Genomic DNA, 57,671 nt, shown 5'->3' with positions numbered 1-57,671 from the left:
AAAAAAAGAGCTGTTGTGGCAAAGTTGATCACGATGGCCGTTAATAAAAGGGCTTGGGGCAATGAATCAGCATAGGTTAAATTCTTAATGCCAAGAAGAGGAGGACCTCCCTTTTTCAATCCCCCCATCGTGATAATCAATAAATTGACACCATGACCAAGGATGGATGTTCCCAAAATGATTCTTAATAGGGTTTTCGTCAAAATTAAATAAATTCCAATGGCAAATAATATACCAACAAGGATAGACATTAACGTTTCCATTATCGATCATCACCTATACTCATAATTATCGTGATTGAGGTTCCAATTACCGCCAACGCTACCCCGACATCAAAAATCACCGCAGTTGCCAGTTCCGTTTTTCCAAAAACAGGAAGATTAAAATATCCGAACGTCTGTGATAAAAACGGGGAATCGAACAGCATGGAACCGACTCCCGTCAGAAGAGCAATTAACACACCTACAGCAGCCATCACTTTAAAATCAACTGGAATGTTTCTCCTAACTGTTTCAATATCAAATGTTAGAAACAGGAGGATTAAGGCTGATGCAAAGGTTAGACCGCCAATAAATCCGCCGCCAGGATAATGATGCCCTGAGATAAAAAGATTAATAGCAAACGTAAATATAATCAAAACGGCAACCTTTGTTACACTTCGTATGATTACATCATTTGGCTTCTTCATTTTCATCCCTCCCTTGCGGTTTAAGCTTGATTAATGTATATACGCCAAGACCTGCAATACATAAGACAAGAATCTCGAGCATCGTATCAATCCCGCGGAAATCAACGAGAATGGAGTTTACAATATTTTTTGCTCCTGCTAATTCATAAGAATTCTCGTAGTACCCTGAGATAGATTCGAATAAACGATTCCCATTTGCAGATAATGCTACAATGGTTACGACCGCGCCAGCCCCAATCGAGATGACAGCATTAACCGCCTTGAACGGAATACGGCTTATTTCCTTTTTCAATTCAGGTAAATGATAGAAGCATAGCAGGAATAATGCCGTTGTTACCGTCTCAACAACTAATTGAGTCAGTGCCAAGTCTGGTGCTCTAAACAAAACAAAGAAAAAGGAAACAAGAAAACCTAAAGCACCCACTGCAACGATAGCAGTCACCCTCTTTTTAGAAAACAGAACGGCTAAAGCAGTAATTACCATCAAAGTCATTAATATCACTTCAAAAATATTAACGGGTGCATCCTTGGATAGATCAAAGGAATAACCTTTAAACAACCACATGGCGCCTCCAACGACAAGGATGATAAACCCAAATATATAGACTAGATAGTCACGGATAAAACCTGTCATATATTTTACTGTTATAATCTTCGATAAACTTTCCATTTTCTCTAAACCGAGATTATACAGATTATTTAATGTGAAGCCTTCTGGAAGTAAATGATAAATTGGAAACCACTTTTTTAAATAAATGTACAATAATGTTCCCAATCCGATGACACCCAGTGTCATAAACAACTCAGTATTCCAGCCATGCCAAGCACTGATTTTTATATCAAGTATACCTGCTTCCCCAGCAATGGTCGGCAGCACCGCATGCATCGCAGGCTGTAGTAAATAATGTGAAAGGGTATTTGGAAAAAAGAAAAAGATAATAACAAGAGATCCAAGAACAAGAGGCGAAATTAACATCCCAATTGGAGCCTCATGCACGTCCCTTCCGAGTTTTTCTGGTTTATTCTTCCCTCTAAAGCCAAATGTTTTAAAAACAAGAATCATGCTGTAAACAAAGGTAAACACACTGGCAATCCATGCAATGATAGGGATAGCCAAGCCAATGATATCTACATTAAACACAGACATATCGGATGCATTTAATACAGCTGTAAAAAACATTTCCTTACTTAAAAATCCATTAAATGGCGGAAGTCCTGCCATGGCAAAGCTTCCAATTACGGCTAAGGTAAACGAAATAGGCATAAGGTGCATTAAGCCGCCCAGCCTGCGAATATCTCGGGTTCCCGTCTCATGGTCAATAATACCAATAACCATAAATAGGGAGCCTTTAAATGTGGAGTGATTAACCAAGTGGAAAATTGCTGCAAATATCGCTACAGCATATACAGAGGAATCATCTCCAACTCCGACATATAAAGACGCAGAGCCTAAACCAAGCAAGCTCATAATTAAGCCTAATTGACTTATGGTAGAATAAGCTAATAATGCCTTAAGATCTGTTTGCCGCACTGCATTTACAGACCCATATAATAAAGTGATGAGCCCTACTCCTGATACAATCCAGAACCACTCTGCAGAACCTCCGAAAATAGGAGTCAGACGAGCGACTAAATAAATCCCTGCCTTTACCATTGTAGCTGAATGCAAATAAGCACTTATTGGTGTAGGTGCCTCCATCGCATCTGGCAGCCAGATACTAAATGGAAATTGTGCTGACTTTGTAAATGTCCCGACTAAGATTAGTATCATTGCTGGAATAAACAGAGCATGCGAAGGAATATCACTTGCCTTGCTTATCATTTCACGAATACTATACGTATCCGTCATGATAGAAAGCATAATGAAACCAGCCAGCATCGCCAGTCCTCCAAAAATCGTAATTAACATTGATTTTTGTGCCCCATAACGTGATGTTTCACGTTCATACCAGTAGGCAATTAATAAGAAAGACGATACACTGGTTATTTCCCAAAAAACATATAAAACAATTATGTTATCAGAAAATACCAGGCCAAGCATAGCTCCCATAAATAGCAACAAATACACATAGAAATTATTTAATGCTTCACGATGCTTGGACAGATAAAATATAGAATAGAGAATAACGAGTGCACCAATTCCCGAAATTAATAGCCCAAAAATCAAGCTTAACCCATCCATATATGTCGTGAAGTTAATATCGAAGGATGGCATCCATGGAACCGTTGCTGTGAAAGTATTTCCATCTGAAATTTTGGGAATAAATGATAATAAATAGATAAATATCACCAATGGAATAAAAAGGACAAACCATCCCGTATGAATACGCGGTGACAATTGCTTATAGATGAATGGTACCGCTATGGCAAACAAAAAAGGCATCAAAATCATGACATGTAACCAAAATGACATCATATCCCTCCCTAAGAATTTATAATTAAGAATAGTATAGTAATATTAAATAGATTGACTGAAATGGTGGCATGGGTTATAGTCATACATAGTTTATTTAATAAAGGAATAAAATCGGGTTGAGTCAACCGATTCCGAGGTGAACTAAAAATGATAAAAAAGAAAGAACGCATGGACGAAAGCATCCTCGTTTGTGTATATTATGGTCCAAATGGTGAACGTCTCATTCAAAGGGGCTGTAAAATTGCCAATATGCTTGACTGTCCGCTGTACATTCTCACTGTAGATCCTAAACCATTCGATGAGTTGGATGCAGAAAAATCAAACTATATTACAAGATGGAAACAATTGGCTTCTCAGCATAGTGCTGATGCATTTATTATTAAGGACAATGAACAAAGACCTATCTCAAAAGTAATCGCAGAGGTTGCAAGAGAGAAAAATATTACACAAATTATTCTCGGTCAAACGGCTCAAAGCAGATGGGAACAAATAGCAAAAGGTTCTATTATCAACTCTTTATTACGTGAAATTCCGTTTGTTGACCTTCACATCATTTCCGTTGCCCGTTATTTAAAAAATCCTGATAGAAATTACGAAAAAGGTATCCGTGCCTATCTTGTTAAAGAGAACAAGCAGTACCGCCTGATTTTTAACCATACAAAGGATGTAGAATATGAGGGCATATTCTTTAAAGAATTCGGAACTGACTTTGATAACGGTATTTTCAAGTTTATGAAGGATAAGGAAACATTACAAGTCCAGGTACATGAAAGTATTGTTAATGACTTAACAAATGTTCAAATGGATACGAACTTAGATTCTGATGAAGATTACTTATAAGACGACCTCCACTCTTAGTGGGGGTTTTTGTATTCTTTCTGCCATATTTTTAGTTATAAATTAACATCTACCTTAATAAGCGGTTTCTCATTTTTATCTATTCCGATATATCGTAAGGTTTCAGAAGGAGTGTGATGATGATAAATCCCCATGAGAATTGAGATAGCAATACCTTTTCGATAGGCATGGTACCCAAATGTTTTTCTTAATGTATGTGTACCAATTTTACCTGGAATTCCAACCTCTTTTGCGGCTGTATTGATAATACGATAGGCTTGCTGACGTGTAATCGGCAGATTGTTCTTTTTTGACTTAAAAAGATAATCACTCCCTAGAAATTCATAGCTATTTAAGTAATCCTCAAGTGCATGTTGAACGTTATTATTTAAATAGTAAGCCTTTGTTTCACCACTACTCATTTCCTTTAGATATAAAAACTCCTTAATCCCCTTTTCATCCCGTATATCCTCCACCTTTAGTGATAGTAAATCACTTATTCGAATTCCCGTATTAATACCTAGGACGAAAAGCAATAGATCTCTTTTAGAATGTTTTTTTAATATATCTTTTATTGCATTAATGCTTTCAACGTCTCTTATGGGCTCAACATACTCCATGAATTGACCTCCTATAACACACACTGACAAAATAAATTAAGTTACACAATTAACAATAACACAAGATTAAGTAACATTACAAACAATAGAACCAATATTTTTAATGATTTATTACTTATCATTTTTCATAAAAAGCAGTAGACTTATAGGTGACCTATGTAATGGAACTTTATACCTTTAGGAGAAGAAAAAGTATGCGAAAACTACTCATTGGCCTACTAATCATTCCGGTTTTCTTTTTATTCATCATCGGTCTCGTTTTATTTGACTATATTTATTTTCCACTCATTAGTCATAAAGCTGAAAAAGCGGCTGAAAAACATCTAGAAGCAAAATATAGTGAAGACTTTATTATTGAACAATCAACCTTTTCAAAGCCTCTAGGCGATGATTGGGGGACTTACCGTATTGATTCTCACCCTGCCAAAGATCCCGAATTAACTGTTCGTCTTTCCATTTCTGAAGATATGCAGCCAATGTCCGATGATTACTTAGATATGAAATGGCGCAAGGAGCTTAATGAACAATTTAGTTCTATCTACAAAGAGCTTTATAGTACTGTTGAAAATTACTCTTATATGGTCAATGTTTCATTTCTAGATGAAGCTTATACACAATACAACATTCATAACACCTACCAGGAAATCCTCGGACAAGACCATGAAGGTATTGGGAACATTATCTTTTCAAATGTACTTCTTAACTCTTCAAATGAAATGGACCAACAATTAGATAAAGCTTACAAATTAATTCAGTACTTACAAGACCAAGAGTTAAAGTATTTCAGCATTCAAATAGAATACTATGACGAAAAACTGCACCATGAACTCTCCGCTAAAGAAAAAAAGCTAAATTACAATGACTTTTCAAATAAATTCTGGGATGACAGAGTTTTCCGTTTCAATTATTCCTATGACTCTAGTGATGAGAATTCTAAAAAAGAGCTTGATAATATTAAAGACCCTGCTGACTTAAAGCAATACCTTCGAGACTTGCATTAAGCTAACCGTTACTTCTGCCTTCACGGTTCGTGACTCACTCCCTGGAGGTTACACCCATGTCGGGCACAAAAAAAAGATGCAGATTTGTCTTCTTATCTGCATCTTTTTATATAGAAAAATTTACTGTACCCACATTTGAAATAAACCTTCGGTAACACCGAGATTATACATATAATAGATTCCAAATAGAAAACTTACTGCACCGGCAGCTCTAGTTAATATTTGATTTAATCCAATATTTTTTTTACTAAAGACAAAAGGAATGCCTATAATTGTTGTAAAGAGGAGCATACCAGCAATCGTTCCAGCACCAAATATTAATATATATAAAGCTCCTTCCCATATCGTTGAAACCGTAGACATAGTTAGTAAAACCATGGCCGCACTTCCAGCAATCCCATGAACAAACCCAATGAATGCTACCTTTAGAAAATGAGCTTTTTCATGCTTATGGGAACCTGAACGGGTGTTTTTCCAAAAAATAATGCTTCTTATACCTAGATACACAAGCATGACTCCAACTAAAAATTCAAGTGACATAGCCCATTTATCTGTAAGCTCGCCTTTCATTAGTACCAACGCCATCCCAAGAATGAACAGGGTGCAGGTATGGCCAATCCCCCAATAAACTCCAGTTAAAGTCGAACTAGATAACTTTTTGCTTTTGCTTACAGAAGTGGATACAGCTATGATATGGTCAGGCTCAATGGAGTGCTTGATCCCTAAAATAAAACCAAGAAATAATACAGAAATAAAACTTGCCATCCATCTCTTCTCCCTCTTTGTCTGTTTTTAATTAGGCTCTGTTAAACATAGTTGTTGATTTCCGTTCCGGGCACTTCGCGCACCTTAGGGCGACAGTCTAACCTCCTCGACACTTCGTGTCTGCGGGGTCTCGACTGTCTCGCTTCTCCCGCAGGAGCCTTCGTGCCCTCCACTGCAATCAACCTGCATACAAAAATCAACATTGTGCTTTAACACAGCCTATATCCTATTCAGCCTTATCCCCATTTCCTAACACCTTCCAAATGCTTTCATAAACTTTTTTGAGAGGAATGTGATGAAGTTGGGAAATATTTTTACAGTCTTCATACTCAGGAGCCATTTGTACGACATCCCCTTTATATATCCCCACCTTAACAGCCACAGTCCCCCATTCAGTAGAAACTTCTCGAAACATTCTTTCCAATCTATGTACTGTTAATGGGTAATAGCGAAGCCCTAGTGTTGTTGTTTCCCGAAAGAGAATTTCCTTCATAGAGGGGAGATTTTGCTCAGAACAAAGCAATTGGAGTAAAACACCTGGTCTGTTTTTCTTCATATATATAGGGGTATAAAATACATCGTTAGCTCCAGCTTCAAACAGCAAATCCATTACATATCCAAGCCATTCGCCGGAAATATTATCCAAATTCACTTCCATTTTGAACATTTGATGATCAATATGCTCATGATTGGGTGGATGAAGCCCCATTTTATCCCCCCTTCAACTAACCAAATACATCTTCCGTTCTATTCCCCAATCATTACCCGCAGCATATTTGGACGGTCTTTAAAGGTTTTTGTACCAGCCCCATAACCGACAAAATTCACTTTCATTGAAGGAACCGTGCAAAACTCCTCCGCAAGAACAGCGATAATAGCTGCTCCTGTAGGGGTTGTAAGCTCAGCCCTAATATCTGACTGTTCAATAGGAATACCTTTCAAAATTTCCAGTGTGGCAGGAGCAGGTACAGGATAAATGCCATGATCAATATGAATTTTTCCAGTTCCCACCGGTATAGGAGATGCCTTTACCGTAGTTACTTCTAGTTGATGAATAAGTATGGCTGCACCAACAATATCAATAATGGAATCAACCGCGCCGACTTCATGGAAATGGACATTTTCTAATGGAATTCCGTGAATATGCCCCTCCGCTTCACCTATTTTTTTAAAAATTTTTAATGCCGTTTCCTTCACTTCTTCTGAAAAACCAGCACTCTCAATCAATCTTACAATATCCTTATAAGAACGGTGATGGTGATGATGTACCTGCTCATCATGGTGGTGATGTTCATGATGATGATGGCTGTGCTCATCATGGTGGTGATGTTCATGTTCATGGTGATGATGGCTGTGCTCATCATGATGATGATGTTCATGATGTGAATGTAATAGCAACACATCAAACTTTGTGCCTGTTATCCCATTTTTTATAACCTTTTTCCATTTTAATTCGTATTCATCTTCCATTTTCATCTTCTTTAACTCTTCCACCAAGTGGTCAGGATTGGCACCCGCATCAATAAGGGCACCGATGACCATATCACCACTGATGCCCGAAAAGCAATCAAAGTAAAGTGTCTTCATTATTCACAACTCCTTTTATCGCAAGCTGATGAATTAAGACGGCATTATACCCTCCGCCAAAACCATTATCAATATTTACAACACTAATCCCTGAAGCACATGAATTTAACATTGTGAGTAAAGCAGATAATCCGTTGAAATTTGCCCCATACCCAATACTAGTCGGAACCGCAATAACAGGGTGGGACACGAGTCCGCCCACTACACTTGGAAGTGCGCCTTCCATTCCTGCTACAACGACTGAAACCGTCGCATTTTGGATATCATCAAGATGGTTAAGTAAGCGATGAATCCCTGCAACCCCGACATCATATATTCTTTTCACAGGACTGCCCAATACTTCTGCCGTCACTGCTGCTTCCTCAGCAACCTTTAAGTCTGAAGTACCAGCAGCAATAACAGCGATATACCCTTGAATATTGTTTTCAGCGGAATTTCGTTCCTTCCAATAGAGGATTTGTGCCAATTCATGATAAGTAAACTCAGGACATGTACATTGAACGATTTTCGCCTTTTCCGGCGTGATTCTCGTAACAAGTACTTGTGTATTTCGTGCCCTTAATGATTGAATAATTGCGATGATTTGTTCCGCCGTTTTTCCTTCCCCAAAAACAACCTCCGCAAAACCCTGTCTCTTTCTTCGGTGATGATCGACTTTCGCAAAACCAAGATTTTCAAATGTTGCCAATTGTTCCTTTGCTTCCGGAATGCTTAGGGTGCCATTTTGAACTTGTTCTAAAATCTCTTCAAGCATCTCGCTCCCCCTAACAATCTAAAAATACTTGCTCATATCCCTGGATAACTTTTCATATTTATCATAAATTTCTTTATAAATTTTACTTTGTTCTTCGTTCGGAACAACTGGGTCAGCCATAGGGATATTTTGCTTAATACCTTCAAAAGAATTTACCTTTTCCAAAGCAACTAAAGCCGTCCAAGCTGCGCCCCAGGCCGCACTATGATGACTCTCCGAAACATAAATTTTTGCTTCGAATATATCCGCCATCATTTGAAGCCACAATGGTGAACGGGCCAAGCCTCCATTTACATAGATTTTTTGTGGTTCACCAGCTAACTTCTCTAATGCTTTTCCAATTTGATAAAGGTTAAACGTGATTCCTTCTAAGGCAGCACGGATAAAATGTTCTTTCTTATGAGTTATAGCGATTCCATAAAAATTTCCTTTTGCATGCTGATTCCAAATTGGGGCCCTTTCTCCATTAAGATATGGAAGAAAAAGGAGTCCTTCAGCTCCAGGAGCAACCTGCTCGGCATCAGATAAAAATGTTCCAAAGCTTCTTTGATCATTGAGAAGGTCCTTTAACCATTGCAAGACGATTCCGCCATTGTTTGTCGGTCCTCCAATGATGGAAGTATCCTCCGTAAACGAATAACAAAAGGTCTCTTTGCTATCACTCGTTTTAACTCCTTTGGTAAGCTGCCTGATGGCACCGCTCGTACCTACCGAAACAGCCACTTCACCGGGGAGGATGGCTCCGATTCCCAAATTTGACAGTTGGCCATCGGCAGCCCCTACTACTATAGGAAGATCAGGAGTTATCCCCATTTCCTCTGCAATATCTTTATTTATTCCGTGCAATATGTGAGTTGGAGGAACAATTTCGGAAAGCTGTTCTTTGTTAATTCCAGTCATTTCTAATAATTCATCTTCCCAATTTAGCTTGGCCGGATTAAAAAGCCCCGTTGCAGATGCCATCGAATAATCAATAACTCTTACATTAAACCAGGATTGTAGAACATATTCCTTTATTGACATAAAGTATGTAGCTCGTTTGTAAGGATCGTACTCAGTTTCTTTCATCCATAAAAGCTTGGTGAAGGGTGTCATTGGATGAATAGGGGTCCCTGTTGCGGCATACACACGATTCCCAATTGTATTCAATACACTTTCCGCCTGGGATGAGCTTCTTCCGTCAGACCATATAATGGCAGGTGAGATTGGCTTCCCCTCATTATTGACACAAACGAGAGAATGCATCGCAGAAGAAAAGCCTATGGAAATTAACTCATCCTTATCAATTTCCGCCTTTTTTATTACATCCCTCACTGCAAGAACGGCAGATTGTTCAATTTCAACTGCATCTTGCTCTGCCCATCCCTGTTGCGGATAATGGAACGTGTTCAATTTCTCATCCTCAGCTATTAATTTTCCATTTAAATGAAATAAACATGCTTTCACACTTGTTGTCCCGATATCAAGCCCAATAACATACTCTTTAGACATAGTTCATCTTCCTTTAGATAACAATTTTATGATTCTAAATAGAATTTTCTTATTCTGCTCATTCTAGTATCGTAAGAAAAGGCTTCGGATTATTCCAAAGCCTTTACTATATAAAGCACTTTTTCTATTCCAAAACAGAAGATTGTTAGGATAGAACCTTATTCATACTTCCGCTCTGATATCCAATTAAATCTAGAGTAATATACTTATATCCATACTCTTGAAGGTTTTTAACAATACGATCATGATTTTCAAGAATGATATTCATATCTTTAGGCTCTACCTCAATCCTTGCAATATCCTGATGAGTTCGAACCCGAACTTGGCGTATATCAAGCCTTTTCAAGAATGCTTCTGCCTTCTCTACTTTTGTCAGCTTTTCTTTCGTAATATATTCACCATATGCAATTCTTGAAGAAAGACAGGCGAACGAAGGTTTATTCCAAGTAGGTAAATCGAAATCCCTGGAAAGCTTCCTGATTTCCTCTTTAAAAAGATTCGCTTCTTGAAGCGGCCCTCGAATCCCCTTTTCCTTCGCAGCCTGCATCCCTGGCCGGTATTCATTCATATCATCCGCAATAACTCCATAAATCACATTATTAAAGCCCTTTTCTTCAAGAACTGGGATTAAATGATCAAACAGGCTGCTTTTACAGAAATAACATCGATTTTTATTATTCTCTGCATATCCAGGAATCGCTAATTCAGACGTTTCAATTACCTGATGCTGAACTCCAATCTTTTCGGCCAAGGCTCTTGCCTCTTCCAGCTCGCTTGTGGGATAGGTTTCCGAATCAGCTGTTACAGCCAGTACACGGTCTGCACCTAATGTATTCACAGCCGCTTTTAATAAAAATGTACTATCCACTCCGCCTGAATATGCGACTACCACTGATTCCATTTCTCGGAGAATCGACTGTAATTTTTGATATTTCTTCATGAACATGAGTCAAGTCCCCTCTCCCAAAACATTCCTTCTATTCATTACTATATTGAATAAAAATTCTTTATATGTGTAGATAATCAAATTCGCTCCATCCAATTTCCATTAAAAAATCTGTGGTATCCGCCGGAGACTTAACTGAATTCAGCTTAGTTTGCATCCACATTGAATCAGAAAACCACTTTGCATACATCCTCCACGCACAGAAGTGAAGGACTTCTGCTGAATGAAGTTAAATCGTCATTGCTCCGAAACCGCCATCGACACGAATTAATGCTCCTGTTACGAAGCTTGAAGCCTTATCCGAAGCAAGCCAGACAGTGGCTCCTTGAAGTTCCTCTGCTTCCCCAAAACGATTCATTGGAGTATGACTCATAATTGATTCGATTCGTTCTTTATCCAATATTTTCCGATTTTGTTCCGCTGGAAAAAATCCAGGAATAATCGCATTCACACGAATTCCGTGAGGAGCAAATTCTCGAGCTAAAAACTGTGTGACACTATTAAGCCCTGCTTTAGATACTGAATACGTGAACACCCTTGAAAGTGGTGTAGTTGATGAAACAGATGAAATATTAATAATGCTGCCTTTTCTCTCCTGCTCAAGCATTCTTTTTGCAAAAACTTGGCAGGTCATGACAATCCCTTTTAAATTAATATTCATAATCTTGTCATACTCATCCATATCAAGCTCAAAAAATGGTGTGGCACTATTTGTTCCTGGAGCATTTAAAAGGATATCCCATCCACCTGACCATTGTTCAATATCATTTGCAGCCTGGATTAGCGAATCTTTTGAACTAACATCTGCCGCAAAAGCCTTAGCTTCCCCTCCGTTCTCAGCGATTTCATTCACAACTTGTTCTGCTGTTTCAAGATTACGGCCGACAATCGCCACTTTCGCCCCGTGTGATGCCAAACCCTTTGCCATCGCTGAACCTAATACACCATTTCCCCCTATAGCTACTGCAGTTTTTCCTGTAAGATCAAATAAATTTGTCATCTTTCAACTCTCCCTGCTATTTAAAATAGATTTCCTTTTTCATCAAATGAAAAATCACAAAGGTCTGAAATCAGTTCCATATTTGGATGCTGTTTCACGTGCTCAATCAAAGCCTCGGATACTTCTATTTCACTTATTTCAAGAGTATTTTTAATTCGAACCATTTTTACATTTGTAAAATCTAGAATGTTACACGTTTTAATTGCCGCTTGAATCGTCTCTCTATCATTGGGCAAGGTCGTAGCAATTTTCGTTGGCGCTACCACCGTTGAAGTTAAACCATTAGCATAAGTGACCTCTCTATCCATCTTGTCAACCAACCGCTGGGTAGTAAAATCGGCCGTTCCTACTCCATTGGCATTGCCCTCTGTTTCGTGGGTAAGATCAAGAACAACCATTTTTGTAACATCCGGTCCACCATGTGCATAAGGAGTAGGATATCTGCCGGTTATATTCGGGTCCATACCATCGCCGCTGATATTCTTGCCAATCTGATCAATCACAAGGACATCTAATTGCTCAAAAAATAGTCTTGGCAACAGTTCTTTTGCTTTAGCTTGCAGGTCAGTCTCTCTGGAAAGAATCTCTTCAGGAGTAAGCACATCAACAAACGCCACTTTATCAAAGGCATTTTCAATTGTTGCGACTCCGAACAGAATCGGCTTTTTTTCCATAATCATTTTTGCCATGGCTGGTACATTTTCTGCCATATATTTAAAGCCTAACTGATGACAGGCTTCGGCTCCTTTTTGTTTTCCCAGACCAATACTTATCATTTTCATAATTCCGCTTTCAACAGGGCCACGGAAAGCCGTATGTGGTTTCACACGATTGATGACGACAATGCCATCCGCCTCTGATGCATATTTATCAACATAAACGGGCAAACCATTTTCTAGTTCACCGATTTTTACGACTTCCATGGAAGAGCGAATCTCACAGCCAACACTATCTTCGGTCACACCCAGATGGGCTAATACCTCTCTCTGTCCTTCAGCAGTCGCACCTCCATGACTACCCATGCTCGGGACTATAAATGGCTTTGCTCCCAATTCCTGTAAAAACTTCACTGTTACCGAGGTGAGTTCTACGAGGCGGTCTAATCCCCGGCTTCCAACAGCTAAGGCGATTTCCATTCCTGGCTGAACCTTACTGCGAATATGGTCTTGCTGCAATTTTTCCATTAGAGCTTGTTCAAGGTTATCGATTTTATTGTTATCAAACGTTACCTTTACCTTTGCCATTTTCGGCACCGGAATATCTTTTAATAAGTCTTGTAGAATGCCCATTTCCTTTCCTCACTCCTTTTCTTCATTAGTATTTCTCATAAATTTTTATTTCATGTATTTTCCATAACCTGTATGTAAACAAATTTGAAATCCCTTACAAGACTATTTACGAAGCGATAAACCTAAAATATGTAGATAATTAATTTGTTTGATAAACAAATTAATTATCTACATATTAACATTATGAAGAATGTACCGTCAATTATTATGAAACATTGCCTTACTAATTAAGATGCTAACGACTAAAATCTTAAGTTTCTATCAATCCCATTTTAAATTTGCAATTGGCCAAAAAGCCTAGAAAAGGAGAGGAATAATAAGAAAAAGTTGAGTGATGCACGTTTTCACCGCCCTTGTTTCCGTTTTCATTATAATTGTTGCCGTTTTCAGCAGCTTTGTAAAATATCTGCCAATACCTGATAATAAGAATATCCAATCACTAGGGGGAAATTAAAAATGAAAAAAATCTTACTAACAGTCATTGAAAAAATCGAAAAGACTGGAGATTACATTCCATTTGATTGTGCAGAACCTGTAAAAACCAATTCACAAAAATAAAAGTGAATTGGTTTTTTCATGTAAAAAGACCCCAGCATAAGCTAGGGTCTTTCATTTTGTGTTCGTATTACCGACTTACAAAAGGGAAATTCTATACTGTAACTAACAAATTAAACTCTCATACACTAAAGCGAAATCGTTATTTTAAATAGCCATTTTGTCATTAGTATGCTTTGATTTTTTCGCAGCAATACTTGTTTGAATTTCTTCCATTTTTTCAGCATCTAGTTCATAGCGGCTCATAATTAAACCAGAGACAGTTAATGCTAAGGCTGGAATACCAAATGCTAGGATCATCGTTACAAGTTTCATTTCAGGTGTTAACACATCCGTAACGGTTGGGAACGCATCTTTAAATCCAATCAACGCTACGGCAAAACCAACGATAGCTGGTGCTAAAGATGTGATTAGTTTATCAATGAAAGAGAACATGGTTCCAATCATACCTGGTACATATCTTCCAGATTGACTTGTTTCATAATCAGATACATCCGCAATCATTGGGTTTACAAGAGTGGATGGTACTCCGCCAAAGCCCATTGCCGCAGTGTATAAAACAATGAAAAGAATAGTTGCAAATCCCAATTTACTCATTGAGATGGTTGAACCATCAATAAATATAAACATTCCAATTAATGCGATGAAACTAGCTAATGCAATCCAAGTTGAGAATAGGAAAGCTTTCTTCATGCCTGTTTTTCTTGCCTTTGCCACAGCCCAGAAGGTAATCAATAATGTTGGAACGATGGTAATCATTGAGATGGTACCGCTTAATGCATAGTCGCCGATTAAGATGCCAAATAACATAACTACTACTACTGCGTGACGCAGAAGTGAGAACGCTAATTTGTCAACAGTTACAGCAGTAATCAACTTTAATAATGGTTTATTATTTTTCAAAATTGGCCAGAAATCACGGAACTTGGTTTCAACTGTATCCTCTGCTAATCCGAAAAATTCCTTCTTGTCCTTGCTTGAGATTCCAATTACAGCTAATACCGTAAATACACCCGCAAGAATCATAGCAAGAGTGTTTAACTCGTTAAAGAGTGCCATATTGAAGTCGCCATGTTTTTTAATTAAATAAGACGCTACATAAACTTGGCCGCCTGTGAAAAGTAATGTGTTATAAACACCATCAAAAATCGCGAATAACGGACGTTGTTTCGGGTCATTTGTTAACACTGTTTGTGCAGCTTTTGTAACAGAAGTTTGACATGTATAACCGATAATATGAACAGCATAAATTAAAATGAAGAATAGTAATCTAAATGATTCCGGTATTAAGTGTGTTACATTATATAATACAATGACTGTACCAGCTAAGATGATATTTCCAATAACCATATACGGGCGGAACTTACCAAATCTTCCTTCTGTTTTATCTACCATATATCCTACAATGGGATCTGTAACCCCATCCCAAATTCTCATACTCATTAGAATCGTACTGACTACAACAACGGCAATTCCTGCAACTCCAGCCGCATAATAAGAAATAAATGCTAATATGAACATATAAAGATTTGTCGCGGTATTATTTAATGCAAAGAAACCAATTTCCCACAGCTTAGCCTTGTTATATTGTTGATTATTTACTGCTTCTTTAGCCATCCCAGCTTCCCCCCCTAAGCGATTTAACCGCTTTCATTAAAGTGAATAACCTTTCCCTATGGAAATTTCAACCTTTTATTTGTTTAATGAACTAATTAACTTCCATGCCCTTATAATAAATGAATCCGCTTTCATACACAATACTTTTTTTCGTAATTTTTCTGGTGTTTTTTGGGAACAACCTAATTTATTAAAGATATGGAGTGAGACACCTGACATGATTTCACCTTTAAGGTTTAACGTCCTCACTTTGTAAAAGTTTAAAAATTTCCGGGCCCAATCATTTACCACTTAAACCAATACAAAAGGCAGCGGATACCGCTGCCTTTCTCATTTCTATTTCAATATATTAAAACCAATCAGCGTAGCCTAGTTTTCTTAAGTGATTAGCAGAAATCTCTAGGCAATCAAATGGGTCTCGTCCATAGGTATCATCTTGTTCTACTAAGAAAAACTGTGCCCCGCTTTCAAGACCTGCGTCTATAATCGCTTTTAAATCAAGGTTTCCTTCACCAAGTTCTGCAAATTCAATCGTATTTGTGAATCTGTCGAAGAATTTAGCCATATCCTTCTGGAAGTCAACATCACTTAAATCCATTTGTCCAATTCGATAATCCTTCAAGTGTAAGAGTGAAATACGGCCAGCATATCCCTTAACAAATTCCACAGGATTTACACCTGCTCTTTGAATCCAGTGCACATCTAATTCGAATCCAAGCTTTTCAGTGTTATTTTTAATGATATCCAATAGGTATTCACCATCAAATTTTTGGAATTCTAAGTGGTGTGTATGGTAATACAATTCAATCCCATGCTCAGCTAATCTATGAGCCATCTCTTCAGCTTTAGAAATAAATTCCATAATAGTATCTTTATTCCCCATAGCCATTAATGGCATCATGCCAATTCGCAGATAATTACAATTAAGAGTCTTGCAATCATTAACGATTTTTTCAAAATCGTCCGCCAATGTTTCGCCAGGCATCCCAGGCAGCATGGGCTCTACTGCAGCAGAAAGAGCCGCAATCTTAATATCAAAGTCTTCACTTGCACGTTTTAATTCTGCTACATTTTCTGGGGTCATAGGGATTTGAGAAACCTCAACAGCATGATATCCAAGCTCATTAACTTTTTTCATTGTTTCATAAACACCTAGTTCTTCCACTTTTCCCTTAAGCATCATCATTTGAACGCCAATTTTACCTTTTTTCATTGATTATCCCTCCATTGTGACTGCTTGTTTTGTCTCTGAAGATTTACGAATTGCATCAATTATTTGGATGGAAGGCAGCGCATCTTTGGCATGAACATAATCAGTTAAATTATTTTCAATACAGGAATAAAAATGGTTAATTAATTTTCCATGGCTTGCCCCATAATAGAACTTTGATCCCGGCATCCGGGCATCTTCTACTAATTCAACCTTTCTTCCTTCTTCGTCTACTTTCTTAAGGAAGCTATCTTTAATAGTAAATTTACCTTTTTCGAAAACTACTTGAAGCTCGACGCTCGAGTTTACCGAATTGGCATTCGTAGCGAAAAATAATCCTACAGCCCCATTTTTAAACTTAATTTGAGCTGTGGCGGTATCCTCCACCTCAATCCCATAGTCCAGCAATTGATCAATTGAGCCTTTAATTGAATCAATTTCACCGCCAACAAGCTGCATTAAGTCGATTGTATGTAACGCCTGGTTTATCATGACTCCGCCTCCTGCAAGATCCATTTTCCCTCTCCACGGCTTGATATCATAATATTCCTTTGCTCGGTACCAAGTCACTAATCCTTTTATACCAGTGATGCGTCCATATTCACCGCTCTTTATGATTTCCTGCAACATTTCAAATGACTCATTATAACGGTTTTGCAGACATACACAGATTTTTACATCCTTATATTTCTCCTCTAAATTTACAAGTTGCTGTGCCTCTTCCGTGTTCAATCCCAACGGCTTTTCAAGAAAAACGTTTACTCCCTTTTCTACACAAGCCTTTGTGGCTGGGTAATGAAGATAATGCGGCAGGCAAATATGAACACAATCCAATTGCTCTTTTTCGAGCATAACTTGAAAATCGGTATAGAAGCGGGCATCAGGCACCCTCCCCTTTAATGATTCATCAAGATCACAGATGGCTGTCAACTCAACGTTTGGATTGGATTGAATGGCTGGAATATGAATGTGCGAAATATCCCCAAGACCTATAACAGCTGCTTTTAGCATAATTACATCTCCCTTTACAAACAAACCCATGCCACGCTGCCATGAGTTTGTTTGTACGTTCTTCAAAAAATTATTCTCTAACCGGATATTTACCTTCTTCGGCAATTCGTTTGTTTAATTCTTCTAGGAATAAATCTTCATCAAATGGAATTTCCACTTCCTTGCCTAGCCAGCTTGACAGATGCATGGCATTTGCAAGTCTAACACCATTGATGCCGTCGCTGCCAGGAGCTAATAATGGTGTGCCTTCCACAATCGCAGAAGCAAAGTCTTCTAATACGGCGATATGCTGTTCGCCCCAAACATTGCCAAAATCAAGTACTTCCTCAGTGAAAATATCACCAGTACCGCCACCCATAAACAGCTTCATAACATCTGACATATCCATGGAAGCGCTCATTTCACTTTCAGATTGTTTCAGGCGCTTAATGGTCACTTTCTTACTATCATCTACCACAATTTTCCCTTTATCGCCATGGATTTCTAAACGGTCTGTCCCCATTACATCGTGTGTTTTAGTTACAAATACGCCTGTTGCACCATTTCCATAATCAAATACTGCAGTTACATCGTCCTCAACCACAATATCTCTTTGGTAGCCATAGTTTACTTTTGCATAAACCTTTTTCGGCATGCCGCAAATCCATTGAAGCAAATCAATTTGGTGTGGCGCTTGGTTTACAAGAACACCGCCGCCTTCTCCGCCCCAAGTTGCTCTCCATTCACTCTGATTGTAGTACCCCTGAGGCCTCCACCAAGTAGTAATAATCCAGTTGGTACTGCGAATGCTGCCAATCTCACCATTATCAATAATTTCTTTTACTTTTTTATAAAGTGGATTTGTACGCTGGTTAAAGAAGATCGCAAACTTAAGTTCAGGCTTTGAAGCTGCAAAGTCGTTTAACTCTTTTACTTGTTTTGTGTAAACGCCAGCTGGTTTTTCCACTAATGCATGAATGTTTCTTTTTAGTGATTCGATTCCCATTTCAGGATGCAGATAATGCGGAACAGTTGTAACGACTGCATTAACATCACCACTTTCAAGCATGTCGATATAATTATCGTAGAAAGGCACATCAGGATAACTTTCTTGCGCTACTTGTTTTTTAGCAGGGTCATTATCACAAATCGCACCAATCACCATATTTTTTACTTTGCCTTCTGAAATGAATTTAGCGTACATACCGCCTTCAGCACCTAAACCAATAATCCCTAATCTTACTTGTTCCATTATTATTTTCCCCCACTTTCAATTTCTTTAAGAATTTCCAATAAGGCTTCATATTGAAGTTTGTAGCCGCCTGCACCATCAAGACCTTTGTCATCTTTAATGACTTCAGAAGCATCCTCCAGTTCTAAGTCCTTTAAGGAATCAAAGAGAACCAAGTGCGGCTCCAGAGTTAAAAAGCCTTTATAGCCAGCTTTGATAAATTGAGAGAGAAGTTCAGGAATTTTCCCTTCTCCTGTACCACAGACAACATTTTGATTATCTGTCGTAACGGCATCTTTTATATGAATATAAACAACTTCATCCTTTAATAAATCGTAGCATTCTTGGGTATCTTCACCGCATTGTACAAAGTTGGCAAAATCAAAAATTGCCTTAAAATACGGGGAGTTAACCTCTTTTAATATTTCATGACAGCGCCTTGCGATATCACCGTAAATATCCTTTTCATTTTCATGCAATAAAATGACGTTGTATTTCTCAGCAATTACTGCATATTCCTTTATTTTGCGAATCACATCATCACGGTAAATATCAGGATTGTCACCCTTTGGAATATAAAAACTAAAAATACGAATATATTTGCAGTCCAATAAGTTGCTGATTTGGCAAAGGGTTTCAAGCATTTCCTTTTGTTTTGCAAAGCCTTCCTCGTCATTAATAAAGACCTTGCCAATAGGAGATCCAATAGAGGATACACCAACTCCCGCTTTTTCCAAACGCGGCTGAACATTTTCTTTAATTTCATCAACAGTAAAGTCACCGATGTTTTTCCCATCAATGCCGCGCAGGGATAAATAACGCATACCAAGGTTCGAAACAACCTCAAGCTGTGTCTCGAAATCTGATGAGATTTCATCTGAAAAACCAGATATAATTAAATCCTGATTCATTTGAAGTGAGTCCTCCCTCATTGCTTTGCTGCTCGTTGTGAGTTTATTTTTCGATAACGTGACGGCGTAATGCCAACTTTTTCTTTAAAGTAACGGCTAAAATGGGCAATACTTTCAAATCCCGATGCATGGGCTACTTCAGCCAGGGTAAGACCTGGTTCCATTTCCAACAAGAACTTGACTTGGTTTAGCCTGCAGCCCATTACATATTCCATCACGGTAAAGCCTGTTACTTCTTTGAAAACATGTGATATATAATATTTACTTAAATTAAGCTTAGATGAAATAATATCTAGACTAATTTTCTCTGTATAATGATCTCGTATCCAGGAAGCAATTTCCTCTGCATGTACTTCCTTTTCTGTCTTTTTACTGGTTATTTGCGCTAACTCTTTCTGGCTCATTTTATAGATAGCAAGCAGCAGCTGAACCAGCTCTATCTTTACTTCAGCTTCTAATAATTCATTTTTTTTACCTGTACGCTGAAGCTCCTCATCGATGTCGGATAGAATGCCCGATATCTTTTTTATTTGCCCGTCTACATATTGGCCATTTTCATCATAGCGTGTACGTAAAAGCGGGTTATTCAGTTTCCTAAATGGATCTAGCAAAATGGGTATCGCGAGTGTGGAGATCAATTCAGTCAGCCATGTCGGTGAAAAATGAAGGGCACTTCTTGTATAGATAGTCTCGCCCCAAGGGTTGGCTTTATGCAGAGTCATACCATCCAAAAGAATAATATCACCGGGCTCCAACTCATAAATCCGATTGTTAATTAAATACTTGCATTCACCGCTGCAGAAGAAATAAATCTCATACTCGTGATGTGAGTGAAACTGGAAAGTATAGGATTCCACTCCCTGCATTCGATAAAATGCAGTAATCCACTCATCCAATACTCTTCTTTTAAAAGGCAGGTTTAATAAATCTTCCACAGCCCCCACGCCTTCCTTGATAGTTAAGCGTTGCTCTAAGCTTACTTATATTTTACCCCTCAAGCTTAGGAAATACATTCTCTGAAAATGCTTTCATTTTTATTGAAATTTGACTAGTATTGCTTTCCGTTTTATATTATTAGTCAAAAAAAGAGACAAAACCCTCCATTCTCTTGGAAGTTTTGTCTCTTTTAGAAAATAGAAGAAATCCTATTCCATCCAGTTCGTATGGAAAATACCTTCTTTGTCAATACGCTGGTACGTGTGAGCACCAAAGTAGTCACGCTGCGCCTGCAACAGGTTCGCAGGAAGAGTTTCAGTACGATAACTGTCATAATAAGCAATGGCACTAGCAAATGATGGTACAGGAATGCCGCGTTCAACCGCTAAAGAAATTACTTTTCGGAGTGCTTGCTGATACCCCTCTACAATTTCTTTAAAGTAAGGATCTAATAAAAGATTAGGTAATTTTGAATCTCGATTATAGGCATCTTTAATTTTTTGCAGGAATTGGGCACGAATAATACAGCCGCCGCGGAAAATCATAGCAATATCCCCATAGCGAAGATCCCAGTCGTACTCTTCAGATGCCGCTCTCATTTGTGCAAATCCTTGGGCATAAGAGCAAATTTTACTCATATATAAAGCCTTCCGAACAGCTTCAATTACTTCTTCTTTATTACCATCAAACGGTTGAACCTCAGGCCCATTCAATACCTTACTCGCTTGTACACGTTCCTCTTTCATCGCTGAAATAAACCGAGCAAAGACAGATTCGGTAATAAGCGGAAGCGGTACACCTAAATCTAAAGCGTTCTGGCTTGTCCACTTACCCGTGCCTTTTTGACCAGCGGTATCCAAAATTAAGTCTACCAATGGCTTACCAGTTTCTTCATCTGTTTTCGTGAAAATGTCAGCTGTTATTTCAATTAGGTAGCTGTCCAATTCACCTTTATTCCACTCTGCAAATACTTTATGGAACTCCTCTGCTTCTAAACCTAGTACATTTTTTAAAATATAGTATGCTTCACAAATTAATTGCATATCACCATATTCAATTCCATTGTGGACCATTTTCACATAATGACCTGCGCCATTTGGACCAATATAGGTACAGCATGGATCACCTTCCACTTTTGCTGAAATCGCCTCAAAAATCGGCCTAACAAGCTCATAAGCTTCTTTTTTACCTCCTGGCATGATTGAAGGACCCTTTAACGCACCTTCCTCCCCGCCGGATACGCCTGTACCAATAAAGTGGAACCCTGCTGTTTCAAGCTCCTTATTTCTTCTTATCGTATCCTGGAAGAATGTATTCCCGCCATCAATGAGAATATCTCCTTCTTCAAGATATGGCCTCAATGAATCAATTGTCGCATCTGTAGCAGCACCAGCTTTAACCATTAATAAGATTTTGCGAGGCTTTTCTAATGAACCAACAAATTCTTCAACAGTACGTGCGCCAACAAAGTTTTTTCCTTCTGCCTCATTCTTTAAAAATTCTTCCGTTTTATCATACGAACGATTGAATACAGCTACTGAATAACCTCTGCTTTCAATATTTAAAGCAAGATTTTTTCCCATTACCGCTAAACCTACTACACCGATTTGTTGTTTCGTCATAAGATTAACCCTCTTCCTGTATTCTAAATTAACTCTTATTGTTAAAATATCATGCTCTACTTTTAAAAAATTAATCCCTTATGTATAGGGCAGGGCCATTTTGTAGCCCTCCCCTTTTTAAAGCCTTTTATCTCTCCAAGAAATATTTCTCCGCATTGTGATAGCCGATATTTCGTACCATTTGCTCTAAGAACTCAAAATCATCTGGCGCTAATCCTCTTTCGACCCATTCGCCTAAAATGTTGCAAAGGATTCGACGGAAGTAATCATGACGGGCATATGATAAGAAACTGCGAGAATCAGTCAGCATGCCAATAAAATGGCTTAATAGACCTACATTGGCTAAATCCTTCATTTGTCTTTCCATTCCATCGATGTGGTCAAGGAACCACCATCCAGAACCAAATTGAATTTTACCTGGAATTCCTTCCTCATAGAAGTTGCCCATCATTCCGGCCAGAACCTGATTATCTTTTTGGTTTAAGTTAAACAATACCGTTCTAGGCAATGCATCTTGTTGATCAAGTGCATCAAGGAAGCGGGAGATGCCTTCTGCAAAGTTATTTTCACCTATAGAGTCAAAGCCTGTATCAGGCCCAATTAGGTTCTTCATTTTGGTATTGTTGTTACGCATTGCACCCATATGCAACTGCATAACCCATTGTTTTTCAGCATACATTTTTCCGAGTTCAGTTAACAGGAATGCTCTATAAAGAATTAATTCTTCTTCCGTAAGCTCGCTGCCATTTAGGCGTTTAGCAAAGATTGGTTCAATTTCATCTCTTGTTGTTTGAACATACTCCATTTTTTGTATATCATGATCAGAGGCACGACCTCCATGTTCATGGAAATAATCAACTCGCTGCTTTAATGCTTGTAAAAATGAGTCTAAAGTATCCACCTTTATTCCGGACACTTCGGATAATTTTTCAATCCAGTCTTTAAAGGTTGGACGCTCAATGAAAAGCGCTCCATCTGGACGGAAAGTTGGGGCAATGATTGCCTTAAACGTTTGGTCGTTCTTCAATAATTGGTGGTATTCCAATGTGGACACCGGGTCATCTGTTGTGCCAATAAACTTTACATTCGACCTTTCTATGAAAGCTCTCGGTTTGAATTCCGGCTTTTGCAGCTTTTCATTACATTCATCAAAGATTTCACGCGCCGTCTCCGGGCTCAGTCTTTTTTCTATCCCAAAATACATTTTTAATTCCATGTGTGCCCAGTGGTAAAGCGGGTTTCCTATTAAATGAGGAACTGTTTCAGCCCAGGCTGCAAACTTTTCCCAGTCAGATGCATTACCAGTAATAAATCTTTCACCAATGCCATGCATGCGCATGGTCCTCCACTTATAATGGTCTCCGCCTAACCAAACTTCTGTAATACTTTTATATGAATTGTTTTCCCAAACTTCCTGTGGATTTAAATGGCAGTGAAAGTCAAAAATTGGTAACCCCTCGGCTGCATTTTCGTATAATCTGACTGCTGCATCAGAATTTAACAAAAAATGCTTGTCTAAAAATGCTTTCATCGTATTCCCTCCCAATTTATCTGTAAACCCTTTCAGTTCTCGTTAAAAAAAATACTCTATTAATTTGTTCAGTAAACAAATTAATTATACAATTAACTTAACATGTTTATTATGCTTCGTCAATTAACAGATTATGAATGAACGAATAAATATCTTTTTAATCCTTTTTTAAATAACTGTTATAATAGAAATAAGGGAGTCGTCTTGAAATGGAGGATTTAAATGATTACCGGTGATGCGGCGTATATAAAGAAAATAAATCGATCTTTTATCATTAAAGAAATAATTAAAGAAGGCATGATCTCAAGAGCGGATTTATCCAAGGTTACTGCCTTGACAAGAGCAACAATTTCCGCACAGGTTGCGGATCTTTTAGAAGAAGGTCTAATAATAGAAACAATGCTTGAGCACAATGCTGTCGGCAGAAAACCGATTATGCTCTCGTTAAATGCCCAAGCAGGCTACGCTCTAGGAATTGACCTAGACTACGGCAAAATTTCATTTTCATTATCAGATCTTTTAGGCCAGCCTGTCCATTCAACATTTATTGAAATAAACACAACCGAATATCCCGAAATTCTTCAAATTTTATTGAAGCAAATTAAAAAGTACAAAGATAAATACACGGATAGCCGCTACGGCATTGTGGGAGTAGGTATATCCATACATGGACTTGTAGCTAAAGACGAAATCGTGCACTTTGTACCGAAGCTTGGCTGGAACGAAATTGATTTAAAGAATGATTTGGAAAAAGAAATTAATATAGATGTTTATATAGAAAATAACGCAAACTTAAGCTCCTTTGCTGAACGGGTATTTTTTCACCATGAAACAGACAATTTGTTATGTGCTACCCTCTATTCCGGCATCGGGCTTGGAATGATGATGAAAGATGACTTTTTTCGCGGGCACGACGGATTTGCTGGTGAGGCTGGACATATGATTGTAGTCCCTGAAGGAAGAGCGTGCAAATGTGGTAACAAAGGTTGCTGGGAGAAATACGCTTCTGAATACGGCATTTTTGAATATTTAGCGGAGACAAGACAAATTAAAAAACTCGGCTATGAGCACATTCAAAAATGGCTGGATAGAGGTGACGAGGAAGTAACAGAACTAATGGAACAATTTATCTACTATCTCTCCGTTGGTTTAAATAATTTGATTAATATGTACAACCCTGCCGTACTAGTACTAGATAGTGAACTCTTGAGGATGTATCCTGATGCGCTCGAGAAAATTAAAGGAAACTTACATTCCACCATTAGCCATTATCGTGAATTAACGATTTCATCTATAGGAAAAAAATCATGCGTACTCGGTGCCTGCGCCTTAGTAATTAAACATTTCCTCGATGTCCCAATGCTAAATTTGTCATATGAAAACAAGAAAAACCCCTCTTTATAAGAGGGATTTTTCTTTTAAAAGGCTATGTTAACAAATCATGTTGATAAGTCAGATTTTTGACTCATCCGTGAAAAATGGACATTTCTCACGCCTTTCAGCTGTGCTGAAATTTAGATGAGTCCAAAATCAACAATGTTAATAAACAAGACTTTTAAAAAAGAAGATAGTCCTCTGAACTATCTTCCCTATTTCTTCTATTAAGCTTTTCTCTTGTTAGCTAAATCCTCAGCAAGCTGAAGTGTACGTTTCTTATTTAACGGATATAGGAAAACTAACATTAAGAAAATGACTAATAACACAACCGCAGGCACTAGCGTAGCAAGTGTATGAATACCTTGTAGTGTAGTTTGTGTTTGCACTTGAAGCCCCGCCTGATATCCAATAGCTGCAATGGCAAATCCGCCGACACCTCCGGCAATCGCTTGACCGATTTTTCGAGCCATGGAATAGATTGAATAAACAGTTGCATCTTCACGTAAACCTGTTAGATATTCATGATAATCAATTACGTCTGTTACAAATGCCCAGATGACTAGATTAAACAATCCATAGCCGAACATGGCAATCGCTAAAATTCCGATAAATTGCGCAGAAGAAAGGTTTGGTAAAAGGTATAAAATACCATATATAACTGCTGCTAATAATAAACCGGCTGCTGCAACTTCCTTTTTCCCAAATCTAGCAACTAAAGGTTTTACTAACGGCATTCCTACAAATACTGCAACAGATTGAAGAAGTCCCACAATACTTAATGCTTTTGCATTGGCAAAATAATCTTTAAACAAGTATACGTTTACAGCACCAATTAACATAAAGCAGACCATAAATGTTAATGAAGCAATTAAAATCCAGATTAACGGCTTATTTTTCACAAGGCCTTTCATAGTCTTTCCTAAATTTACCTTTTCCTTATTTGATTCCGCCAAGACGATACGCTCAACAGACATTTTATAACATGCCATATAACAAGCTAGTGAAAGAATACCAAAAATAATAGCTCCTAATACGAAACGATCAGCATCAGCTTTATTATTAACAAAAAGAATCATCGGACCAACTACGTTAATAATTAGTCCCGCCATATTTGCTCCAAGTGTACGGAAACCTGATAGTGATGTACGTTCAACAGGATCACTTGTAATGACAGAAGCCATGGAACCATATGGAATATTCACAGTACTATATAAAGTTCCCCATAAGATATAGGTTGCAAATGCATATGCTTCGTAAAATCCATTGGACATTCCCGGAATATGCACAAACATTAATACACCTGTAATAACAAGAGGAAATGACATTCTAAAAATCCACGGTCTAAATTTACCATTTTTTCCAGCTTTTCTTGTATCAATAAAGCGTCCCCATGCAATGTCGGCTACGGCATCCCATAATCGCGCAACTAAGAAAAGCGTTCCAACAAATGCAGGGCTCAGACCATAGACGTCTGTATAATACACCATTAAGAATGAAGCTACCAGTATAAAAAAGAAATCGTTTCCAAAATCACCAAACAAATAACCTAATTTATCTTTCATCCCAAAAGGACGAGTCGCCTTTTCCCCCGTATTCGGAGTAGAAATATCAGTTGACTTTCGTGCCGCTTGACCCATTTGTATCTCCTCCACATTTTTAACATATTATTTGTTTTAGTTGAAAGCATAATACTAATGTTCTTGCTTTAAAGAGGCACCAATTTGAACCAAATTTACCTCTAAAAACAATATTTTTTATAATATAAGACACTTGAAAACCTTTTTGAGAATTTCATTCCCCCTGGGATTGGTTATAATTACTAAATTAATTTGTTTAGTGAACTAACAAATTAATTGTACACTAAGAATATCATCACCCGATTCAACCGTCAATAAAATTTTGAAAGCGTTTTATATTTTTTTCATAACCTCAGTACAAAAGGATTGAATTCTGTCTAGTAAAGAATTCAATCCTTTTGATAATTGTATTTTATTATAATCTATCTACCGTCAGTCAATGACTATCTTGGATTCAAAAGGAGTGTCTTCACTGGAGGTGCCCAGATATACCGTGTACTCGCCAGGCTTCACTACAAAGTCACGTTCACAGTAGTCCCACACACTCATCGGATGATTCGTCGCAGAAGGATTAATTGTGATCGTAACCTGTCGTGACTGCTCCGGCTCTAGAAATACCTTTTGGAACCCGACCAGTCGCTTTGGTGGCTGCCCTGTGACAGGAATGCTCAAATAGACCTGAACAACCTCGGCCCCTTCAACCTTCCCTGTATTGGTTACGGTCACCTTTACCGTGATTGCCGCCTTACCATCCGACTGGGCTGGCGTTACCGAAAATCCAGAAAGCTCAAAGGTCGTGTAGGACAGGCCGAAGCCGAATGGAAATAATGGCTGGATTCCTTGAGACTGGAACCAACGATACCCCATGTTAAGGCCCTCGGAGTAACGGATGACCGGAAAGCCATTGCCTTCGTCAGTGCCGGGATAGCGTTCAGGGTGCCCGGTATATAAAAGATCGTCCTCAGATGCTGCGTAGGTAGTCGGCACCTTGCCGGATGGATTGACAACACCGAAGAGCAAATCGGCAACAACGTGTCCATCCTCTGTTCCCTGATTCCATGCTTCTAGAATCGCCGGAGCCTTGGTAATCCATGGCATCATCACGGGGCTGCTGTCTTTCATGACGAGAACTGTTTGCGGGTTAACTTCTAAGAGTCCATCGAGCATTCGGTTCTGATTGTTAAGCATGTTCGGACTTGGTAAATCGGCTCCCTCAGATGCGACTAAGCCTGCCATCAGGATAACCAGGTCGGCTTCTTTGGCAGCCGACTTCGCCTCTTCTAAGTTCGACAGGTCTTTTGCGACGGTAACCTTGCTCACCTTTGCTTCCGAACCAAGACCGTTTAGTACAGCCTGCATTCCCTCTACAGGTGGAACCGTGTAGAGAGGGACGACCTTGGACGAGCCCCCTCCGCCATTACAAGCGTCGTCAACAAACTCAGACTGGCCGATAATTACTATAGAGCCATAGGCTTTCGGGTCAAGCGGCAGCATCCCGTCATCGTTCTTTAGCAGAACCGCTATCTGGGAGCCAATTTTTCGGGAGATGGCGCCATGGCCCTTAGCGTCGATTTCGCTAGGATTGTAAGGACGCTCGAACTGGCCGAAACGGAACATCTGGGTGAAGCGGCGAACTAATGCCCGATTGACGGTCTCAATCTCGAGGCTGGTGTCCTCGAGCGCGTTCTTGACATTGGTTTCGTTACACCACTTGGCATCTGGCATTTCATGGTCCATACCTGCACTCAGCGAGGCCGAGCAGGAACGACATGACCAGAAATCGGATTGCACGTAGCCTTGGAAACCCCACTCTTCACGGAGAATGTCATTGAGCAGGTAGCGGTTCTCAGTGGCGTAAACACCGCGAACGCGGTTGTAAGCGCTCATAATCGCAGCAATATCAGCGTCTTTGACCAACATTTCGAATGGCAGCAGGTACAGCTCGCGGAGCACGTGTTCATCCACCTCAACATTGGCTCGGAAGCGCTCGTACTCCTGATCGTTAACCACATAATGCTTACCCATGGCAATAACATTGTGGTTCTGGATTGCCTTCGTTACCTCTACCCCCATCACACCGGATAGGTACGGATCTTCAGAAAAGTATTCGAAATTGCGCCCGGCAATGGGAGTTCTGTGCAGACAAACACCCGGTCCTTCAAGCACGTGCTGGCCCAGTGTCGCAGTCTCCGAACCAATAATGTCCCCGTACTCACGGGCTAGCTGAGGATCAAAACCGGCAGCCAGACCAATAGTCATCGGCAATGCGGTAGCAGGCGGGCTCGGGTGTCCGTCTCCCATCCCCACACCTACTGGCCCGTTTGTAATTCGAAAACGAGGGATTCCCAGTTCCTCAATCCCTTTTACATGTCGCTGCACTTGGAGTTGGGCCATGAGCAGCTCTTGTTCTTCCGGACTCATGGCATTCATTTCATCCGCAGTTGGCAAGGCGTAAATGTTAATTGTCTCCATCGAACCGTGAAGCTGGGCGATTTTCTGTTCCAAGGTCATGGCAGCTACGAGCTTCTCGGCACGCTCACTTGGTGATAGTGACTTGTCCATCCATGGAAATGAACCATTGCCATTAGAATTGTGCGCCAGTTCGGGTTCTGTAGTATGTTCATTATTCAATGCAGAACTCTCCTTACCTAATATTTTTTAATTGATAGTAACGCAGTACCTGATTGGCTTGATTATGCCCTGTTTATTAGTCCTTTCTAAATCTTCCTATACAAAACCTAGTACGTTTGATAATCTTTACCATTGCCCATTCGAATATGCATCAGCATGTAACGAAAGTCTTTTTCCGCTAAACTATATATATCCAATTTATTAAATCGACATAGGAATTCTTTTTCTATCATGTATGAGTAGTAAACATGGTTCTTCCGCTAGATATTTGACTCATCCGTGTGAAAAATCCTTTTCACACGCCTTTCAGCTTCGCTGAAAGGTTGCGATATGGTCATGAAACGGGAGGAGAAAACTCGTTTTCTCCTCCCGTTTCATGACCATATCGCTTAGATGAGTCAAATATCCACTAGTATATGTCGAAATATTAAAAAGGACATATATAAGAGGGGCGCAGATTCATTAATCCAATGAATATACCAATATTGGTGGAACAATAACATAGGCAGAATGACAAAAACCCCTTTGTTTTAGCTTTTTATCCTAAAACAAAGGGGTTTTTATAGAGGAAAATCTTTTAAACGTATTTATACTTAATTAACAATTTTTTGTTCTACAGTTTTATGCTTTGATTTTTTCTCAGCAATACTTGTTTGAATTTCTTCCATTTTTTCAGCATCTAGTTCATAGCGGCTCATAATTAGACCAGAGACAGTTAATGCTAAAGCTGGAATACCAAATGCTAAGATAATGGTTACAACTTTCATTTCAGGTGTTAACACATCCGTAACGGTTGGAAACGCATCTTTAAATCCGATTAAAGCTACGGCAAAACCAACGATAGCTGGTGCTAAAGATGTGATTAGTTTATCGATGAAAGAGAACATCGTTCCAATCATACCTGGTACATATCTTCCAGATTGACTTGTTTCATAATCAGATACATCCGCAATCATTGGGTTTACAAGAGTTGATGGTACTTGTCCAAAGCCCATTGCCGCAGTGTATAAAACAATGAAAAGAATGGTTGCGAATCCAAAGTTACTCATTGAAATGGCTGAACCATCAATAAACACAAACAATCCAATTAATGCGATAAAAGTAGCTAATGCAATCCAAGTAGAGAATAGGAAAGCTTTCTTCATGCCTGTTTTTCTTGCTTTTACTACAGCCCAGAATGTGATTAATAAGGTTGGAACGATGGTAATCATTGAGATGGTACCACTTAATGCATAGTCGCCGATTAAGATACCAAATAACATAACCACTACTACTGCGTGACGAAGAAGTGAGAAGGCTAATTTATCAACAGTTACAGCAGTAATCAACTTTAATAATGGCTTATTATTTTTCAAAATTGGCCAGAAATCGCGGAATTTCGTTTCAACCGTTTCCTCTGCAAGTCCGAAGTATTCCTTCTTATCTTTGCTTGATAGTCCAATGGCCGCTAATACAGTAAAGACTCCCGCAAGAATGATCGCAATCACATTCAACTCTGTAAATAGCTCCATATTGAAGTCGCCATGTTTTTTAATTAAATAAGACGCTACAAAAACTTGTCCACCTGTAAAAAGTAAAGTGTTATAAATACCATCAAAAATAGCGAATAAGGGACGTTGTTTTGGGTCATTTGTTAATACTGTTTGTGCTGCTTTTGTAACAGAGGTTTGACATGTATAACCGATAATATGAACAGCATAAATTAAAATGAAGAATAATAATCTAAATGATTCCGGTATTAAATGGGTTACATTAAATAAAACAAGTACGGAAACAGCTAAAATGATATTTCCGATAACCATATACGGTCGGAATTTTCCGAACCTTCCTTCCGTTTTATCTACCATAAACCCTACAATGGGATCTGTCACCCCATCAAAAATTCTCATGCTCATTAAAATCGTACTTACGATAACTACGGAAATGCCTGCAATTCCAGCTGCATAATACGATACAAATGCCATAATGAACAGATAAAGATTTGTCGCGGTATTATTTAATGCAAAGAAACCAATTTCCCACAGCTTAGCCTTGTTGTATTGCTGATTATTTACTGCTTCTTTAGCCATCCTAACTTCCCCCCTAAGCGATTTAACCGCTTTCATTAAAATGAATGTTTAACCTTTCCCTATGGAAATTCCAACCTTTTATTTGTTTAATGAACTAATTAACTTCCGTGTCTTTATAATAAATGAATCCGCTTTCATATACAACACTTTTTTTCTATAATTTTTCTGGAGCATTTTGGAAACAACCTGCTTTATCTTCCGCATATGCTAAGAAGGTTATAAACACCCTCATAGAAACATCCATTGTCCTTAACAATATTATTAATTTATACAATCCTGAAACGCTTGTAATTAATAGCCAATTATCCTATCCGGAAAACCTGTCTCCCTGACACATATAAAAAGCCCAGTTTTACGACTGGGCCTAATTAACACTCGGGTGACGTTGAGTTTATATTCAGTTTTTTATTAATATGTTAGTCCATGACCAAGCTTATAGATATTGCCATCGCTATCTTTATAGGCATATTGGAGTCCTTCAGGCATATATTTATCCTTGTCATAGCCTGGGACATCATTTCTCGATACACAATTTCCATTTTCATCAACGGCAATAACAGCTTCACTCGCAGGCAATGTTAACGGTAAAACACCCACTGGTTGAAAATTACCCGCCACCACCTCAAATTGTGCCTTGTAATACGTATCGTATCCAGCAATTAATGTGTCTGCCAATGGTTCCACATTTCCCAGTATCCATGGCAAAATGACATTAACACTTATAATGACCTTTCCCCCGCGAATATGGACTTTATCTGCTATTTCCTTTAGCCGATCCATACCAGTCAATGTAGTTTCTTCATACGTAGAACCGTCTAATGCCGTTAATGTTTTATTTTCACATATTTCAAGTTCTAAAAGTCCAGGTGTCGCGTTAAAATAGGCGCCTGATTTTGGACTTAGAAACAAAATAGCTGCATCGGCTTCCTCATAATTATCGGTCAAAATAAATTGACCTAATTCTTGACATTCCTTTCTTGCTTTTTCCGTGTAAGAAGCCGCCCGTTCCGGTTCCTTATGAAAGACTTCTACATAAACCTTCTTATTTTCAAACTTTTCATTTGTTAAAGGTAATGTCTGTTTATGATTTTTAAGAACTGTTACCGACTTTTTATGAGCTTCATAGGCAGCCTCCCAATTAGCTGAATTACTAACCACTGAAGTAGCCTTTTCTGGTGCAACATAGGTACGGTCATCAAATAAACCTAGCGTAAACATTTCTGTCAGGAGTCGTATATTGGCTTCATCTATGCGCTTTTCACTAATCCAGCCATTTTCGATGGCTTTTTTAAGATTTTCAATATCATTTGTATCAGAAATCAGATCTGTTCCTGCATTAATAGCTTTTGCAAATCGTTCCGCCTCACTTAGGGTTTCAACACCCCAGCTCATTTTTTCCGTTACACCGCTGTCGCTATTAACATAACCTTTGAACCCTAGTTTTTCTCTAAGGATATGCTGCAAGAAATAATGATTAAAGGTAAAGCCGACCTCTTCGAAAGGAATGTCTTTCCCTTCAAATTGTTGAACCACACTTTTCTTGATACTAGGAATGGAATAATACGGCATGATGGATGAAGTTCCATGTTCAACCGCTGCCCGAAACGGCGGCATATGATACTTTTCTAAACTTCCTGGGGTTGGATATGGATTCCACTTCCCCTCTTCATAATGGGGATCAAAACCATTTTCTCGTGCTCCGCCGCCAGGAAAATGCTTAGTCGTCATGGCAATACTATGCTTTCCTAATTCCTTCCCTTGAAATCCGTCAAGAAGACGGCCAATCACATCCGAAATAAATTCCGGGTCCTCACCAAATGTACCGTAGATCCGTTGCCATCTAGGATCTGTAACGGTATCAGCCATATACATATAACCCTTTCTAATTCCAACAGCATTCCACTCTTCACGTGCAATTTCAGCAAATTGGCTGATAAGTGAGGCATCCCCGCCATTTTTTATATCTCCTTTAGCTGCGGCGGCAAGTCCTAACGTTCCCGGCCAAGTGGAAAAAATCCCTGCTGCATCATTCATCCCAAAGATGAACTCTGTATTTTCGTTTCTTGAATTAGAGGCAATCAAACAGGGAATTCCAAGACGTGTTCCCTCACATACTTCATTCATTTTATTAACCCATTCTGCCATTTCAGCGGGGCTCCAATTATCCCGTAGAATGAAGTGCCGCAAATGCATATTTTCAATTGTATGCGTTGTTCCATAGATTTTGGAAATAGCAAAAATCGTTTCACCTTTTTCAACGATACCTTCATCGATTACACCATCATGACTTGTCTTACTCTTATCTTTTTGAGAAAGCCCCATCTGACGTGTATTAATAAGCATCATACCAACCTTTTCATCGATATTCATCAATGAAACAAGGTTCTCTGCCCGTTCTCTTGGACTCAAGCGCCAATCCTCGTAAGGATCAAGCTTCCCGTTATTATTCAAATCTTTAAATTGCAACCCACTATCTTGAATGATGTTCTTTACTCTGACTTCTAAATCAGGTTGTTTGTGCTTAAGTTCCAATTTAAATGCCCCCTATAGTTTTTGAAAAAACTGTAAAAGTAGGTAAATATGTAATAATCCCTCAGCGTTAAACATGGCGGGCTACTTCTAAAATTAATACTAATACGAACAGATAACCAGATAAGTAGCCGTTTCCATTGCCATAGAATATACCATATCAAAATATAGCACCGCAAATACTCCCAAAAGTGCCAGTCCAATACAGCTTTCGTTATATTAATAGAATTGAGGTGGAAAAAGAGACAGTATATAATGATAAACATAGTAAACATCCTAGGGGGAAATATGGAACAGAAAAATGAAAAGTTTCCGTGGCTGTATTTATTACTTCTTTCAAGTGTTACCTTTATGGGGATTTTATCAGAATTAGTCCCCTCAGGAATCCTGCCCCAAATGAGTGATGGATTACAGGTATCATATTCTTCTATAGGTTTATTAGTAAGTGTTTATGCCATTGCATCTGCAGTTGGTACGATTCCATTAATAACCTTAACAATGTCCATGAATAGAAAAAAGCTTTTGACGATATTAATGGTCATATTTGGAATTTCAAATTTAATCATCGCTGTCTCCTCATCTTACTATCTTACAGCCTTTGCTAGACTTGTCGGAGGAACTAGTGCAGGTGTATTGTGGCCAATGGTTTCTGCTTATGCTTTGCGCTTAGTGCCCCCTAACTTACATGGAAGAGCCATTGCCGTAACAATGTCTGGAAGTACTTTAGGACTTGGAATCGGTTTGCCGATTATGACAACAATCGGTACTGAACTTGGATGGAGAATCGAATTCGGAGTTCTCTCTGCCATCATTTTTGTTATTGCCATATTAGGACAAATGATTCTGCCGTCAGTTGAAGGGGAAAAACGAACAGCCGCCAATTCACCGTTTTACATCATCCAAAATCGGTCTGTTGTGATTTGCTTAATCGTGACTCTCCTTACCATCATGGCACATTATGGTTTGTATACTTATATTTCGCCGCTTGTAGAATATTTTGAGTTTGCCGGTGGAATTGAGATGGCTTCCATTCTGTTTGGTATTGGAACCATTATTTCCGTGGTATTAGCGGGTAAAGTTGTGGATGATTATTTAGGACCACTTACCGTCTTTATGTTAACTTTGGCTTTTGGAACCATGTTTCTATTTGTAGGGTTTAAAGGAATGTTAATCATCTCGCATATTGCGTTCCTTTTATGGGGGGTGTCTTTCGGAGCACTTGTAACCATGTTCCAGGCAGCTGTAACAAGACAAGTTGACACAGGTAAAGATGTTGCAACATCCTTGCAATCTAGTACCTTTAATTTTGGAATCGTGTTTGGAAGTGCATTAGGTGGTACGATACTAGAGCATTTATCGGTATTCCCAATTATATATGTAACTATTGTATTACTAATCATTCCAATTATCTTAAGTATATTTTCTAAAAAAACTTTTTGGTTGAGAGAACAGGATGTGATAGGAAGTAATAGAAAATCATCATAGAAGTTGAAAAGGGCCTCTTGTCTCAGATAAAACGAAAAACATATTAACATTAGCAGCACAGACCACACATGGTGTGTGCTGCTATTTTTCCAACAAAAAGTGCCAGGCACCAAATTTCTAGATGGCGCCTGGCACTCTATATTCATACTTTATATTCTACAATTCCTTATACATAAAATAGTCAAAGTCAGCTGGTTTGTCCATACCGCTTACATCTTGACAATGCATTCCGACAAATGCCCCAGTAAAGAAACCGCCGCCGCGAATATAATCATCTGATAATTTATAAGAATGGAAGGCAACAGGGATTTCATGCCATGTTTCCTGATCAAAAGAATAATAGAATTTATAAATATGTTCCCGAACCTTTACTTTAAAATGTACATACTCAACTGATTCTGGAACTTGAATCTCTGAACCTTGAATTGGATGGGAGAAAGCAAAATTATCACAACGAACAATATCAATAATCCGTCCTTTCTCTTCATTCCAAGTTACTTGAATCGATGTCCAATTCTCCGTATTGTAATAGCATACTAAACCTGCAGCTTGTTGGAATGTATCAGGTTCAAAGGAAACACTTGTACCTGCATCAAAATGGAATGACTGCCAGCGTCTTGCAACTAATGCCTGTGTAAAAGTTGAAGTTAAGGACTCTTTACCATAAAGACGTAAATTTCCTGGTTGGGCTGTTAAGGACATCATATCTTCTGTTAACGGAATTCTTAAAGACTGAAAGTGAATATTCAAGGTATCATTGTCAAAATGATCGACTTCTTCATAGTTACGTTCCCATTTCACTTCTTCCATTTGCGGTCCTTCTGCCTCCAGGGATCCTTCTTTTCCGCCTACTACATATGGCCAGCCGTCTTTCCATTCTAACTTTTGGATAGCTGTTTCTCTTCCTAATGGACAATATCCTCTAGCAACGCGGGCAGGTTCTCCTTCGGTTGGCAGCGGTCTGCCTGTTAAATGAGCGATATACCATTCATCCGTATGTGTGTGAACAATGGAAGCATGCCCGCATTTCTGCAATGGATTTCTTGGATCATGCCATGATGAGAGAATCGGATTATCTGGATGAAGCTCATATGGACCTTCAATATTTTTGGATCTTGCCAAAGTAGAGGCATGTTCGTATTTAGTACCGCCCTCTGCTGTCAGTAAATAATAGTAATCATCAATATGATACAAGTGCGGTGCTTCTGTTAGTTTAATATCTGTACCTTCAAAAATTACTTTTGGTTTGCCGATTAAACGTTTTTCTTCATGTGAATACTCCTGCATGACAATTCCAGCAAAAGGGTGATTATAGCTTCTTGGATCCCATAGCATATTCACTAAATATTTTCTTCCATCATTATCATGGAACAAAGAAGCATCGAACCCAGAGCCATTCAAACGAATCGGTTCGCTCCATTCGCCATCCACTGTATCGCAGGTAACTAAATAGTTATGACAGTCCTTCCAGGCACCATCAGTTACTTTTACATCTGTATAGATGAGCCAGAACTTTCCATCTGCATAGCTTAAGTCGGGGGCCCAAATTCCGCCCGAATTTGGATTTCCCTTCATATCTAATTGTGATACACGATTTAATGGACGTGCAACAAGTTGCCAATTCACCAAATCCTTAGAGTGATGAATTAATACGCCTGGAAACCACTCGAAGGTAGAAACAGCAATATAGTAATCATCCCCTGCTCGGCACATACTTGGATCAGGATTAAAACCTCTTAAGACTGGATTTTGAATTTTTGTCATAACTATCACCCTCTTACTTTATTTTGAGTGCGTTTTTAAAATTAAAAATATATATCATGATTCCTTCTAAAAAATATTAAAATGACTAAAGTATAGAAATATTTTGGTTGTTCTAAATTACCGTTTATTTTAGTTTGTTGTTCCAATCAACTAATTATAAGATAAACAATTTTAATCAATTAATCAATAGAATTTTTTCGAGACTTCCACTTAAATAAAGCGCTTTTATTTACCTTTTTATGAATAAATATGCCATATACTTAATAAAAAAATATTAGAAATCAACAACTTTATTTATTCGAAAAACAAACAATGAATAGCAAATGATATTAGGAAGATAAGGACCACCTAAACTATTTTTTAGTCTAATATTTACTGGCTAAGAGTCCTATTCCACTCTCCCCAAAACTTCCTTAATGGAACGCTGTCGATTTTCCCTGCCTTTCCTTCAACGTCCATTAATTTCTAACATAGCATCCTTAAAAGTGGAACATAATACCGTTAGTAAAGTGATGTCTCGGTAACAGGCATTAAATACTTTATTTAAAGGAGAACAATGAATGACTAAAATCGTAAAGCCGAACGAACCAATTGTAGAACATATCTATACAGCAGATCCGTCCGCACATGTATTTGAAGGAAAACTTTATATTTATCCTTCCCATGACCTTGAACATGATGAACCATCGAATGACAATGGTGATCAATATAAAATGGAAGATTACCATGTTTTATCTATCGAAAATTTTAATTCTCCATGTGTTGACCATGGAGAAGTTCTTCATGTCAGAGATGTGCCTTGGGCAAGCAGGCAAATGTGGGCACCGGACTGCGCTTATAAAAATAATCAGTACTATCTATATTTTCCGGCAAGAGATCATGATGGTATTTTCCGAATTGGTGTTGCAACAAGTACAAGTCCATCCGGTCCTTTTAAGCCGGAGGAGAATTACATTCCGGGAAGCTATAGTATTGATCCTGCCGTATTCGTGGATGATGACGGAAAAGCTTATATATATTTTGGCGGACTTTGGGGAGGACAATTGGAAAAATGGCAGACAGGTACATTTGTTGCTGATGCAGAAGGTCCTGCTGCAACGAACCCTGCTCTAGGGCCGATTGTAGCCGAATTAAACGACGATATGCTTACCTTTAAGGATAAACCCCAAGAGATATCCATTATTGATGAAAATGGTAACCCGCTCCTTGCCGGCGATGAGGACAGACGTTTTTTTGAGGCCGCGTGGATTCATAAATATAATGGAGACTATTACCTTTCCTATTCCACTGGATCAACCCATTTCATTGTCTATGCAGTAGGTAAAAGTCCAACAGGGCCATTTGTTTACAAAGGCAAAATTTTAGAACCTGTTATGGGCTGGACAAACCATCATTCTATTGTCCAATTTGAGGATAAATGGTATTTATTCTATCATGACAGCTCCTTATCCGGAGGAGTCGACCATAAACGCAGTGTGAAATTTACAGAATTAACTCATAACGAAGATGGGACTATTCAAACCATTGATCCCTATCCAAATATTAAATCTTAACAACTTATTCAAACAAAATGAATAGCAAATAACTAAAAGGCTCCCTTTTCTCAACGATTTTCATGACTATTACCCTATTAAATATAAAAAATACTGGATTACATTTAAGTAATCCAGCATTTTTGTTTTTACCCTCGATACGCGTCTATTAAGTATTGATTTAGTATAGCTCTTAAATTCTCTTGTCTGCCAGATTTATTTTCAATGTTATCTAGCTTTAATGCATGCTTTGAAAGTTTATGGAAGTCCGTTCTTCCTTCTACAATATCAAGACCAATTCCCTCTGTATAGCTGCTGTAACGTTCGGCAATAAAGTTATCTAATACTTTATCTTCGATTAGTTTTTGAGCAACCTTCGCTCCTACTGCAAAGCTATCCATACCAGCAATATGAGCCAAGAATAAATCTTCTGGATCAAAGGAACCTCTTCTTACTTTAGCATCAAAGTTTAATCCACCTGAACCAAGACCGTCATTTTTTAAGATTTCATACATTCCCAGTGTTGTTGAATATAAATCTGTTGGGAATTCATCTGTATCCCATCCAAGCAGCGGATCACCTTGGTTCGCATCAACTGAACCCAGCATTCCGTGAATACGGGCAACATGTAATTCATGCTCAAACGTATGTCCAGCAAGTATCGCATGATTAGCTTCAATATTAAACTTAAATTTATCATCTAATCCATAGGTTTTTAAGAACCCAATACCTGTTGCAACATCAAAATCATATTGATGCTTTGTCGGCTCCTTAGGCTTTGGTTCAATTAAGAACTGACCATTAAAGCCAATTTCCTTTGCATAATCTACTGCCATGTGGAAAAAGCGTGCTAGGTTATCAAGCTCAAGCTTCATATCTGTGTTTAACAATGTCTCATACCCTTCACGGCCGCCCCAGAACACATAATTTTCTGCTCCCAGTTCCTTTGCTACCTCAAGGCCCTTTTTAACCTTTGCAGCCGCATAAGCAAAAACATCAGCGTTTGGAGAGGTTGCTGCTCCGCTCAACCAACGCGGATGAGAGAACATGTTTGCTGTATTCCAAAGCAATTTCGTTTTGCTCGTTGTTAGATAATCTTTTATCATTGCAACAATTTCATCTAAATTCTTAAATGTTTCTGTTAAGGAGTCTGATTCCGGTGCAATGTCATAGTCATGGAAACAAAAGAATGGCACGTCCATTTTCTCAAAAAACTCAAACGATGCCTCTAAACGCGCTTTTGCTAGATCCATTCCTGTTAATTGATTATAAGGTCTTATCATTGTAGCTTCCCCAAAAGGATCAGTGCCTCCCGCTGTGAATGTGTGCCAATAAGACACAGCAAAGCGCATGAGCTCTTCCATTGATTTACCATTAATCGTTTCCTCTGGGTTATAATACTTAAATGCATATGGATTTTTTGTATCTGGACCCTCGTATTTAATTGTATTTACATTTGCAAAATAGCTCATTTTAGGCATTCCTCCAAAACTAAGTATAATTGTGAACCGTTTGAACACAACCCTTAGTTTGCCTAATAAGGAGCAAAGTATTACATAATTATCAAAGAGCCTTTCCATCTAGAAAAGGCTCTTATTATCTATTACATCCCTTATTTATCTTTCCTAATAAGCAGTGAGCAGCATTCCACATGTGCAGAGTGTATGTGACAACACAATAAGATGCTGGTGAGTTTACCTTGTTACGTAAGGTCCACCGTCAAAAATATCCCATTTAAAAAGGAAGTCTTGTCCTTAATTGAGTAAGCATTAGAAGTATAATAAGTGGAGATTTTTCAGTTACATGCGGGATGGAGCTCGCTTCGGAGTATATAAAGGAAGGTTTTCCGATTATTCAAAGCAAAATCCCCAATTTTTACGTTTTTCGATTCGATAGGCGGAATATTTCCGTCTATTTATTAAATGGCGTACTTAACCTGATTCCCCAACCGATTCCTTAGTCTACTATCTGGTCAGTTGCGTCATCAAAAAGTAATTTTTTCCTTATTCCGAGGCAGACTTCAATGTAGACCAAAATCGAATTGCAATTTTTTACAAAAATAAATTCAAGATAGAAAAAGCGGTCAAAATCTAGTAAGATATCCACATGTGATATTAGATAAGGAGTTAAAAAAATGAGCGTATTAAACGTAAAAGATTTAAGTCACGGTTTCGGTGATCGTGCGATTTTTAATAATGTGTCTTTTCGACTTTTAAAAGGAGAGCACGTTGGACTAGTTGGGGCAAATGGTGAGGGTAAGTCTACTTTTATGAATATTGTTACGGGGAAGTTGCAACCCGATGAGGGAAAAGTTGAGTGGTCACGAAAAGTTCGTGTTGGTTATTTAGACCAGCATGCTGTCCTTCAAAAAGGTACCACGATGCGTGAAGCTTTGAGTACTGCTTTTCAATATCTTTTTGATGCTGAAGCAGAGATCAATGAACTTTATGCAAAAATGGGTGATGAAGGTGCTGATATTGATGCATTACTTGCAGAAGTTGGAGAGCTGCAAGAAACATTAGATAGTAATGATTTCTATCAAATTAATTCAAAAGTTGAGGAAGTTGCTCGTGGTCTAGGATTAGATGATGTTGGACTCGATCGAGATGTAGATGACCTTAGCGGTGGACAACGTACGAAAGTGTTGCTAGCTAAGCTTTTGCTAGAAAAGCCGGAGATCCTATTACTAGACGAGCCTACCAACTATTTGGATGAACAACATATCGAATGGTTGAAGCGCTATTTACAGGAATATGAGAATGCATTTATCTTGATTTCACATGATATTCCATTCTTGAACAATGTTGTTAACTTGATCTATCACATGGAAAACCAAGAGTTGAATCGCTATGCTGGTGATTATGATAACTTCTTAAAAATTCATGAAATGAAGAAGCAACAGCTAGAGTCTGCTTATAAGCGTCAACAACAAGAAATTGCTGATTTAAAAGATTTCGTTGCCCGTAACAAGGCAAGTGTTGCGACTCGTAATATGGCGATGTCTCGTCAAAAGAAGCTAGACAAAATGGAAATTATTGAATTAGGCAAAGAGAAGCCAAAACCAGAGTTTAACTTCAAAGAATCTCGTGCATCTAGTCGCTGGATTTTCGAGACTGAAGATCTTGTTATTGGTTACAATGAACCACTTTCTCGCCCTCTGAATTTGAAAATGGAACGCGGACAAAAAATTGCATTCGTGGGTGCAAACGGGATTGGTAAGTCTACTCTTTTAAAAAGTATTCTTGGGCTGATTAATCCAATTTCGGGTAAAGTGGAACGTGGTGAGTATCAATACATCGGTTACTTTGAGCAGGAAGTTAAAGAGTCCAACAACAACACTTGTATTGAGGAGATTTGGAGCGAGTTTCCAAGTATGAATCAGGCTGAAGTCCGGGCTGCTCTTGCAAAGTGTGGATTAACAACGAAACATATTGAAAGTAAAATCCAAGTCCTTTCTGGTGGCGAAAAAGCCAAAGTTCGATTATGTAAAATTATTAACACAGAAACGAATTTATTAATTCTAGATGAGCCTACCAATCACTTGGATGTTGACGCAAAAGAAGAATTGAAGCGTGCTTTAAAGGCATATCGCGGAAGTATCTTGATGGTATCCCACGAACCTGATTTCTATCGTGAAATTGCGACCGATATTTGGAATTGTGAGGATTGGACTACGAAAGTGTTTTAATTAAAGATGAAGGGGTACCCAATCAACTTGGGTACCTCTTTTTATAGACCCTCCAAAATTTTCATTAAAAAATTCTTTAGATAATAATCCAATACCAGCTGATTCGAAAAAATCCACCTGCCAATGGGCCGAGGAGACCTGCAATCTTCCAGACGGAACTAAATACTCCTTGCATTTTTGAACGTTGCCTCCAGAGTATAGTTCACCAATTATTATTGGCTAACTTATTAATGGACTTTTGGGCAAAATACAGCTGTATTCTCATTGTGGATAGACAGATAAAATGTTGGAGGGTTTTCGAGTGAAACATTTTACAGAAGAAGAAAAGGTAAAGATTTTATCTGACATTATAGCGATTAAATCTATTAATGACAACGAAATTGAAGTGGCAAATTACTTGAAAGCTTTATTTGCCCAACACGGTATTGAATCTAAAATTGTTCCCGTTACAGACACTCGCGTTAACTTAGTGGCTGAAATTGGAAGCGGGAGTCCAATCATTGGTGTTTCTGGTCATATGGATGTCGTTTCTCCTGGTGATGAAAGCGAGTGGACTTCAGATCCGTTCACATTGACAGAAAGAGACGGAAAATTATACGGACGTGGAACAAATGACATGAAAGCAGGTTTAGTTAACCTTGCTTTAGTGATGATTGAACTCAAAGAAAATAATGATCTGAAAAATGGTACTGTCCGTTTTATGGCAACTACTGGTGAAGAAGTCGGTGGTGCAGGTTCTAAAAAATTATACGAAGAAGGCTATATGGATGACGTAAATTATCTATGGGTAGCTGAACCTTCTCATGACACAATTATTTACTCTCACAAAGGATCACTTAACTTGCGTGTAACGTCTACTGGTGAAGCAGCACACAGTTCTATGCCTGACCAAGGTTATAACGCAATTAATCCATTGATGGAATATCTATTAGAACTAGACAAAAAATTGAATGGCGATAATCGTAAAAATGAAGTTCTAGATAAATTAGTTATGAGTACAACTATTTTTAATGCGGGAAACCAAGTTAACTCAGTGCCAGAAAAAGCAGTAGCTGAAATAAACGTACGTACAATTCCAGAATTTGATAACGATGAAGTAATCAACTTATTCAACACAACTGCTAACAAATATAATAAAGAAGGCTCTGATATTGATGTTGAAGTGACCATGTCATTACCAAGTGTTTTCACTTCAGGACACTCTGAAATGGTTGATCTTGCTAAAGAACTCGGTAAGAAATACTTAGGTTTAGATATTTCTGTTAAAGGCTCGCCAGGGGTGACGGATGCTTCAAACTTGTTACGAGGTAAAGATGACAACTTCCCATTCATGATGTTTGGTCCAGGCGAAACAAAAATGGCACACAAAACAGATGAATATGTCTACAAAGATTACTACTTTGCATTCTTTGATATCTATAAAGAGTTAATTTTAGGATTATCGAATTAAAAAGAGATTTTTTAAATAATAAAGTGGTGGCTACCATTTGGCGGTCATCCTCTTTTTGCAGAAAAAACTCCCCCTTTTTAGATGGAGTCTCCATCACAGAGAATCTAACTATATTTATGAAAGCTAAACTTCAATCTCTAGTTTGTTATTTTCTGATGAGTTCTCCATGCAATCACCTGCCCCAGGAGTTTAAGGTGTAACCCATTCATATGTATGCATGTTAATTACTCTTATACCTTGTTTGTTATAACTAGAGAACTAACATGTCATTTCAATTTACTCATGCAACAAAAACTCCCTCAAAACCAGCTGCCTGAGGGAGTTTACACACTTAATTTATTATTAATAAAAATCTATATACTTACAAAATCCTTAAGATATATATTCTGATAACAGTTTTTTCATCCCATTACCATGCTCAATGATTTCAGTTATCCTCCAATTGGCACTCTCTTAGTGGTATTTTCCATTATTTCGAATTTCAACCTCTGACTTGTTGAACTAAATTCTTTAATTTTTGCTGATGGCATTAGGTTTGAACGAGGCTCATCAACTCTCTATTTCATATTCTTGCAGGTTGACATCCTGTAACGTAACCCGCTGGAATTTCCTCGGACGTGGGAAAGGAGCAGTTGCATCAATTCCAGCCTTTGTTCCCATTCCGTTTATTATCATCGGATTTAGTTCATGCCCTCTAGCGTTAGGAAGAAGGATTACCCCTTTTTCTGGATCATGACGTGTGGCAATGGCCCATTCCACATCTAGAGGATCATAAATGTTTACATCTTCATCGACAACTGTCACACGGCGCAAGGGCGGGAAAGCTGAAAAAGTAGCGTTAATTGCTTCTATTTGGACGCCTTCTCTGCTTTTTTCAATTTGAACGACTGCATGATAAAAACCACAGCCGCCATATGTTAAAAAGACACCTTTTACATCAGGTACCTGGTTTGAAACCTGGTTGAAGATGCTCGCTTCTGCCATTAATCCAACGGCATTGTATACTTCCCTTCCCGGCATAATCGCGTGAAAAATCGGCTTCTCCCTTCTTGTGACCGCCTTCACGTGAATGACCCATCGATTATCCTGTTCCGCGTAGTATCCTGTTACTTCTCCAAAAGGTCCTTCAAGCTCCCTTGTATAAGGAAGGATTTCCCCTTCGATAATATATTGGGCGTCAGCAATGCCTTCTACATCTACTTCTTGTGAGCGTAATAAACGCAAAGGCTCACCCAAAAGTTCACTTGCAACACCAAGCTCGTCCTCGTCAAGAGAAGCGGCATTGCTTGGAGTAACAGCCGCAAAATGAACAGCTGGACCAACACCGTTATTGATGGTAACTTCTAACGGCACACCCATTTTTTCTGCCCGTTCATAATAGTCACGCAAATGGCGCCCCATATCCAACTGCATGGTCAACCGGTTCGGTCCTGCGACCATTAACCGCTGAATAGATGCATTTCTTACGCCTGTTTCAGGGTCCTTTGCAATGAGTATACAGGAATCCAAATAGGGACCGCCGTCTTTTAAAGCAAGCGTAGGGATTGGAATTTGTTTCAGCATATCTTCATTTTTATCCAGAATGACCTCGTTTGCAGGACCACTCTCCACAACGATTGGATTGACAGGTTCCTTCTTCCAGTTAGCTACTGCATCTGCCATAAAAAAAGGCAGGTTCTTTTCTTCCGTATTAAAAATTGCTGCAAGCACAGCCCGGTTCCAGTATAAGCCTGTGAATAATGGGGCGTTAGCTTCGTGGGACAGCGATTCAAAAAGCACAGCTTTACCCCCATCAAATCGGCTCGCTACTCCTGCCATCTCATGTTTAACATTCACTCTGCTTTTTACCGCAGTTAGCAGATGCTCCTCTCTTAAAAACTTCACGATACCCTGCAAATCTGCTAGGTTACGAGCTGCTAGATTAGCAGAGTTTTTCGTCTTATTTACAACCTCTTTTGTTTCCATTATTTACCCCCCCAAATGTTCGTCAACTATATTGCAATACGAGAGAAATCACTCCTCACCCCATCGCTTAAATTCACCGGTATCGAAGCCGAAAAGGTCTAACACTCTTCCTACCGTTTGATCCACTATATCGTCAATTGTTTTTGGTCTTGTATAAAAAGCTGGTACAGGAGGAAAGATAATGCCGCCATTTTCCGTGACAGTTTCCATATTCCTAATATGCGTGAGGGAAAGCGGGGTTTCTCTAAGCATTAACACAAGCCTTTTTCTCTCCTTTAATACGACATCCGCCGCGCGGGTAATTAAATTATCTGTGATACTGTATGCGATTTGGGACATTGTTTTAATTGAACATGGAGCTATAATCATCCCCATTGTCTGATAGGAACCGCTTGAGATGGCTGCGCCAATATCTTTTACGGAATAATTCACATCCGCCAGACCCTTGAGGTCATGAATGGTCATGTCCGTTTCATATCCCAATGTCATTTGTGCTGACTGCGAAACCACAAGATGTGTTTCAATATCTAAACGTTTTAATTCTTCCAGTAATCTTACTGCATATATGATTCCAGTTGCTCCGGTAATCCCGATTATCATTCGCTGTTTTTTCATGTTCTTTTTTCCCGCCTTATTTAAAAACTTCCATTTAAAATAAATACTATCATATTTTATTAAATTAGTACGCAGACATTTTTCAACTTTTCTGAATTTCAGAATCGGTAAATTTAGTCATACAAAGGTTATTTTCCTGCTTCATTGCTAATTACCATCCTTCTTACATACAAAAAAAGCCCAGTCATTAACAAGACTGGACATTAGTTTCATTTCAATTCCTTTTTAATACAAGCTTGGCACAGCACTCCACATGTGTAGTCTGAGGGAACATATCAACCGGCTGAACTTCTATTGTCTTGTATCCACCATCTTCTAAAACCCTTAAATCACGTGCAAGAGTAGCGGGATTACAGGAGACATAAACCACCTTTTTCGGTTTCATTTCAATAATAGTTTGCAGCAATGCTTCGTCACAGCCCTTACGCGGCGGATCAACGACCAAGACATCAGCGACATTCCCTTCTTTATACCACTTTGGGATGACAACTTCTGCTTCCCCAACAGCAAACTCCGCATTCGTGATGCTATTTAATTCAGCATTCCGCTTGGCGTCTTCAATTGCTTCCGGAACAACTTCTACCCCGAACACCTTCTTGGCCTTTTGGGCTAAAAATAATGAAATCGTACCGATACCACAATAGGCATCAATAACCGTTTCTTCTCCGCTTAAATCTGCATATTCTAGGGCTTTATTATAAAGTACCTTTGTCTGATCAGGATTGACCTGGTAAAAGGACAAGGCGGAAATGGCAAATTTCACATCGCCAATATAGTCATATATGACCTCATTGCCCCAAAGTACCTTTGTTTTCTCTCCAAGGATTACATTTGTCCGCTTGGAATTAATATTGTGCACAATTGACTTAACTTTTGGCAGACGAGCAACGATTTCCTCAACCAGCTTATTTTTCTGAGGTATATCCGTTGTTTTCGTTACAACGACAACCATAAGCTCCCCCGTCTGCTTACCATAGCGTGCCATTATGTGACGGAGCACACCATTATGTGACTCCTCGTTATACGCAGGAATCTTTAGCTCATTACAAATTTCCTTCACCGCCTGCACTGCCTCATTAATTTCAGGCAGTTGAATCAGGCTTTCATTTGTATCAACAATTTCATGACTTCTTGGCTTAAAAAAACCGGCTATCAGCCTGCCCTCTTTTTCACCGACAGGCACCTGTGCTTTATTTCGGTAATGCCATGGATTGTCCATGCCTAAAATGGGGTGAACCTTCACATCCCCAAGCTTACCGATACGAGTGAGCACCTGACGGACCTGGTTTTCTTTGTATTTCAATTGGCCCTCATAGCTGATATGCTCTAGCTGGCAGCCGCCATATTTATGCATTTCATCTTTAGAAATTTCTACTCGGTCCGGACTGTTTTCATAAATCTCCATTAGCCGGCCGAAGCCGTAACCTTTATTTACCTTTATTACCTTAATTTTTGCCTTTTCACCAGGCAGTCCATTTGGGACAAACAATGGGTAGCCATCTACCTTTGCAACCCCTGCACCATCATGGGTTAAATCTTCAAAAACTACATCTATATATTCGTTCTTTTGAACAGGTAATATTTTACTCATCAGATTTCTTCCTTTACATATATACTACGCCAACACGACTAGCAAAATTGTATCACAAATCAGTAGTCATAAGGAAATCTTGAATAAATTAAGCTTAACTTATGTGAGCTTCATCACAACTCTTAATTACCAATCATTTTTTACAAAACTGTGAACGCCTAAAATACCTAGCTGTAGTAAGCATTCTAATGAATTTCAATCACTTTTTGTTTGCACACCTTTGTACAATTATCGACATCATTTAGAACTCCATTGCTTAAAACTATTAGAATTATATAATTTATGTGTAAGTATTCACAAATAGATTTTACAATAAAGGAGAGGTCATCATGAAGAAATTATTTCCGTTCGTATTAGCCTTAGGTCTTGTTGGAGTATTTACTGGATGTTCAAATGATGAAGCGGCGAAGGATACTGCTAAAGAATCAAAATCATCGGAAACTGCTTCAGCTGAAACCGTATCCGATGATCTTAAAATTGGACGTGTAAACAATGCTCCACACGGAGACAAATCGTTTGCAACTACAGTTGTTTTCATGGATGGAGATAAAATCATTGCCGCTTCTATTGATGAATATCAATTTTTAAGTGGAGAAGACATTAAAGGCGTTCCTAATTCAGAGGGTGCTTTTGGTCAAAACTACAAGGATCCTAAGACTGTATTAGCTTCTAAAATGGATAATGCTGATTTTTACAGTAATATGATGGCTGAAAAAGCTGGTTCAACAGTGCCAATTGATGAGAACATTGCCGCTATTGAAGATTATGTAACAGGAAAAACAGTTGTTGAATTAGAAGAAGAACTTAAGGCAAATGAAGCAACCCCTGAAAAAATGATTGATGCTGTCAGCGGTGCTACATTAGCAGATACTTACGGATATATAAAAGCTTTTGTTGAAGCCGCTAAAGCTGCAAAATAATAGGCAAAGCGATATAAACATTAATACTCTTTTGTAAAAGTAAAACGATACTATATAAATACAAAAGGGCTAGGGAGAATTTCTTTCTAGTCCTTTCTAATTCCTCAAAAAAGAAGCCCCTTCCTGATAGGAGCTTCTTTTCAATTCAATCCTATTTATACCAAATCAGTCGGCCGGTCTTCGTCTCTGATTTGATCAAACGGAACAAATACTTCTAAATGACGATACAGATTAACGAACTCTGCCGGCAGCAGACCGCCATATTCACCATCCAAATTTAATTGAACCGTTTCCTCAGATAAGACCTTAATTCGGTTTGCCTGCGTATAAATGACTTTTGGATCATTGATATGCTCTCCGCGAAGAGCCAAAGTGGCAATTCGAATAAAATCAGCTAAATTGGTCTTTTGTAAAATAAGCAAAGAGAACAATCCATCATTAATTGATGAATTAGGAGCCAGCTTTTCGAAGCCGCCGACAGAATTGGTTAACCCGACGAGAAAAAGCATTGCCTCGCCCTCAAATAACTTCCCATCATATTCAATACTAACTTGTGTCGCTTTAATGGATGGAAGCATTTCCATCCCCTTTAAATAATAGGCAAGCTGGCCAAGCATTGTCTTTAATTTACTTGGAACATCGTAAGTAAGCTCAGTTAAGCGTCCGCCGCCGCCAATATTGATGAAATATTTATCATTCATACGGCCAATATCAACCGGGATGGTTTCACCCTTCGCAATAATCTCAGCAGCAGGTACGATATCACGGGGGATATGTAACGCCCTTGCAAAATCATTGGTTGTTCCCACTGGAATAATCCCCAGCTTTGGGCGGTACTCCTGCTCCGCCAACCCATTTACTACTTCATTAATGGTTCCATCTCCTCCGGCTGCCACTACAAGCTCATAGCGGCGCTCAACCGCAATCCGTGCAGCATTTACGGCATCTCCGGGACCAGTTGTTGCATGAGTTGATGTCTCATATCCAGCTTTTTCGAGCGTTTCCAGCACATCAGGCAGACTTTTTCGAAATGCCTCACGCCCTGAAGTTGGATTATAAATAATTCTTGCTCTTTTCATTCGCCCATCATCCTATTTTCATACTTAATACAAGATTTCCATATTTATCATCATAACTAAAAGACAAAAACTTATCAATATTTACCAACTATGCCCTCACTAAGCACTTTGTAAACAGAAAAAGCAGAAGGTAACGGCTTTACATTTCATCTAGTTAATCAAACGTTTGATTGATATGTATGTTCGTTTATTACTAAAAAAGGATGGAAAAGAAGAATCTGAATTCAGACCCTTCTATGTTTGTGTTTTATTTCAGAAGCTGGTTATGAGCTTTTCGGAACCATTACACTTACATTGTCCCCATATGGATACTAATGATTAATTAAGTAATCGTTCTCTGGTTTTCAGCTTTTATGCCCTATTTTTACTTTCTAAACTATAACGTGATGGTTATGATAGGAAATACATTGAAACCTTTTTCTTCATTATTTTCTATTTAACGAACCTATATAAAGTTTCAAACTTTTAACATAGTCACTATTTCCCCAAATAAGGGCTTTTTGTTTTATAAAAAGCCCTTAATTTAACAAATATCTAAATGATGAGTACTTTTTCTTCTTTACTTTCACTATTACTATTGTTAAATTCAACTTCGTTAATCGTTATAATAACATTCTCAATTCGGTTTTCAGAAACCTCTGATACCTCAAATAAAAGATTTTTATAATAGATTACAGGCCGTTCTTCACTAGTAGGAATATAGCCAATCTCACCTATTAAAAATCCGTTCAGTGTGTCAAAATTTTCAACAGGCAGATCTATATTTAACATTTTCTCAAGTTTACTTAAATTTGTAATACCTTCAGCGGAATATTTATTATCTGAGATTTTTTTGACTTCTTCCTCTTCAGGACCGTCCATTTCACTAGAGATTTCTCCAACAATCTCCTCAATTACATCCTCAATCGTAACGAGTCCTTCTGTTCCGCCATATTCGTCAAGAACAATGGCAATATGGACATTATTCTTCTTCATGTCTGAAAATAAAGTATCTACACTCTGTGTTTCTAAGACAAAATACGGTTTACGGATTAAATTTCGCAAGTCGAACGCTTTCTCATTCCACTGATCCATAAATTGAAATAGATATTTGACGTGAAAAATTCCAATAATATTATCTATATCACCTTCATAAACTGGAAATCTCGTATACTTCTCCAAATTTACTAATTCTACTGTTTCTTGTAAACTTGCATCTACCGGAAGCGCAATCATATCCGTCCGGTGTGTAACAATGTCAGAAACAATCTTATCATTAAATTCAAAGATATTATTTATCATTAATTTTTCATCTTCTTGGATGGTTCCTCGTTCACTGCCTACATCTACCATCATTCTTATCTCTTCTTCTGTTGCTTCTTCATTTTTAGCATTTGGATCAACCCCAAACAACCGGATAACGGCATTCGTAGTAAAAGTCAATAGTTTCACTAACGGAAGACAAATTTTGAATAAAAAAGTAAGCGGTCTTACAACAAAATTTGCAATAGCCTCAGCTTTTTGCAGTGCAAGCTGCTTTGGTACGAGTTCACCAAAAACTAATGTAATAAAAGAAAAAAAGATAGTAATAACAATAACAGAAGCTGTATCAAGTACCTTTAGCTCAAGCGGAACTCCTAAATCATACAATAACTGCGCTAGTGGTCCAGCAAAAAAGTCAGCGGCAAAAGCACTCGCCAAAAATCCTGCAAGCGTAATACCAATTTGAATGGTACTCAAAAATCGGCTAGGTTCAGAAATGAGATTTAGCAGCATGATTGCTTTTCTATCCCCATCTTCAGCCATTCGTTTTACTTTGTTATCATTTAACCCAACCAATGCCATTTCAGATGCTGCGAAAAAAGCATTTAACAAAATTAGTACAATAAGTGTTATTATTGCGACCGTCAATCATTAGACCTCCATATAAAATCAAATTCCTAAACCATAACGTGATACTTTTATAATAAATTATACAGACAAATATATTTCTTTTCAATAATTATGAACAACAGAGTATAGATTGAGCAATGAAGGTTAGTGCACTATTAATGATATAAAAGGATAGGAAAAGCCTAAATCATCATTCGATTTTAGGCTTTCATTTTATATACTATCCTTTATTTTTTACCATTCCTCATCATCGCCGCCGCCAAAGAAACTTCCGAAATCCTCTTCTTCCTCTTCACCGAACGCTTCTTCATCAAATCCAGCAGCTTCTAACGCACCTTCCATCATCTCATCTACACCTAAACCATCTAACATCTCACCAAGAAGCATACCGCCTAGAATACCCATAGCCAAGCCTCCGACCATGCCTCCGATTCCACCGCCATGATGTCTTTGATGTCCATAATGCGATGTATATGAGAATGGTTTTGTATAGGCTTGAGGATTATCTATAACTTCTGTCATGTACTGTTTTAACAGCTCGACCAGCTGTGATTCATTTTGCAGTACGGATTGCTCTAAGAAGAACTCACGTTTTGCCTCTATTTCATGAAATCCATTTCGACAGTCTACCTCCATCCATACACGAACCCCAGACTCTTCATAAGCAAAGCGTAACTCCACTTCATTCACTTGTCCTCCGAAAACTTGAGTTGGGAAGAAGGCAAATTCTTGTCCATATTGATCCACTTTTCCAGATGTATGCTTCTCTCTAAAACCTAAAATATCCATCGCTTGGAATATTACTTGTATTTGCTTTGGCACATCAATAGTAAGACGGTCTACATCTGTACGATCCACGCCGCCTTCAATATCAAGCTGTGTATCAAAGTAATATGAAATAGACCCTCTAGAAACCGGTAAATCCTGTGGAATTTGATACGTAAAAGGAATGACCTTTTGTTCTTTTGGAAGTATGACAAAAGCGCTGCTTAATGGAAGCTTAGCAACTTCACGTGTCTCCGTTCCTTGTTTTGTAGATACACTTATCATCAGACGAGCCGCTAAGAAATTAACCTTCTGTTCTACTTCCCCTCCGTGAATACGTACCTCACCATCAATCGTTTCACCTGCATAATATGGACGGTTATTAAAACGCAAATCCACAGTAGCAGCACCTTTTCCAAAGCGTGCCAGAATTTTCTTAAACACGTGCATCTCCCCTTTTATTTTATAGTTTTTTCACTTCTAAATAGTGAATATGGTGATCATCATTTTCATGCACTTTGAATAAACATCCTTCAGCTTCTACTTCCGATCCAGTTTTCACCTCAAAGTTTTGAGATAAAAACCAACCACCAATTGTGTCCATTTCTTCATCAGATAAATTTGTACCCAATAAATGATTTACATCTTCAATCAGTAATTTACCATCTAATATAAAATGATTTTCATTTACTTTTCGAATCTCAGGGACTTCATCTTCGTCAAATTCATCTCTTATTTCTCCGACGATTTCTTCGAGTATATCTTCAACCGTCACTAAACCAGATGTACCACCATATTCATCAAGTAATATAGCAATGTGAATTCGTTCTTTTTGCATTTTCACTAATAAATCATGGATTGGAATGGTTTCAATTACACGGATCACCGGATTAATAAATGACTCTATATTTAAGTCTTTATCATGATTCTTTTTCGTCATTTTAGCTGTTAACAATTCTTTTGCATGAATAAAGCCAAGAATATTATCCTTATCACCATTTACGACTGGGTATCGAGTATAGTTTTCAATTTTAATAGTATTCATAACATCATTAAAAGTATCATCGATAGAAACACTTACAATCTCAGTACGTGGAACCATAATCTCCCTAGCCGTTCTTTCATCAAACTCAAAAATATTGTTCACATACTTTAACTCATTTTTATTAATTTCCCCGCTTTTATAACTTTCGGATAATAAAATGCGAAGTTCTTCTTCAGAGTGAGCTGCTTCATGTTCTGATGCTGGTTTTAGCCCGAAGATTCCAACGAGTAAACGGGCAGAACCATTTAAGAACCAAATGAATGGAAACATGATTCGGTAAAACCAAATGATAGGAACTGCAAACAAAAGAGTCACGGCTTCTGCCTTTTGGATTGCCGCTGTTTTCGGTGCAAGTTCTCCTACTACTACATGTAAGAAAGTAACTAAGGTAAAAGCAATCCCAAATGATAAAACATGTGTAATAGATTCATTTAAACGTAACGCCTCAAATAATGGATGCAATAGTTTTTCTACTGTCGGTTCACCTAACCAGCCTAGCCCAAGCGCTGTAACCGTAATCCCCAGCTGACAAGCTGATAAATATTCATCCAAATGTGAAACAACCTTTTTTGCTGAAACCGCGCCCTTTTTCCCCTCTGCAATCAGTTGATCAATTCTTGACATACGTACTTTTACAATGGCAAATTCAGTTGCTACGAAAAATGCTGTTAAAGCAATTAATAATGCAATTAAAAATAGATTAATAGTTGTCAATAAGTAGCCTTACTATAAGTAAGACGTACACCTCCTAATATAATAAATCAGTTTATTCTTCTTGATTTCCTAAAAAAGGTTATCACAAATTTAATTATTAATTAATAAAAGCAAAGCATGTATCAATGACAAACTTTCATGAGAAACATTCTTTTTGACATATTCATAATTCTTTAAATCATTTTTTTCAAGATGAGCTAAAATCTCTGATACATCTTTCTCTAATCCCTTAATCTTTAACCTTAGTTCAAGAATATCAACTTCTTCTGCATCTTCTTCTAAGATCATCTTCCTAATTTCCTCTAATGACATACCATCCTTTTTACATTGTTCAATAAAGCGTAACCGTTCAATGGCAGAATAGTCATAGTAACGATAATTAGAACTAGAACGTTCTACTTTTAATAAACCAAGATTTGTATAATGATCAATAGTCCTCTTCGTAACATTAGCTATTTCTGCTAACTCCCCAATTTTTAACTTCTCGGCCCCAATGTAAAACCTCCAAACTATAACGTTATGGTTATGAAAAGAATTATACATTGAAAAATATTCCCTATCAACTATTACGCAGTAAACATATAAAGGTTTCATATTTTAAATTTTCTTTTCTTTCGCATTTAAACGGAAAAACGGGATCTGAAATCAGATCCCATTTTTCCTATATTAATTATTTATTCATTAGTTATTAATAAATTTATCAAACACGTAGCCAAAATCTTTTACTTTGTATTTCTTTCTGCTTTCCATCAGCCAATCAAAGGCTGTATCATTTATTTGTTTGAAATTATCGACCATATTTTCACCATTCACCTGAGAACGGCCTAATGTGTTGGAAGCTAAGTTTAAACTTTGCTCTGCATACTGTAGAGAAAGGGCGTTCTCACGGCAAATTTCAGCTATTGAAATTAACGCTTTGTAAAGGTCCTTAAGTTCCTCAATATGTTTTTTATGTACATCGATGGAGAAAGGAACTGAACCAATCGTGAATTTAATTTCAACATCCAAATCAACAGTACCTGCTGTTTCAAGGACAACATCTGAAATGCTATATTCAGCATAGCTGTAGCGTCGTAATGACCTTTTCTTACTTACAGCACTAGTGCCGTCCAAATGGATAAGAGCCTTATTAGTAAAGCAATATTCATCTGATTTTGATTTAATCAAAAAGTAGATCTTTTCATTTTCTTCATGCATCACATAATCATCAGCATCTACCTTATCATAATCCACCGGTTTAATGACACTTCCAATATCACTCAATCCAAGTACATCGGCTGCAACTTTTTTAAACATTCCTCCAACTCCTTTTCATTTTTTATTTCCTTACATTTATTATTATAGTTTAGAATTCTGTTTAATTCTTCTAATCTCCTAACTATTTTATGAAGATACAGAAAAAAATAACTTCTAATTTTTATTTCTTTTTATTAAATTGAATATATAGATAAGCAATCTAAAAAGGATGATTTCATGACAATATTTCTATTTATTCTTGCATATGTAATCGGTTCAATCCCGACGGCATTAATCGTCGGCAAAGTTTTCTTCAACATTGATATTCGGGAACATGGAAGCAATAATCCTGGGGCAACTAATACACTAAGGGTGCTCGGAAAAAAAGCAGCTATTATCGTCTTGTTCGTTGATGTTGGAAAAGGAGCTTTGGCAGCATCGTTACCCCTTCTATTTCATATGGAAATGAATCCACTGCACTTAGGGCTGATGGCTGTAATTGGCCATTGTTTTCCTGTCTTTGCCGGATTTCGCGGCGGAAAAGCCATCGCAACAACAGCTGGCGCACTGTTAGTTGCTAATATTGGATTATTTCTCATTACGTATATTACGTTTATACTCGTTATTCTTATTACTAAATACGTCTTTTTTGGTTCGATTTCAGTCGGAATCGTCCTACTTCTCTATTCTATTATGGAATCTGGCGCTGAAAATGATATTCTCTTTATCATTTTCCTATTGCTGCTCATTTTCCTTCATCGGACAAACATTCGTCATTTTATCAACCATCAGGAGCCAAAAATAAACGATAAAAATTTAGCGAATGATCGTATCAAGACCAAAAAAATTCAATAGGTGTCAGGCACCATAAAAAGACATATGAAGCCATTTTGTCTTTTTGCGGTGCCTGACACCCTTATAATACCGCTAAAATACTTTTTGCAACTGTGTGCCAGAGCTCTTCTTCCTGCTGATACCTTTCCCTTAAATGCTTGTACATTTCCATTTGCTTGTCTTTAAAATCAGGACTTTCCTGATCAGGCAGCTTGCTTCTTTCACTTGTAACAAGCTCTTGAAGTTTTTCCGCTCTCGGACCCCAAACGGCTTTTTCCTCTCCATTCTGGTCGATAAAGATAAAAATGGGAATCGATCTTGCTGTTCCATTTGTTAAATACTGATCCATTAATTCAAGATTTTGATCACGTAATATAAATCGAACATCAATTCCGGCCTCCTCGGCAAGCTTCAATAGAATAGGGTTATTTAGCATCGCGTCGCCGCACCAATCCTCTGAGATGACTATTGCCTTTAGCTCCTTGCTTTTAATAGCCTGTATTTGTTCCTTTTCTTCCTGATTCAATGAATACTCCGAATAAATCTTGTTCATCTCATCCTTATTTACTTTCATTCCAGCCACATACTCATCCGTTATTAACCCTTTATTAAACCACTCTAGTAATTCCATTGACATTCCACCTTATTACTTGTTATATAGTTCAATTATTTATCACTATCAGTAATAGTTTATCCATAATTCTACCGTGGTTTTCAAGTTTTAAGATTCCCAAATGACTCTAATACATTTCTAAAAAAGCAAATAGATTATTTTAATCAAACTTATTTATTAAATTGGCTTTGTTAAAGTGCTATGTTGATAAGCCAGATTTTTGACTCATTCGTGTGAAATGAACATTTCACACGCCTTTCAGCTGCGCTGAAAGGTTGCAGTATTGTCATGAAATAGTAGGAGAAAATGCATTTTCTCCTACT

Annotated in this window: 45 protein-coding genes (1 of these 45 running past the window's edge); 9 read left to right on the top strand and 36 right to left on the bottom strand. The window is 38.1% G+C overall.

What is annotated here, in order from left to right:
* The 3 genes in view from F4V44_RS14800 to F4V44_RS14790 are tightly spaced (each overlapping or abutting the next) and all read right to left on the bottom strand, a layout consistent with a single transcriptional unit that may run on beyond the window.
* A protein-coding gene (locus F4V44_RS14800; RefSeq protein ID WP_150440797.1) for a Na(+)/H(+) antiporter subunit C crosses the window boundary here: on the bottom strand, positions 1-263 show its 5' portion. 76 nt of this gene lie to the left of the window's left edge; only the first 263 of its 339 coding nucleotides appear in the window; it begins with the start codon at positions 261-263; the stop codon falls past the left edge of the window.
* Positions 263-688, bottom strand: a complete 426-nt coding sequence (locus F4V44_RS14795) for a Na(+)/H(+) antiporter subunit B (RefSeq protein WP_150440796.1) — start codon at positions 686-688, stop codon at positions 263-265. The genes F4V44_RS14800 and F4V44_RS14795 overlap by 1 nt, the downstream gene beginning before the upstream one ends.
* A complete protein-coding gene (locus F4V44_RS14790; protein WP_150440795.1) occupies positions 672-3,101 on the bottom strand; it encodes a Na+/H+ antiporter subunit A in 2,430 nt (809 codons plus the stop codon). Before F4V44_RS14790 ends, F4V44_RS14795 begins: the two co-directional genes overlap by 17 nt.
* 150 nt (positions 3,102-3,251) lie before the next feature.
* On the opposite strand from F4V44_RS14790, the gene F4V44_RS14785 reads away from it, so the two are divergent.
* Positions 3,252-3,944 (top strand): universal stress protein, encoded by a 693-nt coding sequence (locus tag F4V44_RS14785; protein WP_150440794.1) that lies wholly within the window; start codon positions 3,252-3,254, stop codon positions 3,942-3,944.
* A gap of 53 nt (positions 3,945-3,997) precedes the next feature.
* On the opposite strand, the gene F4V44_RS14780 is transcribed toward F4V44_RS14785, so the two are convergent.
* Positions 3,998-4,561 carry a tyrosine-type recombinase/integrase gene (locus F4V44_RS14780; protein ID WP_150440793.1) on the bottom strand — a complete coding sequence of 188 codons (564 nt, stop codon included), beginning with the start codon at positions 4,559-4,561 and terminating at the stop codon, positions 3,998-4,000.
* A gap of 161 nt (positions 4,562-4,722) precedes the next feature.
* On the opposite strand from F4V44_RS14780, the gene F4V44_RS14775 reads away from it, so the two are divergent.
* Positions 4,723-5,562, top strand: a complete 840-nt coding sequence (locus F4V44_RS14775; RefSeq protein WP_223881902.1) for a murein transglycosylase — start codon at positions 4,723-4,725, stop codon at positions 5,560-5,562.
* Positions 5,563-5,682: 120 nt separating this feature from the next.
* Here the strand turns inward: F4V44_RS14775 and F4V44_RS14770 are convergent, their stop codons facing one another.
* From F4V44_RS14770 to uxaC, 16 genes are all read right to left on the bottom strand, one after another.
* Positions 5,683-6,327 (bottom strand): sulfite exporter TauE/SafE family protein, encoded by a 645-nt coding sequence (locus F4V44_RS14770; protein WP_150440792.1) that lies wholly within the window; start codon positions 6,325-6,327, stop codon positions 5,683-5,685.
* A gap of 226 nt (positions 6,328-6,553) precedes the next feature.
* Complete coding sequence (larC, locus tag F4V44_RS28160) at positions 6,554-7,036, bottom strand: nickel insertion protein (RefSeq protein ID WP_150440791.1); 483 nt, start codon at positions 7,034-7,036, stop codon at positions 6,554-6,556.
* 38 nt (positions 7,037-7,074) lie between these two features.
* Positions 7,075-7,914: a LarC family nickel insertion protein gene (locus F4V44_RS28155; protein WP_150440790.1), complete on the bottom strand. Its 840-nt coding sequence runs from the start codon at positions 7,912-7,914 to the stop codon at positions 7,075-7,077.
* Positions 7,895-8,668 (bottom strand): nickel pincer cofactor biosynthesis protein LarB, encoded by a 774-nt coding sequence (gene larB / locus F4V44_RS14755; protein ID WP_150440789.1) that lies wholly within the window; start codon positions 8,666-8,668, stop codon positions 7,895-7,897. The genes F4V44_RS28155 and larB overlap by 20 nt, the downstream gene beginning before the upstream one ends.
* An 18-nt stretch (positions 8,669-8,686) precedes the next feature.
* Positions 8,687-10,159: a gluconokinase gene (locus tag F4V44_RS14750; RefSeq protein WP_150440788.1), complete on the bottom strand. Its 1,473-nt coding sequence runs from the start codon at positions 10,157-10,159 to the stop codon at positions 8,687-8,689.
* Between the two features lie 145 nt (positions 10,160-10,304).
* Positions 10,305-11,105, bottom strand: a complete 801-nt coding sequence (gene larE, locus F4V44_RS14745; RefSeq protein WP_150440787.1) for an ATP-dependent sacrificial sulfur transferase LarE — start codon at positions 11,103-11,105, stop codon at positions 10,305-10,307.
* 229 nt (positions 11,106-11,334) lie between these two features.
* Positions 11,335-12,105: an SDR family oxidoreductase gene (locus F4V44_RS14740; RefSeq protein ID WP_150440786.1), complete on the bottom strand. Its 771-nt coding sequence runs from the start codon at positions 12,103-12,105 to the stop codon at positions 11,335-11,337.
* A 20-nt stretch (positions 12,106-12,125) separates the two neighbouring features.
* Complete coding sequence (locus F4V44_RS14735; protein ID WP_150440785.1) at positions 12,126-13,394, bottom strand: lactate racemase domain-containing protein; 1,269 nt, start codon at positions 13,392-13,394, stop codon at positions 12,126-12,128.
* Between the two features lie 702 nt (positions 13,395-14,096).
* Complete coding sequence (locus F4V44_RS14730; RefSeq protein ID WP_150440784.1) at positions 14,097-15,566, bottom strand: MFS transporter; 1,470 nt, start codon at positions 15,564-15,566, stop codon at positions 14,097-14,099.
* A 349-nt stretch (positions 15,567-15,915) separates the two neighbouring features.
* Positions 15,916-16,779, bottom strand: coding sequence for a sugar phosphate isomerase/epimerase family protein (locus tag F4V44_RS14725; protein ID WP_150440783.1), 864 nt, complete (start codon positions 16,777-16,779; stop codon positions 15,916-15,918).
* Positions 16,780-16,782: 3 nt separating this feature from the next.
* On the bottom strand, positions 16,783-17,787 hold the full coding sequence (locus tag F4V44_RS14720) for a Gfo/Idh/MocA family protein (protein ID WP_150440917.1): 1,005 nt from the start codon (positions 17,785-17,787) through the stop codon (positions 16,783-16,785).
* Between the two features lie 70 nt (positions 17,788-17,857).
* The gene (locus F4V44_RS14715) at positions 17,858-19,018 is read right to left on the bottom strand and encodes a Gfo/Idh/MocA family protein (RefSeq protein WP_191090689.1); all 1,161 of its coding nucleotides are present in this window, start codon (positions 19,016-19,018) and stop codon (positions 17,858-17,860) included.
* 2 nt (positions 19,019-19,020) lie between these two features.
* Complete coding sequence (locus F4V44_RS14710) at positions 19,021-19,908, bottom strand: sugar phosphate isomerase/epimerase family protein (protein WP_150440781.1); 888 nt, start codon at positions 19,906-19,908, stop codon at positions 19,021-19,023.
* Between the two features lie 17 nt (positions 19,909-19,925).
* Positions 19,926-20,843 carry an AraC family transcriptional regulator gene (locus tag F4V44_RS14705; protein ID WP_150440780.1) on the bottom strand — a complete coding sequence of 306 codons (918 nt, stop codon included), beginning with the start codon at positions 20,841-20,843 and terminating at the stop codon, positions 19,926-19,928.
* A 210-nt stretch (positions 20,844-21,053) separates the two neighbouring features.
* The gene (gene gndA / locus F4V44_RS14700) at positions 21,054-22,466 is read right to left on the bottom strand and encodes an NADP-dependent phosphogluconate dehydrogenase (protein WP_150440779.1); all 1,413 of its coding nucleotides are present in this window, start codon (positions 22,464-22,466) and stop codon (positions 21,054-21,056) included.
* 127 nt (positions 22,467-22,593) lie between these two features.
* Positions 22,594-23,997 carry a glucuronate isomerase gene (gene uxaC / locus F4V44_RS14695; protein ID WP_150440778.1) on the bottom strand — a complete coding sequence of 468 codons (1,404 nt, stop codon included), beginning with the start codon at positions 23,995-23,997 and terminating at the stop codon, positions 22,594-22,596.
* 222 nt (positions 23,998-24,219) lie between these two features.
* Here uxaC and F4V44_RS14690 point away from each other — a divergent pair, with 222 nt between their 5' ends.
* Positions 24,220-25,401 (top strand): ROK family transcriptional regulator, encoded by a 1,182-nt coding sequence (locus F4V44_RS14690; RefSeq protein ID WP_150440777.1) that lies wholly within the window; start codon positions 24,220-24,222, stop codon positions 25,399-25,401.
* 197 nt (positions 25,402-25,598) lie between these two features.
* Here F4V44_RS14690 and F4V44_RS14685 read toward each other — a convergent pair whose 3' ends face one another.
* The 4 genes from F4V44_RS14685 to F4V44_RS14670 all read right to left on the bottom strand — a co-directional run bounded on the left by F4V44_RS14685 (position 25,599) and on the right by F4V44_RS14670 (position 34,183).
* A complete protein-coding gene (locus tag F4V44_RS14685) occupies positions 25,599-27,011 on the bottom strand; it encodes an MFS transporter (RefSeq protein ID WP_150440776.1) in 1,413 nt (470 codons plus the stop codon).
* Between the two features lie 372 nt (positions 27,012-27,383).
* Positions 27,384-29,582: a beta-glucosidase family protein gene (locus F4V44_RS14680; RefSeq protein ID WP_223881901.1), complete on the bottom strand. Its 2,199-nt coding sequence runs from the start codon at positions 29,580-29,582 to the stop codon at positions 27,384-27,386.
* 593 nt (positions 29,583-30,175) lie between these two features.
* Positions 30,176-31,651 (bottom strand): MFS transporter, encoded by a 1,476-nt coding sequence (locus tag F4V44_RS14675; protein WP_150440775.1) that lies wholly within the window; start codon positions 31,649-31,651, stop codon positions 30,176-30,178.
* 408 nt (positions 31,652-32,059) lie between these two features.
* A complete protein-coding gene (locus tag F4V44_RS14670) occupies positions 32,060-34,183 on the bottom strand; it encodes a glycoside hydrolase family 3 protein (protein WP_150440774.1) in 2,124 nt (707 codons plus the stop codon).
* A 285-nt stretch (positions 34,184-34,468) separates the two neighbouring features.
* Between F4V44_RS14670 and F4V44_RS14665 the strand changes: the two genes are divergently transcribed.
* Positions 34,469-35,665 (top strand): MFS transporter, encoded by a 1,197-nt coding sequence (locus F4V44_RS14665; RefSeq protein WP_150440773.1) that lies wholly within the window; start codon positions 34,469-34,471, stop codon positions 35,663-35,665.
* A gap of 156 nt (positions 35,666-35,821) precedes the next feature.
* On the opposite strand, the gene F4V44_RS14660 is transcribed toward F4V44_RS14665, so the two are convergent.
* On the bottom strand, positions 35,822-37,429 hold the full coding sequence (locus tag F4V44_RS14660) for a glycoside hydrolase family 43 protein (RefSeq protein ID WP_150440772.1): 1,608 nt from the start codon (positions 37,427-37,429) through the stop codon (positions 35,822-35,824).
* A 560-nt stretch (positions 37,430-37,989) separates the two neighbouring features.
* Between F4V44_RS14660 and F4V44_RS14655 the strand changes: the two genes are divergently transcribed.
* Positions 37,990-38,982 (top strand): glycoside hydrolase family 43 protein, encoded by a 993-nt coding sequence (locus F4V44_RS14655; RefSeq protein WP_150440771.1) that lies wholly within the window; start codon positions 37,990-37,992, stop codon positions 38,980-38,982.
* A 128-nt stretch (positions 38,983-39,110) separates the two neighbouring features.
* Here the strand turns inward: F4V44_RS14655 and xylA are convergent, their stop codons facing one another.
* Positions 39,111-40,433 (bottom strand): xylose isomerase, encoded by a 1,323-nt coding sequence (xylA, locus tag F4V44_RS14650; RefSeq protein WP_150440770.1) that lies wholly within the window; start codon positions 40,431-40,433, stop codon positions 39,111-39,113.
* Positions 40,434-41,095: 662 nt separating this feature from the next.
* Here xylA and F4V44_RS14645 point away from each other — a divergent pair.
* Positions 41,096-42,649 (top strand): ABC-F family ATP-binding cassette domain-containing protein, encoded by a 1,554-nt coding sequence (locus F4V44_RS14645; protein WP_150440769.1) that lies wholly within the window; start codon positions 41,096-41,098, stop codon positions 42,647-42,649.
* Between the two features lie 301 nt (positions 42,650-42,950).
* Positions 42,951-44,099: an ArgE/DapE family deacylase gene (locus F4V44_RS14635; protein ID WP_150440768.1), complete on the top strand. Its 1,149-nt coding sequence runs from the start codon at positions 42,951-42,953 to the stop codon at positions 44,097-44,099.
* 549 nt (positions 44,100-44,648) lie between these two features.
* Here F4V44_RS14635 and F4V44_RS14630 read toward each other — a convergent pair.
* The 3 genes from F4V44_RS14630 to rlmD form a co-directional block, all read right to left on the bottom strand.
* Entirely contained in the window at positions 44,649-46,064 is a 1,416-nt protein-coding gene (locus F4V44_RS14630) for a UbiD family decarboxylase (protein ID WP_150440767.1), read from the bottom strand.
* A gap of 48 nt (positions 46,065-46,112) precedes the next feature.
* Entirely contained in the window at positions 46,113-46,679 is a 567-nt protein-coding gene (locus F4V44_RS14625) for a UbiX family flavin prenyltransferase (protein WP_150440766.1), read from the bottom strand.
* Between the two features lie 214 nt (positions 46,680-46,893).
* Positions 46,894-48,270 carry a 23S rRNA (uracil(1939)-C(5))-methyltransferase RlmD gene (gene rlmD, locus F4V44_RS14620; protein WP_150440765.1) on the bottom strand — a complete coding sequence of 459 codons (1,377 nt, stop codon included), beginning with the start codon at positions 48,268-48,270 and terminating at the stop codon, positions 46,894-46,896.
* A 329-nt stretch (positions 48,271-48,599) separates the two neighbouring features.
* On the opposite strand from rlmD, the gene F4V44_RS14615 reads away from it, so the two are divergent.
* Positions 48,600-49,190 (top strand): hypothetical protein, encoded by a 591-nt coding sequence (locus F4V44_RS14615; RefSeq protein WP_150440764.1) that lies wholly within the window; start codon positions 48,600-48,602, stop codon positions 49,188-49,190.
* A 155-nt stretch (positions 49,191-49,345) separates the two neighbouring features.
* On the opposite strand, the gene F4V44_RS14610 is transcribed toward F4V44_RS14615, so the two are convergent.
* The 6 genes from F4V44_RS14610 to F4V44_RS14585 all read right to left on the bottom strand — a co-directional run bounded on the left by F4V44_RS14610 (position 49,346) and on the right by F4V44_RS14585 (position 55,961).
* Positions 49,346-50,269, bottom strand: a complete 924-nt coding sequence (locus F4V44_RS14610; protein WP_150440763.1) for a diacylglycerol kinase — start codon at positions 50,267-50,269, stop codon at positions 49,346-49,348.
* A gap of 534 nt (positions 50,270-50,803) precedes the next feature.
* Entirely contained in the window at positions 50,804-52,159 is a 1,356-nt protein-coding gene (locus F4V44_RS14605) for a hemolysin family protein (RefSeq protein WP_150440762.1), read from the bottom strand.
* Between the two features lie 216 nt (positions 52,160-52,375).
* Positions 52,376-53,350: a sporulation protein gene (locus tag F4V44_RS14600; protein ID WP_150440761.1), complete on the bottom strand. Its 975-nt coding sequence runs from the start codon at positions 53,348-53,350 to the stop codon at positions 52,376-52,378.
* A 19-nt stretch (positions 53,351-53,369) separates the two neighbouring features.
* The gene (locus F4V44_RS14595) at positions 53,370-54,665 is read right to left on the bottom strand and encodes a hemolysin family protein (protein ID WP_150440760.1); all 1,296 of its coding nucleotides are present in this window, start codon (positions 54,663-54,665) and stop codon (positions 53,370-53,372) included.
* Between the two features lie 90 nt (positions 54,666-54,755).
* A complete protein-coding gene (locus F4V44_RS14590; RefSeq protein WP_150440759.1) occupies positions 54,756-55,208 on the bottom strand; it encodes a MerR family transcriptional regulator in 453 nt (150 codons plus the stop codon).
* Between the two features lie 138 nt (positions 55,209-55,346).
* Entirely contained in the window at positions 55,347-55,961 is a 615-nt protein-coding gene (locus F4V44_RS14585; RefSeq protein WP_150440758.1) for a PH domain-containing protein, read from the bottom strand.
* A gap of 177 nt (positions 55,962-56,138) precedes the next feature.
* Between F4V44_RS14585 and plsY the strand changes: the two genes are divergently transcribed.
* Complete coding sequence (gene plsY, locus F4V44_RS14580; protein WP_150440757.1) at positions 56,139-56,756, top strand: glycerol-3-phosphate 1-O-acyltransferase PlsY; 618 nt, start codon at positions 56,139-56,141, stop codon at positions 56,754-56,756.
* A gap of 61 nt (positions 56,757-56,817) precedes the next feature.
* Here plsY and F4V44_RS14575 read toward each other — a convergent pair whose 3' ends face one another.
* Entirely contained in the window at positions 56,818-57,366 is a 549-nt protein-coding gene (locus tag F4V44_RS14575) for a thioredoxin family protein (RefSeq protein ID WP_150440756.1), read from the bottom strand.
* Between the last annotated feature and the right edge of the window lie 305 nt (positions 57,367-57,671).

This window comes from Niallia endozanthoxylica, assembly GCF_008710145.1.
GTDB classification, from domain to species: domain Bacteria; phylum Bacillota; class Bacilli; order Bacillales; family Cytobacillaceae; genus Bacillus_BD; species Bacillus_BD endozanthoxylica.
The sequence above is the reverse complement of the archived record's forward strand: the minus strand, read 5'-3'. Positions and strand labels throughout refer to the sequence as shown.

What these genes read in the sequence shown, in the direction of transcription:
- F4V44_RS14645 (WP_150440769.1), top strand. Translation starts at nt 41,096, where the DNA reads ATGAGCGTATTAAACGTAAAAGATTTAAGTCACGGTTTCGGTGATCGT.
- rlmD (WP_150440765.1), bottom strand. Translation starts at nt 48,270, where the DNA reads ATGAGTAAAATATTACCTGTTCAAAAGAACGAATATATAGATGTAGTT.
- F4V44_RS14725 (WP_150440783.1), bottom strand. Translation starts at nt 16,779, where the DNA reads ATGAAAAAAGGTAAAATTGGCGTTCAAATGATGATGCTTAAGGGAAAA.
- gndA (WP_150440779.1), bottom strand. Translation starts at nt 22,466, where the DNA reads ATGACGAAACAACAAATCGGTGTAGTAGGTTTAGCGGTAATGGGAAAA.
- F4V44_RS14780 (WP_150440793.1), bottom strand. Translation starts at nt 4,561, where the DNA reads ATGGAGTATGTTGAGCCCATAAGAGACGTTGAAAGCATTAATGCAATA.
- F4V44_RS14750 (WP_150440788.1), bottom strand. Translation starts at nt 10,159, where the DNA reads ATGTCTAAAGAGTATGTTATTGGGCTTGATATCGGGACAACAAGTGTG.
- F4V44_RS14610 (WP_150440763.1), bottom strand. Translation starts at nt 50,269, where the DNA reads ATGAAAAGAGCAAGAATTATTTATAATCCAACTTCAGGGCGTGAGGCA.
- F4V44_RS14795 (WP_150440796.1), bottom strand. Translation starts at nt 688, where the DNA reads ATGAAGAAGCCAAATGATGTAATCATACGAAGTGTAACAAAGGTTGCC.
- F4V44_RS28155 (WP_150440790.1), bottom strand. Translation starts at nt 7,914, where the DNA reads ATGAAGACACTTTACTTTGATTGCTTTTCGGGCATCAGTGGTGATATG.
- F4V44_RS14785 (WP_150440794.1), top strand. Translation starts at nt 3,252, where the DNA reads ATGATAAAAAAGAAAGAACGCATGGACGAAAGCATCCTCGTTTGTGTA.
- larC (WP_150440791.1), bottom strand. Translation starts at nt 7,036, where the DNA reads ATGGGGCTTCATCCACCCAATCATGAGCATATTGATCATCAAATGTTC.
- F4V44_RS14625 (WP_150440766.1), bottom strand. Translation starts at nt 46,679, where the DNA reads ATGAAAAAACAGCGAATGATAATCGGGATTACCGGAGCAACTGGAATC.
- F4V44_RS14790 (WP_150440795.1), bottom strand. Translation starts at nt 3,101, where the DNA reads ATGTCATTTTGGTTACATGTCATGATTTTGATGCCTTTTTTGTTTGCC.
- F4V44_RS14655 (WP_150440771.1), top strand. Translation starts at nt 37,990, where the DNA reads ATGACTAAAATCGTAAAGCCGAACGAACCAATTGTAGAACATATCTAT.
- F4V44_RS14740 (WP_150440786.1), bottom strand. Translation starts at nt 12,105, where the DNA reads ATGACAAATTTATTTGATCTTACAGGAAAAACTGCAGTAGCTATAGGG.
- F4V44_RS14730 (WP_150440784.1), bottom strand. Translation starts at nt 15,566, where the DNA reads ATGGCTAAAGAAGCAGTAAATAATCAACAATATAACAAGGCTAAGCTG.
- larE (WP_150440787.1), bottom strand. Translation starts at nt 11,105, where the DNA reads ATGTTCATGAAGAAATATCAAAAATTACAGTCGATTCTCCGAGAAATG.
- F4V44_RS14615 (WP_150440764.1), top strand. Translation starts at nt 48,600, where the DNA reads ATGAAGAAATTATTTCCGTTCGTATTAGCCTTAGGTCTTGTTGGAGTA.
- F4V44_RS14590 (WP_150440759.1), bottom strand. Translation starts at nt 55,208, where the DNA reads ATGTATAATTCTTTTCATAACCATAACGTTATAGTTTGGAGGTTTTAC.
- F4V44_RS14575 (WP_150440756.1), bottom strand. Translation starts at nt 57,366, where the DNA reads ATGGAATTACTAGAGTGGTTTAATAAAGGGTTAATAACGGATGAGTAT.
- F4V44_RS14720 (WP_150440917.1), bottom strand. Translation starts at nt 17,787, where the DNA reads ATGCTAAAAGCAGCTGTTATAGGTCTTGGGGATATTTCGCACATTCAT.
- F4V44_RS14585 (WP_150440758.1), bottom strand. Translation starts at nt 55,961, where the DNA reads ATGTTTAAAAAAGTTGCAGCCGATGTACTTGGATTGAGTGATATTGGA.
- F4V44_RS14715 (WP_191090689.1), bottom strand. Translation starts at nt 19,018, where the DNA reads ATGGAACAAGTAAGATTAGGGATTATTGGTTTAGGTGCTGAAGGCGGT.
- plsY (WP_150440757.1), top strand. Translation starts at nt 56,139, where the DNA reads ATGACAATATTTCTATTTATTCTTGCATATGTAATCGGTTCAATCCCG.
- F4V44_RS14685 (WP_150440776.1), bottom strand. Translation starts at nt 27,011, where the DNA reads ATGGGTCAAGCGGCACGAAAGTCAACTGATATTTCTACTCCGAATACG.
- F4V44_RS14770 (WP_150440792.1), bottom strand. Translation starts at nt 6,327, where the DNA reads ATGGCAAGTTTTATTTCTGTATTATTTCTTGGTTTTATTTTAGGGATC.
- xylA (WP_150440770.1), bottom strand. Translation starts at nt 40,433, where the DNA reads ATGAGCTATTTTGCAAATGTAAATACAATTAAATACGAGGGTCCAGAT.
- F4V44_RS14735 (WP_150440785.1), bottom strand. Translation starts at nt 13,394, where the DNA reads ATGGGCATTCTACAAGACTTATTAAAAGATATTCCGGTGCCGAAAATG.
- F4V44_RS14690 (WP_150440777.1), top strand. Translation starts at nt 24,220, where the DNA reads ATGATTACCGGTGATGCGGCGTATATAAAGAAAATAAATCGATCTTTT.
- F4V44_RS14775 (WP_223881902.1), top strand. Translation starts at nt 4,723, where the DNA reads ATGGAACTTTATACCTTTAGGAGAAGAAAAAGTATGCGAAAACTACTC.
- F4V44_RS14675 (WP_150440775.1), bottom strand. Translation starts at nt 31,651, where the DNA reads ATGGCTAAAGAAGCAGTAAATAATCAGCAATACAACAAGGCTAAGCTG.
- larB (WP_150440789.1), bottom strand. Translation starts at nt 8,668, where the DNA reads ATGCTTGAAGAGATTTTAGAACAAGTTCAAAATGGCACCCTAAGCATT.
- uxaC (WP_150440778.1), bottom strand. Translation starts at nt 23,997, where the DNA reads ATGAAAGCATTTTTAGACAAGCATTTTTTGTTAAATTCTGATGCAGCA.
- F4V44_RS14660 (WP_150440772.1), bottom strand. Translation starts at nt 37,429, where the DNA reads ATGACAAAAATTCAAAATCCAGTCTTAAGAGGTTTTAATCCTGATCCA.
- F4V44_RS14630 (WP_150440767.1), bottom strand. Translation starts at nt 46,064, where the DNA reads ATGGAAACAAAAGAGGTTGTAAATAAGACGAAAAACTCTGCTAATCTA.
- F4V44_RS14665 (WP_150440773.1), top strand. Translation starts at nt 34,469, where the DNA reads ATGGAACAGAAAAATGAAAAGTTTCCGTGGCTGTATTTATTACTTCTT.
- F4V44_RS14710 (WP_150440781.1), bottom strand. Translation starts at nt 19,908, where the DNA reads ATGAATCAGGATTTAATTATATCTGGTTTTTCAGATGAAATCTCATCA.